The following is a 56,596-nucleotide window of genomic DNA, read 5'->3' as shown; positions in this document are numbered from 1 at the left end:
GCTGATGCCGGTTCCGGCGCGAGCGCGCTGCCTGCGTCGCTCGCGGGCTCGTCGGCGCCGCGCCTGCCGCTCGACGCGCACGGCCACCTCGCGAAGGCGCGCGCGGTGCGTGATTTCTTCGACTATTGCCTGAGCGCGCAGAACGAGCTGAGCGCCGCGGCGCTCGATGCGCTCGTTTCGCGCGAGATCGCCGCGCAGCTCGACGGCACGGTTGCGCAGGGCGAGGCGCTCGATGTCTGGAAACGCTACCGCGCGTATCTCGACCAGTTGGCGAAGCTGCCGGACGGCGGCGCGCCTGGCAACAAGTTCGATATCACGACGTTGCAACTCGCGCTCGATCAGCGCGAGTCGATCGCGAGCCGCACGCTCGGCGATTGGAGCACGCCGTTCTTCGGCGCCGAGCAGCAGCGGCAGCGTTACGATCTCGCGCGGCTCAAGATCATGCGGGATGCTTCGCTGACGGATGCGCAGAAGGCCGCGCGTCTTGCCGCGCTCGAGCAGCAACTGCCGCTCGATCAGCGTGCAGAGCAGGCGCGCGAGAAGCAGCAGAACGATGCGGTCGCGCGGATCGCGCAATTGCAGAAGTCGGGGGCGTCGCCCGACGAGATGCGTGCGCAGCTCGCGCAATCGCTCGGGCCGCAAGCCGCGGATCGCGTCGCGAAGCTGCAGCAGGCGAACGATGCGTGGCGCGCGAAGTACGACGAGTACGCGGCGCAGCGCGCGCAGCTCGATGCGCAGAACCTGTCGCCGCAGGATCGCGACGCGCAGGTCGCGCAACTGCGGCAGCGCTATTTCACGGAGCCGGGCGAGGCGTTGCGCGCGGCGTCGCTCGATCGCGGCGGCGCGGCGATGCAGATGCAGTAGCGCATCGTGCACGAGCGCATGCGGTGCGTGCTCGTGCATGTGCGTGTTCAGATCCACTTCGATCGTTTGCGCGAGCGCGTCGAACGCGGGCGCGATGCGCCCGTTCGGCATGCATAGCCGATCAGCAGCCCCTCGAATGAGGTCTGCGTCGCAGTCCTTCGGCAGTCCGATCACGAGATGCAGCCCCGTTTCGTCACCCATGACGTTGTCACGTTGCCGACCACATGACGAGAAATCGCTAAGGAAGTCGTGGTTCAGCGCTTGTGGACGGAATTTGTGCGATGCCGGTGAAAAGACGCCATGCTGCAAATCGTACGGTGAGCAGCTTGCGATAGAGCGAAGCGCGCGGCAGATGGCGCTTGAGCGCGAAGTGTTGCCGATCGGCCCGAAGCAAGATGGAAATTTCTGGGCGCGTTCGGGGCAACGCAAACCGCGCATCCGCCGCTCACGTTCGCGCGTCGGCTGGTGGCTATTTTGGGCGCGGCTGTTCACGTGGGTGCTGGCGTTGACGAACACGTGCTTCACCTTTGCCAGTTCCGGGATTTCTGCTTTTGCGGCCGGGTAGCTGCGCGACTGGTCGGTGACGATCCTCTTCGGTGCCCCCGGAGCAGCCGGTCAGAACGCGTTTAAAGCAGCGTTTCGCGGCGGCCTTGTCGCGGCGCGTCGGTAACAGAATGTCGAGTTCGATGCCGTGCTCATCGACCGCGTGTCACAACAGCCAAGGTTCGCCGCGCAGCGTCACGAACATCTCGTCAAGGTGCCATGTCGAGCCGGGCTGGCGACAGGCGGCCTTAATCCGATGCGCGAAGCCAGCGCCGCATTTGTCGCACCAGCGGCGAATCGTTTCATGGCCGACAGTCATGCCACGCTCGAACAGCAACTCCTCGATGTCGCGAAGGCTGAGCTGGAAGCGAAAATACCAACGCACCGCGTGGCTGACGATCGACGCCGGAAACCGGTGGCCGTGGTAAAGCGATTTCGACTTTCTCATCATGCCACCTTCGCCGACACCCTTGTCAATGTGACAAAGCCGTGCGGTGAGCTGAAACTTCGGTATGCAGACAAGCGCGGCGCGCCCTCCGGTCGCGGCGTGCTTGTCGTTCGTTGCAGGCCGATTGCGGCCTGGCATCTGCTGCTCACGCCAGCGGCCGCCGGCTTAGTTGAAGCCGCCCGAATGGATAAGCTGGTTCAGGTTCGAGATGTTGATGCTGCCCCAGCCGGTCGGGTAGTCCCAGCCCGTCGACGCGTTGTAGCCGTATCCCTGATAGCCGTTGTTGCCGGACGTGACGTCGTAGCGCACGAGCGACGAATGCGTCGGGATCGAGTGATAGAAGCGCGCGGCCGGGAAGCCGAGGTTCGCACCGTTCGCCGATAGGATCCGTGCCCAGAAGCCGCTGAAGATCGGCGCGGACAGGCTCGTGCCGCCGATCTGCTGCAACTGGCCGTAGTTGTAGATGTACGCGCCCGTGCTTTGCGCAGCGTCGAACGACACGTCCGGCAGCTTGCGGTTGCTGCCCGACTGCCACGACGGATTCGGCAGGATCGTGCTGACGCCGCCGCCCGTCGCCCACAGCTTGCCGTTGCCGTCCAGCCCTTCGTTCCACACGGTCTCGTTCGAGAACGCGCCTGACGACGACGTGTGGAGCGTCGTGCCGCCGATCGCGAGCACGTGCGGCGACGACGCCGGCCACGATACCGAGTAGTTCGAACCGTCCGGATAGCCGCGGTTGTTGCATTCGTAGACGCCTTCGTCGCCCGACGACACGGCGAACGTCTGACCCTGCGCGACCGCTTGCGTGAAGATCTGCTCTTCGGCGGCGAGCGTGCCGTCCGCGTTCGCATCGGTTTCGCACCAGCCGAGCGACACGTTGATCACTTTCGCCGTGTTGTCCGATACGGCTTGGTTGAACGCTTGCGTGAGGCCGGTGTTTCCCGATGCGTTGAGATCGGCCATGTAGAAGATCAGTTGGCCGACCTGACCGCCCGCGGAGCCGACGATCGACTGGCTGTCGAGATCCCATTCGCCCTGGCCTTCCTGATCGTCGCTGTAGTTGCCGCCCGAGCCGTTGGTCTGCACGGTCTGTGTCGACACGCTCGAATACCCGTTCGCGCTCGTGAACTGCTGCAGATCCGACAACGCTTGCGACACGCCGCCGATCGTCATGATGCCGACCGTTGCGTTCGCCGCGGTCGGCACGCCGGTCGCGTTGTAGAGCCCCGGAAATTCCGACGGGTAGTGGCCCGTCGCCGTGCCTGACGCGAGCGCCTGCGGTTTCGCGACGGCGCCGATCTTCGAAAGCGGCCGTGCGCGCGCGACGTTCTGCAGGCCGAGCACGGAGCCGACGACGTCGCCGAGCGCGCTCGGCACCTGCGCGGTGGACGCGTTCGCAAAGCCCGAGCGGCCCGCGTATCCGAAGTGGACGAGCGACGTGTTGAACGCCTGCTTGACCGTGCCTGCGGTGCCGCGCGCGGAAACGAGCATGCGGTTCGGCGCGACGCGGATGTCGACGAAGCCGTTCTTGCGCAGATAGTCGACGACTTGCTTCGCCTGCGCTTCGGTCGGCGCGTAGTTCGACAGGAATTGCGCGCTCGTGATGAATTGCCGGTACTGCGAACTACGCGGATCGTTGACGTTGTGCGCGATGGCTTTCAGCTGTTCGGCATTGCGCAGCTTCAGGCTGACCACGACGTGCGTGGCTTCGCCGGACGCGACCTCGAGCGATGCGGTGTTCGCGCTGCGGGCGAGCGTCTCGATCTGCGCATGATTCAAGAAAGCTTTGGTATGCGTATCGACCCAGTCCGTCGCGCCGTGTGCGACGCCGGCGGCGAGCGCGAACGGCCACACGCAGGCAAGTCGCCTGCACAGCGGGGAGAGGGAGAGTGCAAATTCGTCGGTCTTGTTCATCGAGTGTGTCCTTTTGAGAGAGTGCGACGTTGACAAGCGCTGACCCTTGTGGGGACGAGAGCGCGCTAAGCGTATGCGAGCACTTCTCTTTTCGGTAACTGCCAGTTTGGTTAGCTGTTACTGTTGACAGAGAAAAAGTGACACACCAACCCACTATCTGAGTGGTGAACGATGAATGAAAGGGGAAATGGATTGGGATGAAATTGCTTAGGATGCTGAATGAAAGAATGTGACGCATGCGCGCGACATCTTTCTTTTTTGACGGGTCATTCTAGAGACTGCGTCGAGGTGCGAGGTCGAGACCGGTGAGGCGTCGACGAATGCTGTTTTTGCCGTGAGCCGATGCGATTGGCGGTCGATCAGGCAGCGATTTCGCTCGGTGGCAACCGATGTGGAGGCGGCCGCGAGCCTGCGCGCCACAGCCGATTTACGGACGGAACAGATCGAAACTCGCAAGCGCGACGACGCCGCTCATCGCGATCATCGGCACCGAGTGCCGTCCCAGATAGAGCAGTGCGGCGGCCGACCAGGTTGCGATGAAAAACGCTCCGATTCGCTTCATGATGGATTCGCGGCGACGGCCGCGTCGAAATATGGCGCGGATTCGCCTCCGCGCGTGGCTCCGTATGTGGGCGCGGACGACCGGATGCGACGCGCGCCAAAGAAGTCGACATTATAGGGTTTCCCCTTGGTTCGATGCCTGACGCAATGACGCAGCCGCGAGATTGGATCGCGTGCGTGATGGCGTCGACGCACTGAGCCCGCATTGCTCTGAACGCTCTCGGGGGCTTCTGGATCGATGGCGTGAGCCAGCGGGATGCGCAGGTCACCGTTGGTAGGAGGCGTGATGAACATCATCGCGCATGGTTTCCTCCTCGTCAGATTTCGATCTGTGTCACTGGAATCGCGTGGGAACAATCGACACGCACAATCCGCGCGATGGCGGCGCGCGTAATCGTCTCGACAAAGAACGGTGTTCGATCGGCGGCGCATGCGCGGCAGGCGAAGCGAAAGACAGTGCGGGACAGCACGAACCGACAGCGACAAATCCGTTCATCGCAAGCGCTTTTAACGGAGCACATCGTTACGAAGGCTTTTCGGAGCAGTGCGCGCCCAACAGCATGTCGATGCTTCCGTGCCGTCGGCAAGCGGCTCGTCCGCGTCGCAGAAGGTGATGCGCGACGCGGCCCGGCCGGTCGGCATCGCAAGCCGACCGGGCCTACTACTTCTGGTAGTTGGGGAATCGCTCTGCCGCCGCCTAGATTGATCTGTGATTCGTCGAGTAGTGATGCTTCGGCATTCGAACGATTGATGGAGCGGGCCGTGACGGCCGGCAACGAAGCATCGTCGACGAGAGATCGCTCACGATCTCGTGACATGTCGCGCGGAGGCGCCCGGCATCGTTCGCAGGACGAAACTGCACCGGATACAGAAGGAGAATACGAAAGCCCGGAGCGCCGGCAAAAAGGGGGCTGCGCGCGTTGACGACGTCCGTGCCGAAAAGGGGCGCTCGCCGCAGACGATGTCGCATGCGCACCGCGTTCCACTGCATCGAAGCGGAAGGACATGGCGCGAATGCTTTGCCTTCGGCGATGGTTGTGCGCCGTATCCGTCGTCGACGAGGCGCGATGCCGCTGACCGAAATCGGGCGATCGGAATCGAGACCACGCCGAAGGCGGCCGCGCCACACGAACACAAAGAAATACATGACGGGGACTATCAGATGTTCCGTGCATCCAGCATCGGCTTCGATCGGGCGCGCTCGGCTCGCGTCGTGCTGCACGCATTGGCGGGCTGGGTCGCGTGCGTGCTGCCCATCGCCGCATCGCATGCGCCGACGTTCTGGGCATGGAACGCGCTGCCTGCGCTCGCACTTGCCGTCGTCGGGACGATGCGCGCATGTCGCGACATGCACGCAGGCGTATCGCCGATCGCGGGCGCGGCCGTGTTGAGCGGCGCGCTGCTTGCGGATTTTGCGTCGACTTATCCGGAGGCAGTGCTTGCACTGTGCAGCCGCGCGTCCTTCGTCGACGATTGGATCTTGCACGTTCGCCTGTTTCCGTTCACCGCCGCGGCGATGCTCGGCTTGAGCATCCTGAGCGTGCACGGCGATCGAAAGCGCGGCGTCCGCCCGTTCAGGCGGATCGTCGATGTCGCCGTCGCGCTCGGCACGATGATGTTCGCGATGAACCTGTCGGCCATGCTGCTGACGACGTGGGCGAATCTGGTCGACTGGCCGTGGGGCGCGAATGGACTGGTGTGCTCGATGCTGGTCGGCATGATGCTCCATCACGTCGCAATGCGGGCGATGGACGACGCGATAACGGCGGCGAGGGCGAGCCATGCGATCAACTGACGCTTATCGGATCGGCATCGTCGTGTACGACGGCGTAGATTTGCTCGACGTCGCGGTGCCGCGCGAACTGTTCGACTGGATGGCGCAGGTCGAGCCCGACGTGATCCACGACGCGCCGCATCGCGAAGTGCATCTGATCTCGTTCGACGGTCCTTCCGTCGCGACGCGCGACCACCTGACGCTCGGTGGCGATTTGCCGAGTTTTCGCGATGTCGGGCAAGTGGATCTGCTCTGGGTGCCCGGCGGCGATCCCGCCGCGCTGCAGCGCTTGATGCTCGATTCGGCGCGCATGGAATTTCTGTCGCGGCAGGCGTCGTCTGCCGATTACGCGGCTTCGGTGTGCGAAGGGGCGCTGCTTGCCGCGGCGGCCGGTTATCTGGACGGTTACAAAGCGACGACGCATTGGGCATTTCTCCCCTGTCTCAGGCTGTTTCCACGCATCGACGTGGCGCCGGACTATCCGCGCTTTGTCATCGACGGCACGCGCATCACCGGCGGCGGCATTGCGTCCGGGCTCGACGAGGCGCTGAAGATCGTCGCGCTGCTATCCAACGACGTCGTGGCCGGCAAGGTTCAGCTCACCATCCAGTACAACCCTTCACCCCCATTTACCGATGGCGATCCGTCGGTCGCTCGCCCGCCCGTTCTTGAGCCGGGCGAGGGCAGCACATGCGCGTTTCCCGGCATGGCCGAGACCATCGCGCGCGTGCTTGCAAGACGACGCCGTCATCCGTAAATCCCGAGGCATGCCGAGGGACCGCAACGCTACGCGATAAAAGGAGTGGACATGTCAAACTTGAATAAACCGAGAGTGCGCGAGTCGGTGCACGAGCTTCAGAGGCGCTACGACGACAAAGACAAGAAGCCGCTCGAAGATCTCGTGCGCGCATGGGCCGGCATCAAGGCGTTGCCGCCGTCGGATCCGAAATCGTTCTTCGCGCTCGGCGGCTATCACGGCGAACCGTTCCAGTATCGCAAGCCGGTGGACGCCTTGCCCCCAGACGACATCTATCCGTATTGGGGCGGCTACTGCAATCACGGCAACGTGCTGTTCCCGACCTGGCACCGGATGTATGTCTACAAGCTGGAAGAGGCGCTCCAGAGCATCGTGCCGGGCGTGTCGATGCCGTTCTGGGACGAGACGGACGACTATACGCTGAAGCACGGAATTCCGTCGATTCTGACCCAGGAGACGTTCGTGCTGGACGGCAAGAAAATCGACAATCCGCTGCGCTCGTTCGTGCTGCCCGAAGCGCTGTCCGATCACCTGCCGGGTGACGGCAACATCTACGAGAAACCGAAAGGGTATGTGACGAAGCGTTACCCGTTGTCCGGCCTCGTCGGCACGCCGGAGGCGCTCGAGCAGACGACTATGCACAATGCGAAGTTCCCGAATCCGCAGAAGAATACCGAACTGCTCAACAGCAACGTGATGGCATGGTTGCGCGGCAGTTCGCCGACGCCGGAGGATCCCAATCCGACCAGCAACGGCGTCTATGCGAAATACGTCCGCTGCCTGTCGGCGCCGAACTACACGGTGTTCTCCAATACGACTTCCGCATCGGTATGGAACAGCTCGAACCCGGGCTACGTGACACCCGTCGAATCGCCGCACAACGACATCCATCTGTCCGTCGGCGGTTTCGATCTCGGCAACGGGCCCGGCGACGAAGTCGGACAGATCGCCGGCGCGAACGGCGACATGGGGGAAAACAACACGGCCGGCATGGATCCGATTTTCTTTTTCCATCACTGCAACGTCGATCGCATGTTCTGGATCTGGCAGAAGCAGACGGAGCACACCGACCATCTCGACATCATCCGCGACTATCCGGGCACGAACGCGAGCGATTCGCAAGGGCCGACTCCCGGTTTCGCGCCGGGCGAGGCGCTCAGTCTCAAGACGTCGCTCAATCCGTTCAAGAAGTCCAACGGCGAGCCCTACACGTCCGAGGACTGCATCAACATCGAGCGCCAGCTCGGATTCACGTACGGGCCGGGTTCGCTCGACGACGTCGCTTCCGAACGGAAGGCGTCGTTGCTGGCCGTACCGAGCGGAAACAGCACGAAGAAGCTGACGGTGACGGGCATCGACCGCGCGCAGTTCCAAGGATCCTTCATCATGAAGGCGTACGCGACCGTGACGGACCCGAACGGCAAGACGCGCGAGTACTACCTCGGCCACAAGTCGGTTCTGAGCCGCTGGAACGTCGTGCATTGCGCGAATTGCCTGACGCATCTGGACGTCGTCGCCCATTTCCCGTTGAGCGCGATTCCGGCCGACGACGTGCCGAAAGCGAAATTCCGGGTGGAGTTCATTCACCGCGGGGGCGGCGTGCCGAGCGCGGCGAAGGCGGCTATCGCGACGGTGTCCGGATTGCCGCTGCAGTTCGACGTCGCCGACTGAAGGACGGCGAGGGCGCCGCGTGCGTCCTCGCTGACGGTCCGTTTCTTTTTCCATGTGTGCAGCTCCGGTTCGGCGCTCAGGCCGATCCGGCGCGACAAAGGAGTCCGACATGAGCTACGACCCGGAAATCGGCAGCCTGGCAGGCATCTGGACGTACCGCAGTTTGATCAACGATCCTAACTTGTCGACGGACTTCGACAAGCTGGAGTTCGGCCGCGCCAACATCCAGATCGACAAGGCGCCGATGGGCGTCTTCAAGGGCCGCATCTATGGCGATGGATGGGAACTGACGCTGAGCGGCTACGTCGACTACGGCGCGCCCAATACCGTGAGGTTCCAGGGGCGCGGCAAGGTGAGCGGCGAGGAGTGGATCTACGACTACGTCGGCTATCTGAGTCCGGCCTGGCCGAACGGCATCAAGCAGCGGCCCGCGCTCGCCGGGTCGATCGTGCGCACCGTGCCGCACTCGAACGGAGCGGGCGGCGTCGCGCCCGCAGGCGTCGTGTGCTCGTGGTATGCGGTGCTCGACAAGCCGGCGAGCTGACGGCCGATCCGGCCGCTTCCTGACGATCGAGGCGCCCGGCGTGGCCGGGCCGTTCGCCGGCCGCGCGCACGCGTTGCTGCGTTGCGCGGCCGTCCAGGAAATATCTCTTCCTCGGTAGGCGCTCGATTCGAGTGCGAACGGCGCAATGCCGCCGCGAGTCCGCACCAGTCGTCGGCCAGCGCCTTCGATCGCTATGCCGATGCGCGCCGGCATCGGCGTATGCTCCGTTTTGCGGGACTGCGGCGCTCGTGAGCGCGACGGTCGTCGCACGGTTCGAAGCAGCGCGCTTGCGGTGGAGGATCCGGTTCGTCCCTCGACCGTCGTCTCACGAGCGGTCGATGTAGCTGCGCCTACCCGTGTCCATCCGCGTCCGCCACGCATCGACGTCGACAGCATGGCCACAGCAAGCAGGCACCGCATCGACGCACGGCGGGCGCGTGCGGCAATTCCGCCGCCCGCTCAAAGGACATCATGGTCTGGCTCGCCGATACCGTACTCGTCTTGCATGCGCTGATCGTGCTTTTCATCGTCGGCGGACTCGCCGCGATCTGGACGGGCGCCGCGCTCGGCTGGCGATGGGTGCGCGACCGGACGTTCAGGCTCGTCCATCTGCTCGCGATCGGCATCGTCGCCGCGTTGGCGGCGCTCGGCATCGATTGTCCGCTCACGGTGCTCGAAGACCGTCTGCGCACCGGTTCGCCAAGTGCGCAGGGCTTCGTGCAGCGCTGGGTCGGCAGATTGCTGTACTACGACTTGCCGGCGTGGGTGTTCACGGTCGCGTACGTGCTGTTCACGCTGATCGTGTGGCTGACGTGGCGCCGGATTCCCGCTCGCCGGAACCGATAGTTGCGGAGGCGACAAAATCGACTCGCGTCGTTGCAAGCCCCTTCGTCCGGCGATCGCGGTTCGGATCGTCGACGGGGCCGATGCACTGCTTCGTTGACCGAGCGACGTCGATGCCGAATTTCGGCAAAACGGGCCTGCCAGCTTTCGTGGTTGGGGGGCGATATCCCGCTGTTCATATATTGATATTCGCGGCATGCGGATGCTTAGTCATGCGTAGGACGCGATTCGATCATCGGCACGCATGCTCGCGTTGACTGACTATCCATGACCACCAGGAGGCGCTATGTCACGCGTGACCGATGTGCTCGTCGCAGTCGATACCGAAACCATTTTGCAGAAGTATCCGAACGCCAGCAATCCGAACAATCCGCTGCTCATCGACTGGCACCATATTGACCTGATCACCAATCAGGACAACGTGATTAGTGGTCAGGCCGGCGGCGAGCTGAATCTGAAGGCCGAGGCCGGCGATCTTGTCCGTTGGCGCGAGTCGAGCGTTTCGCTCGGTTTCGAAAAGCAGGTGATTTTCTACAAGTTCATCGCGAACCAGGGCGGCGAGCTGATCACGACGCCGCGCCTGGCGGAGACGTCGCTGCCGGTGCCGAACACGTCAGATCCGGCGAAGCCGAAATGCCAGACGGTGCAGAACTATTTCTGGTCGTCCGAGGTGCTGAAGCGCGGGCGCGTCACTTACCACTTCCAGTTCGTGATCCTCGACCGCCGATGCCAGATCTGCGGCTGCTGCCAGTGGGACCCGTTCATCACGATCGAATACTGATGTCGGCGGATTCTCGTCCGAGAGGGCGGGAATCCGGTCCCGGTCGCCGCCTGGGCTGCGTCGCGCGGCGACGCGGTTTCGCATGCGCGCGAGCAACCATGGTGGTCGCGCAGATTCCGCTATGAGGATGTCATGGCCGAACCCAATCAACCCGCGGACGAGCCGGCGCGATGCTCCGACGTGCTCGTGATCGCCGACGTCGCGACGCTGCTCGACGCGTATCCGGATGCGAGCCTCGATCCCGACGCGCCGACACCCGTCGGCGGAAAATATCTGTACGTGATGTACGGCGGCGTCGAGCAGGCGCTCGGCCGAAACGACAGCCGGATCGTCGCGCCTCTGTCGCCCGGCGACGCGCTTCATCTGCACGAGAGCGCGCTGTCGCTGTACGGAGAGAAGCGGGTGCTGTTCTATCGTATGACGCCCGCGGACATGGGCATCGTCGGCCCGATCGAACTGCACACGCGCGAATCGACGGTGGTCGTGCCGAATCCGGACGATCCGATGCAGCCGCGCGCACAGGATCTGACCGAGCACTTTTGGCGGGTGCCGCTCGCGGCAGTCGGTTCGACCGACTGCGAGGCGGATTTCATGATCGCGGACCGCACATGTGCGCCGCTCGCGTACTTTACGTGGCAGGTTCGGATCGAGGTGCTTGGCGACACGTCGCCGGCGTGATCGGGGCGGACGGGCATCGAACTGTGCAGAGCTTTCGCGATGGGCGCAGGTGACGATGAGCGTGTGCGCCGGCGGCGTAGCCGTGGACGTCCGAGCGGCGAGCGGCGCTGATCGCGCGAAGCAGGCTCCGCGATCGCACGCGAGATTTCCCCAGCCGGATGAACCCAAAAAAAGCCCGGCCAGGCCGGGCTTCAAATCGACCGCGCACGCATCGCTGCGTCGCGCGGTCCCTGCAAAAAAACAGGACGCTTACGCTGCGAGCAGCGAGCGCAGCACGAACGGCAGGATGCCGCCGTGCTTGTAGTAGTCGACTTCGATCGGTGTATCGATGCGCAGCAGCACCGGCACGCGCTTCGTTTCGCCGTTCTTGCGATGGATCACGAGCGCGACGTCCTGTTGCGGCTTGAAGTCGTCGCCGAGACCTTCGATGTCGTACGTCTCGTCGCCCGTGATGCCGAGCGACTGGACGCTGTCCGAGCCCTTGAACTGCAGCGGCAGCACGCCCATGCCGACCAGGTTCGAACGGTGGATCCGCTCGAAGCTGCGTGCGACCACGGCCTTCACGCCGAGCAGTTGCGTGCCCTTGGCCGCCCAGTCGCGCGACGAGCCCGTGCCGTACTCCTCGCCCGCGAACACGACGGTCGGCGTGTCGGCGTCGATGTACTTCATCGCCGCGTCGTAGATCGACAGCTGTTCGCCGCTCGGCTGGTGGATCGTCAGGCCGCCTTCGACGCGCGTGCCGTCGGCCTTCGCGGGGATCATCAGGTTCTTGATCCGGACGTTCGCGAACGTGCCGCGCATCATCACGTCATGGTTGCCGCGACGCGAGCCGTAGCTGTTGAAGTCGGCCTTCTGCACGCCGTTTTCCTTCAGCCACTTGCCGGCCGGCGAGTCTTCCTTGATCGAGCCTGCCGGGCTGATGTGGTCGGTCGTGACCGAGTCGCCGAAGATGCCGAGCGCGCGCGCGCCCTTGACCGTCGCGATCGAATCGGCCGGCTCCATCGAGAATTCGCTGCCGAAGAACGGCGGTTCCGCGATGTACGTCGACTTCGGCCAGTCGTACACCTGGCCGCTTTCGCCTTCGATCTTGCTCCAGAGGTCGCCCTTCTTCGTGAGCTGCGCGTAGTTCTTCTCGAATTTCTCCGGATCGAGCGCGAACTTGAGGAGCGACTGGACTTCTTCGCTCGTCGGCCAGATATCGCCGAGGTAGATGTCCTTGCCGCCCTTGCCCTGGCCGACCGGCTCGGTCATCAGGTCGCGCGTGATGTTGCCGGCGATCGCGTACGCGACGACGAGCGGCGGCGATGCCAGGAAGTTCGCGCGGATGTTCGGGTGGATGCGCGCTTCGAAGTTACGGTTGCCCGACAGCACGGCTGCCGCGACGATGTCGTTCTTCGTGATCGCTTCGTTCAGCTCGGGCGTGAGGTCGCCCGCGTTGCCGATACAGGTCGTGCAGCCGTACGCGGCGACTTCGAAGCCGAGCTTCGCGAGGTAGGGCAACAGGCCCGTCTTCGTCAGGTACTCGGTGACGATCCGCGATCCGGGCGCGAGCGACGTCTTGATGTGCGGCGCGACGGTCAGGCCGGCCTCGACGGCCTTCTTCGCGACGAGGCCGGCGGCCAGCAGCACGCTCGGGTTCGACGTGTTCGTGCACGACGTGATCGCGGCGATCAGCACGTCGCCGTTCTTCACGTCGACGCCGTTGCTCGTCTTGTACTGGGCGTTCAGGTCCTCCGCCTTCTTCGCGAAGCCGTTTTCCGCGACGGGCTTCGAGAACAGATCGCTGAACGTCGACTTGACGTTGCCGATCTCGATGCGGTCCTGCGGGCGCTTCGGGCCTGCCAGCGACGGCGCGACCGTCGACAGATCCAGCGTCAGCGTCTTCGTGTAGTCGATGTCGCCCGCCTTCGGAATGCCGAACAGGTTCTGCGCCTTGAAGTAGTTTTCGAACGCGGCGATTTCCGCCTTCGTGCGGCCCGTGCCCTTGAAGTAGTCGATCGTCTTCTCGTCGACCGGGAAGAAGCCCATCGTCGCGCCGTATTCCGGCGCCATGTTCGCGATCGTCGCGCGGTCCGGCAGCGCGAGCGTTTTCGTGCCAACGCCGAAGAACTCGACGAACTTGCCGACGACCTTCTCCTTGCGCAGCATTTCGGTGATCGTGAGGACCAGGTCGGTCGCCGTCACGCCTTCGCGCAGCTTGCCCTTCAGCTCGACGCCGACGACGTCCGGCGTCAGGAAGTACACCGGCTGGCCGAGCATGCCCGCTTCGGCTTCGATGCCGCCCACGCCCCAGCCGACGACGCCGATGCCATTGATCATCGTCGTGTGGCTGTCGGTGCCGACGAGCGTGTCCGGGTAATAGACGGTGTCGCCGTCGTCCTTCTTCTTGTGGACGCCGCGCGCGAGGTACTCGAGGTTCACCTGGTGGACGATGCCGACGCCCGGCGGCACGACCTTGAACGTGTCGAATGCCTGCATGCCCCACTTCATGAACTGGTAGCGCTCGTTGTTGCGCTGGAATTCCAGCTTCATGTTCAGGTCGAGCGCGTCCTTCTGGCGGAAGTAGTCGATCTGGACCGAGTGGTCGACGACGAGATCCACCGGGACCAGCGGCTCGATCTTCTTCGGATTCTTGCCCGCGCGCTTCGCGACGCCGCGCATCGCGGCGATGTCGGCGAGGAGCGGCACGCCCGTGAAGTCCTGCAGCACGACGCGCGACACGACGAACGGGATTTCATCGACGCGCTTCGCATTCGGCTTCCAGTTGGCCAGTTGCTCGATGTGCTCTTCGGTGATCTTCTTGCCGTCGTAGTTGCGCAGCACGGACTCGAGCACGATCCGGATCGAGACCGGCAGGCGATCGATCTTCGTCTTCAGTTCCTTGCCGAGCTTCGGCAGCGAGTAGAACTTGCCTTTGCCGGAACCGCTGTCGAATTCCTTGAGTGTTTTGTGGAGATTGTGGGCCATGGTGATTTCCTGGGTTTGAGGCTAGGAAAGAAGAAGTCCTGTATCTGACGGCTATATCACATACAGATCGACGTACTCATCGACCGGCATCGCTTCGAGCTTTGCCTGATCCAGCGACACGTCGAGAATCGCTTGTTGCTGCTTCGCCGGGAAACGGCGCGCGAGATTCGTCCTGAACTTGCCGATGAGGAGCGGAATCCCGTCGGCGCGCCGCCGCATATGGCCGATCGGATACTCGACCGCCACCTCGGCGAGCGTCGATCCGTCGTTGAACTCGATCGCGAGCGCATTCGCGATCGAGCGCTTCGCCGGGTCGTGGTAATCCTTCGTGAATTGCGGGTCTTCGACGCACGCGATCTTCGCGCGCAGCGCGTCGATCCGCGGGTCGGCCGCGATCGCGTCCTCGTAGTCGGCGGCCGTCAGGCGGCCGAACAGCAGCGGCACGGCGATCATGTACTGGATGCAGTGATCGCGGTCGGCCGGGTTCGCGAGCGGGCCCTGTTTGTCGATGATGCGGATCGCCGCCGCGTGCGTGCGCACCGAGACGCGGCGGATCTCATCCGCCGTGCGGCCGGCGGCCGCGAGCTGCGCGTGCAGCGTCATCGCGGCCTCGACGGCCGTCTGCGCATGGAATTCGGCTGGATACGCGATCTTGAACAGCACGTTTTCCATCACGTACGTGCCGTACGGGCGCTGGAAGCTGAACGGCTTGCCGCCGAACGACACGTCGTAGAAGCCCCAGGTCTTCGCGCTCAGCGCGGACGGATAGCCCATCTCGCCCGTCTTCGCGATCAGCGCGAGGCGCACGGCGCGCGATGTTGCATCGCCTGCCGCCCACGACTTGCGCGAACCGGTGTTCGGCGCGTGGCGGTAGGTGCGCAGCGCCTGGCCGTCGACGAACGCGAGCGACAGCGCGTTGATCAGCTCGTCGCGCGACAGGCCGAGCAGGCGGCCGACGGCCGCGGTCGACGCGACCTTCACGAGCAGCACGTGATCGAGGCCGACCTGGTTGAACGAATTCTCGAGCGCGAGGCAGCCCTGGATCTCGTGCGCATGGATCATCGCGACGAGCACGTCTTTCATCGCGAGCGGCCGCTTGCCGGCCGCGATCGCGGTGCGCGACAGCCAGTCGGCCGTCGCGAGGATGCCGCCCAGGTTGTCGGACGGATGGCCCCATTCGGCCGCGAGCCAGGTGTCGTTGAAGTCGAGCCAGCGGATCGCCGCGCCGATGTTGAATGCGGCCTGCACCGGATCGAGCTGGAATGCCGTGCCGGGCACCTTTGCGCCGTGCGGCACGATCGTGCCCGGCACGATCGGCCCCAGCAGCTTGGTGCAGGCGGGATACGACAGCGCTTCGAGCCCGCACCCGAGCGTATCGATCAGGCAGTGGCGCGCGGTTTCGAGCGCGAGCGCACTGTCGACGCGATGGTTCAGCACGTAGTCGGCGATATCGACCAGCACTGAATCCGGCGCGGGCCGGACGTTCGGGATTGGGGCGGACATCGAAGCTCCTGTCGGGATCGACCTCAGTTCGCCGGCTTCAGCTCGTTCGACTGGGTCGGCGCGACCGCGTTGCCGGCCGCCATTTCAGGCGTCTGGCACTCGTCGGCGAGGCGGCTGTCGTCCTTGTCGCTGAAGAGCATGGCCTTCGTCGGGATCACGACGAGCTTCATGCCGCTTGCCGGGTCGTAGAACACGTCCGCGCCCGTCGTCGTCTGCTGACGGGGCAGCTTGTAGTTCTTGTTGGCCCAGTGGACCGTGACGATCTGGTCGCGCTTCATGTCGCCCGCGAGGTCGTACGACAGGCCGTCCTTACAGGACCACTTGACCGCGCCTTCCGGCACCGGATCGGTTTTCGCGGCCGCGCGCGCCTGCGCCTTCTTGCTGCGCGGGATCAGGTGACGCTTCGGCGCGGGGCGCTTCGGCGTGGCTTTCTTCGCGGTGGTGGACGAAGCCTGGGCGAACGCGCTCGGCGCCGCGGCCAGCATCGTGGCGGACAGCGCGCCGATGATGGTGGCGATCAGCAGTTTCTTCATGGAGTCAGAACCTTACATTTAATCGGTTAACAAGGGCGGACGCACAGCTCGTCCACCGGGTTGAACTGCACGCGCCCCGGAAGCGCGCAGCGGCCGCTATTTTCACCTATTTGGCCCGTCGAATTCAGTTTTTGCGCCCTCGTGTACCGTTCATGCTTCGCGTCTCTCCGCTGCCCGTTCGTCCGCGCCTCGAAAGAGCGGCGCCGATTCCGCCGGCAGCGGCTGGCCGGTCGCCCGCGCGCGGCGCAGCACCGACCAGTAGTAGCGGTAGCTCGCCCGGTCGTGCAGCGCGTCGTCGTGGCGCGTCGGGCCCCAGTCGGCCGCCTGCGCGGCAAGCAGGATCTCGGTCGCGCGCGCGATTTCGCCCGCGCGCGGCGCGAACGCCGCGACGATTTCGCGGATCTGCGCCGGATGGATGCTCCACATCCGCGTGTAGCCGAATTCCTCGCGGGCGCGGCGCGCGTCGTCGGCGACGACGCGCATGTCGCGCACCTCGGTCGTCACGTTGTGCGATGGGGTCTTGCCATGCGCATGGCACGCGGCGGCGATCTCGAGCTTCGCGCGGCGCACGAGCGGGTGGTCGAACTGGCCGGGCGCGCGCATCGCGCCGTCCGGAATCGCGCCGTGATGCGCGGACACGAAGTCCATCAGGCCGAAGCTCAGCGTCGCGACGGTCGGCAGCGCGGCGATTTGCGCAGCGTCGGCGAGCGCGCCGTGCGTCTCGATCAGCACGTCGACGGGGATCGGCTGCGCGATGCCGAACTCGCGGCGGGATGCCTCGATGAACGCGCACATCTCGGCCGCGTCGGCCGCGCCGCCGACCTTCGGCAGCGCCAGATAGGCGGGCGGGCGCGCCGCGCGCAGGACGATGCGGACGTCGTCGCGCCAGTGAGGGTGGGAAATGTCGTGGATCCGGGCGCCGACGCGCCCAAAGCGGTTCGCGTCGCCGCCGACGAGCGCCGCGACGAGCGCCGCGTGCTCGGCCTCGCGGCCGACGGCGGCGCCGTCCTCGCAGTCGAGCGTGATGTCGAAGACGGGACCGAGTTCGGCCTGCAGCGCGAGCGACTTCAGCATCAGCTTCTCGCTGCCCGCGTAATGATCGCAGCACGGCGGGATCGCGGGCGGCGCAACGCCTTCGTACAGCACTTCTGCGGGTGTGAGCGCGGACATCTGTTCTTCTGCGTCAGGTCAGGATCTGGGCCAACGTGGAACATCGGATTCGTGCGAGCTCTGGGGCGGCGCCGATGCGTGGCGCCGGGCGCAAAGCCCGTGCGAATCGGATTGCCGGCGGGGCCGGGCGCCGTGCCCGGCCCCGCCGGCCGCCCGGTTCGCCGCAGCGCGGCGGACCGGGCGAAGGGCATTACTTCAGCAGGTGGGCGACGCCGTCGCGCTCTTCGAGCAGCTCGGCCAGCGTGCCGTCCATCTTTTCGCGCGAGAACGCGTCGATTTCGAGACCTTCGACGCGCTTGTATTCGCCGTTTTCGCAGATCACCGGCACGCCGTAGATAATGTCTTCGGGGATGCCGTACGAGCCGTCCGACGGGATGCCCATCGTGACCCACTTACCGTTCGTGCCGAGCACCCAGTCGCGGACGTGGTCGATCGCCGCGTTCGCCGCCGACGCCGCCGACGACAGGCCGCGTGCTTCGATGATCGCCGCACCGCGCTTGCCGACGGTCGGGATGAACGTGTCGCGGTTCCAGACGTCGTCGTTGATCAGCTTCAGCAGCGATTCGCCTTCGGCAGTCGCGAAGCGGAAGTCGGGGTACATCGTCGGCGAGTGGTTGCCCCACACGGCGAACTTCTCGATCGACGCGACCGGCTTGCCCGATTTGGCCGCGAGTTGCGACAGCGCGCGGTTGTGGTCGAGGCGCAGCATCGCCGTGAAGTTCTTCTTCGGCAGATCCGGCGCGGACTTCATCGCGATGTACGCGTTCGTGTTGGCCGGGTTGCCGACGACCAGCACCTTCACGTCGCGGCTCGCGACTTCGTTCAGCGCGGCGCCCTGAACCGTGAAGATTTCCGCGTTGGCCGACAGCAGATCCTTGCGCTCCATGCCCTTCGAGCGCGGGCGGGCGCCGACCAGCAGCGCGACGTCGGCATCCTTGAACGCGACCTTCGGGTCGTCGGCGATCACGACGCCTGCGAGCAGCGGGAACGCGCAGTCGTCCAGTTCCATCACGACGCCTTTGACGGCGGCTTGTGCTTGCGGGAGGTCGAGCAGTTGCAGGATGACCGGCTGGTCCTTGCCGAGCAGGTCGCCGTTCGCGATGCGGAACAGCAGCGAGTAAGCGATTTGACCTGCGGCGCCGGTGACGGCAACGCGCTTTGCGGGCTTAGCCATTGAGAAATCTCCAGGACATTGAGCGTGGGACGCTAGGGAAAACGCCATTTTATGCGCGTTACACGAAGCGTTGCTTTAAAGCAGGGCGGAGGACTCGCGGCGCATGCGCGGCGACGCCTGAAGATAGGCTAGGCACGTAGCCCGGGACGCGCGCTGCAACCCCGCGAACCCTTGCTCGCCCCGGAGTTTAGGAGCCGGGGCGGGTAAAGTCAAACAGTATCTTATGTCTTATATAAGACAGATGTTTTCGAGGGAAAAATCTGGACGGAAAAGCGGGGTTTATGTTGAAATGCGCGCCATGACTTCCAATCAGGCGAGCGCATCCAATCCGAACGGCGCAGCCGGCTCCACGCAGCCCGGCGGCGAGGCCGCGGCCGCGCCTTCGCCTTCGCCGACTTTCAGCCCGCTTTACCAGCAGATCAAGGCGCTGATCACGCAGAGTCTCGAGGCGGGCGACTGGAAGCCGGGCGAGATCATCCCGAGCGAAGTGGAGCTCGCCGGCCGATACAAGGTGAGCCAAGGCACGGTGCGCAAGGCGATCGACGAGCTTGCGGCCGACAACCTGCTCGTGCGCCGCCAGGGCAAGGGCACGTTCGTCGCGACCCACAGCGAGGAGCGCGCGCAATTCCGTTTCCTGCGGCTCCTCGCCGACGACGGCGTCGAGCATCCGCACGTGAGCCGCCTGCTCGAGTGCCGGCGGATGCGCGCGCCCGCCGAGATCGCGCGCCAGCTCGATCTGAAGCCCGCCGATCCCGTCGTCCAGGTGCGGCGCCTGCTCGAGTTCGACAGCGCCGTCACGGTGCTCGACGAGATCTGGCTGCCGGGCGCGATGTTCCGCGGGCTCACGTTCGAGCGCCTGAGCGATTACAAGGGGCCGCTGTACGCGATGTTCGAGAGCGAGTTCGGCACGCGGATGATCCGCGCGAGCGAGAAGATTCGCGCGATCGCGGCCGAGCCTTCCGTCGCGGACCTGCTCGGCGTGCCGTCGGGCTTTCCGCTGCTATCGGTCGAGCGCGTGTCGTACACGTATGGCGATCGTCCCGTCGAAGTGCGGCGCGGATGGTATGTCACAACCGGGTACTACTATCAGAACGATTTGAACTGAATTTCCGATTCAAGGTAAGGCGCAGCCTGAATCAAGGTAAGGCGAAACGACAGGTAATTGCGCGCCCCACGCGCATAGCACGTTTCGCGCCGCGTTTATTCCGTGGAATGCAACGCTCCAGAGCAGAGCTTTCGCTGCAGCGCGAAATAAAAAGGCGCTAAAATCACGGATTAGTGTGACAACATAGTAGGGGTCTAGCATGACTGAAACAGTAAGAAAACCGAGGCCGGAGTACCGGAACATCGGGTTCGGCGACATCACGCTCAAATACCGTATGCCGCTCGCGGCTCGGGTTTCGATTCTGCACCGGGTGAGCGGTGCGCTGCTGTTCCTGTTCCTTCCTTTCCTGCTATACCTCTTCGACCAGAGCCTGACGTCCGAACTCAGCTTCGAAGTCTTCAAGGCATTCCTCTCCAACATCGTCGTCAAGCTGATCGTCCTCGCGCTGTCGTGGGCGTTCCTGTTCCACTTCTGCGCCGGGGTCCGCCATCTGATGATGGACATGAATCACGATGCGGTGTCGAAGGAACGCGGCCAGAAGACGTCGGTCGTCGTGTTCGTCGTGTCGACCGTCCTCACGATCGCCGTCGCGCTCAAACTGTTCGGAGCATTCTAAGAAAATGGCAGCGAATAACCGTATCGGCTCGAAGCGCCTCGTCGTCGGCGCTCACTATGGTCTGCGCGACTGGCTCGCGCAGCGCGTCACCGCCACCGTGATGGCGATCTACACCGTCATCCTGCTCGTCTGGTTCTTCACGGCGCGCGATTTCTCGTACGAGGGCTGGGCGTCGATCTTCGCGACGCAATGGATGAAGCTCGCGACCTTCGTCACGCTGCTTTCGCTCTTCTATCACGCATGGGTCGGCGTGCGCGACATCTGGATGGACTACGTGAAGCCCGTCGGTGTGCGCCTGCTGCTGCAATCGCTGACGATCGTCTGGCTGCTCGCGTGCGCGGGCTACGCTGCGCAGATTCTCTGGAGAGTTTAAAAGAATGGCTGCAATCAAAACTTCCCTGCCGCGTCGCAAGTTCGACGTGGTGATCGTCGGCGCGGGCGGCTCGGGGATGCGCGCGTCCCTGCAACTGTCGCGTGCGGGTCTCTCCGTCTGCGTGCTGTCGAAAGTGTTCCCGACCCGTTCGCACACGGTCGCCGCGCAAGGCGGGATCGGCGCGTCGCTCGGCAACATGAGCGAAGACAACTGGCACTATCACTTCTACGACACGATCAAGGGCTCCGACTGGCTCGGCGACCAGGACGCGATCGAGTTCATGTGCCGTGAAGCGCCGAACGCCGTGTACGAGCTCGAGCACTTCGGCATGCCGTTCGACCGCAACGCGGACGGCACGATCTACCAGCGCCCGTTCGGCGGCCACACCGCGAACTACGGCGAGAAGCCGGTCCAGCGCGCGTGCGCGGCGGCCGACCGCACCGGTCACGCGCTGCTGCACACGCTGTACCAGCAGAACGTCGCGGCGAAGACGCAGTTCTTCGTCGAATGGATGGCGCTCGACCTGATCCGCGACGCGGACGGCGACGTGCTCGGCGTGACGGCCCTCGAAATGGAAACGGGCGACGTCTACATCCTCGAAGGCAAGACCACGCTGTTTGCGACGGGCGGCGCGGGCCGGATCTTCGCGGCGTCGACGAACGCGTTCATCAACACGGGCGACGGCCTCGGCATGGCGGCCCGCTCGGGCGTCGCGCTGCAGGACATGGAGTTCTGGCAGTTCCATCCGACAGGCGTCGCGGGCGCGGGCGTGCTGATTACCGAAGGCGTGCGCGGCGAGGGCGGCATTCTGCGCAACTCGAACGGCGAGCGCTTCATGGAGCGCTACGCGCCGACGCTGAAGGATCTGGCGCCGCGCGATTTCGTGTCGCGCTCGATGGACCAGGAAATCAAGGAAGGCCGCGGCGTCGGCCCGAACAAGGACCACGTGCTGCTCGACCTGTCGCACATCGGCGCCGAGACGATCATGAAGCGTCTGCCGTCGATTCGCGAGATCGCGCTGAAGTTCGCGAACGTCGATTGCATCAAGGAACCGATCCCGGTCGTGCCGACGATCCACTACCAGATGGGCGGCATCCCGACCAACATCCACGGCCAGGTCGTCGGCACGCCGCGCGGCCACGAAGAGCCGATCAACGGCTTCTACGCAGTGGGCGAATGCTCGTGCGTGTCCGTGCACGGCGCGAACCGCCTCGGCACGAACTCGCTGCTCGATCTGGTGGTGTTCGGCCGCGCGGCCGGCAACCACATCGTCGAGCACGTGAAGAACCAGCGCGACCACAAGCCGCTGCCGGCCGATGCGGCCGATTTTGCGCTCGAACGCCTGAACAAGCTCGAGAAGTCGACGTCGGGCGAGTACACGCAGGACATCGCGAACGACATCCGCGCGACGATGCAAAAGCATGCGGGCGTGTTCCGCACGTCGAAGCTGCTGGAAGAGGGCGTTCAGCAGATGGCGGGCCTGAAGGAGCGCGTCACGCACGTGCACCTGAAGGACAAGTCGAAGGTGTTCAACACCGCGCGCGTCGAAGCGCTCGAGCTGGCGAACCTGATCGAGGTCGCGCGCGCGACGATGGTGTCGGCGGAAGCGCGCAAGGAAAGCCGCGGCGCACACGCGCACAGCGATTACGAGCACCGCGACGACGACAACTGGCTGCGCCACACGCTGTGGTTCAGCGAAGCCGATCGCCTCGACTACAAGCCCGTCCATATGAAGCCGCTGACAGTCGAGTCCGTGCCGCCGAAGGCGCGTACCTTCTAAGCCAGCGCAAAGGAATCTGAAATGGCCAAACGCATTTTTGAAATCTACCGCTACGATCCGGACAAGGACGCCGCGCCGCGCATGCAGACGTACGAGCTGGAACTCCAGCACGAGCGGATGCTGCTCGACGCGCTCGTCAAGCTGAAGTCGGTCGACGAGACGCTGTCGTTCCGCCGCTCGTGCCGCGAAGGCGTGTGCGGTTCGGACGCGATGAACATCAACGGCAAGAACGGCCTCGCGTGCCTGACGAACCTGAACGACCTGCCGCAGAAGATCGTGCTGCGTCCGCTGCCGGGCCTGCCCGTCGTGCGCGACCTGATCTGCGATTTCACGCAGTTCTTCAACCAGTACCACTCGATCCGTCCGTACCTGATCAACGACGAGCCGCCGCCCGAGAAGGAGCGCCTGCAGTCGCCGGAAGAACGCGACGAGCTCGACGGCCTGTACGAGTGCATTCTGTGCGCGAGTTGCTCGACGTCGTGCCCGAGCTTCTGGTGGAATCCGGACAAGTTCGTCGGTCCGGCGGGCCTGCTGCAGGCGTATCGTTTCATCGCGGACAGCCGCGATCGTGCGACGGGCGAGCGCCTCGACAACCTCAACGATCCGTACCGTCTGTTCCGTTGCCATACGATCATGAACTGCGTCGACGTGTGCCCGAAGGGCCTGAACCCGACGAAGGCGATCGGCAAGATCAAGGAATTGATGGTTCGCCGCGCGGTCTGACATGAGCGAATCATCGCATCAATCCGACCCGCATCGCCGCGCGCGGCTTCGCTGGCGCGCGCGGCGCGGACTGCTGGAGAACGATCTCATTTTCGAGCGTTTCTTCGACAGACACGAGCACGACCTCAGCGACGCGGACGTGAGCGCACTGTCGCGCCTGCTGGATCTAAGCGACAACGACCTGATGGACTTGCTGCTCGCACGCAAGGAACCAGAAGGCGACTTTGCCGGCCCGGACATGTCCAGGCTGCTGGAGATGCTGCGCAGCGTTTGAGAGCGTTGTGCCCGTTATCGAATCCGTTTCTTTTTTCGATTGAGGATGTGTCATGACCCCGTCTGATGTTAAAGCCACGCTATCGTTCAGCGACAATTCGCCGAGCGTCGAACTGCCGATTTACAAGGGTACGATGGGCCCGGACGTAATCGATATCCGCAAGCTGTACGGCCAGACCGGCAAGTTCACGTATGACCCGGGCTTCATGTCGACGGCGTCTTGCAACTCGGCGATCACGTACATCGACGGCGACAAGGGCGAACTGCTGTACCGCGGCTTCCCGATCGACAATCTCGCTGAAAACGCGGACTTCCTCGAAACCTGCTATCTGCTGCTGAAGGGCGAGCTGCCGAACGCCGCGCAGAAGAAGGAATTCGTCGCCACCGTCACGAAGCACACGATGGTGCACGAGCAGATGCAGTTCTTCTTCCGCGGCTTCCGCCGCGACGCGCACCCGATGGCGATTCTCGTCGCCGCGGTTGGCGCGCTGTCCGCGTTCTATCACGATTCGCTCGACATCAACGACCCGCGTCATCGTGAAGTGTCGGCGATCCGCATGATCGCGAAGCTGCCGACGCTCGTCGCGATGGCGTTCAAGTACAGCATCGGCCAGCCGTTCGTCTATCCGCGCAACGACCTGTCGTACAGCGCGAACTTCATGCGCATGATGTTCGCGAACCCGTGCGAAGAGTACAAGGTCAACGACGTGCTCGTCCGCGCGCTCGACCGCATCCTGATCCTGCACGCCGACCACGAGCAGAACGCATCGACGTCGACGGTCCGTCTCGCGGGCTCGTCGGGCGCGAACCCGTTCGCGTGTATCGCGGCCGGCATCGCGTGTCTGTGGGGCCCGGCGCACGGCGGCGCGAACGAAGCCGCGCTGAACATGCTCGAGCAGATCGGCACGCCGGACAACATCCCCGAGTTCATCAAGCAGGTGAAGGACAAGAACTCGGGCGTGAAGCTGATGGGCTTCGGCCACCGCGTGTACAAGAATTACGACCCGCGCGCGAAGCTGATGCGCGAGACCTGCTACGAAGTGCTGAACGAACTGGGCCTGCACGACGATCCGCTCTTCAAGCTCGCGATGCAGCTCGAGAAGATCGCGCTCGAAGACGAGTACTTCGTGTCGCGCAAGCTGTACCCGAACGTCGATTTCTACTCGGGCATCGTCCAGCGCGCGCTGGGCATCCCGACGTCGATGTTCACCTGCATCTTCGCGATGGCGCGCACGGTCGGCTGGATCGCTCAGTGGAACGAGATGATCGCCGATCCCGAGCAGAAGATCGGTCGTCCGCGGCAGCTCTTCATCGGCGAGGCGCCGCGTACGGCGAAGCCGATCGATCAGCGCTGATCGGCGGCGCGCAGCGCGTGCGGCCAGTCCGCCGCGCGTGGTGCGGGCAACGCTGGATGAAACACCCCGACGGTTCGCCTGTCGGGGTGTTCGTTTTTCAGCGGCGCGTTTTCGTGGTCGTACCGCGCTCGAGCGACGGCGGGCGCACGTCGATGCCTTCCGCCGGCGCCGGCGCATCTTGGGGCGGGCGGCCGCGCTCGGCGAGAAATTGCCGGTATGCGCGCGGCGACAGCTGTCGCGCGGCGAGGAACTGGCGATTGAAGTTCGCGAGATTCGCATAGCCGGAGCGCGTCGCGACGAGCGACACCGGCCAGTCGGTCGATGCGAGCAGCCGTGCCGCGTGCGCGAGCCGCAGCCGCTGCAGATAGCGGCCGATGGTCTCGCCGAGGTGCCGCGCGAACCGCCGTTGCAGCGAGCGTTCGGACAGGTGCGCGACCGCCGCGAGTTCGGCGATGCGCAGCGGTTCGTGAAAGCGGCGGTCGAGCAGATCGAGCACGCGGTCGAGGCGCTCGGCTTCGGGCGCGAGCGCGGCGCCGTCGGCGGTGTGGTATGCGGCGGCCGTCGCGAGCGGCGTCGCGTGCGCGTCGGCGAGGAAAGCGAGGACGTCGAGCGCGGCCGCGAGCCGCACACGCGGCGCGCGGTCGACGAGCGCGGGCAGCCGCGAGCGCATCTCGACCGCGGCGTCCGGCCCGAACGCGAGCCCTGGCGCGGCTCGGCGCAGCAGCGTGCGCAAGCCTGCGAATTCGGGGCAGCAGTCGGCGACGCGCTGTGCCCAGTCGCCGTCGAACCAGACGACGAGCGCGACGAGCGGCACGTCCGGATCGATGCGCGTGTCCGACGCCCACGTATGCGGCAGGTTTGGCGGCACGAGCACGAGATCGTCGCCCGCGTAGTCGGCGACGTGATCGCCGACGAAGCGCTTGCCGCGGCTGTTCAGCGTGAGCGTCAGCTCGTACTCCGGATGGTGGTGCCATTCGAACGGAATCTGCGCGAGCCTGCGCCGATAGACGCGGACCGAGCAGCCTTCGGAAATCGCGACGCGTTCGTAGCGCGGCTTCATGCCGGCCCCCGTTCGTCCGCGTGGCGGGTGGGCGTGGCATCATCGTCGGGTTTCGACGATACGGGAGGCACGCGAATGTTTTCACATGTCTGCATGGGCGTAACCGACGTCGAACGCGCTTATGCGTTCTATGCGCCGTTGATGGAAGCGTTGCAGCTCGCGCTCAAGTTTCGCGATCCCGACGGTTGGACCGGCTGGATGCCGGCCGACGCGCCGCGTCCGCTGTTCCTGATCGGCCGGCCGTTCGACGGCGCGCAGCACGCGCCCGGCAACGGCCAGATGACCGCGTTTCTCGCGGCGAATCGCGCGATGGTCGACCGCGTGTACGCGCTCGCGCTGCAAGCGGGGGGCACGAGCGAAGGGGCGCCCGGCTTGCGACCCCGCTACCACCCGAACTACTACGGCGCGTACTTTCGCGATCTCGACGGCAACAAGCTGTGCGTATGCTGCCACGAGCCGGAGTAGATGTGCGCGTCTCCGCTGCGAGACGGGAATAAGTGTCGGCGCGTAGCCAAAGCCCTTCGACGGCAGTCGAGCGGCCGACGATCGCGTGTTCGCGCGGCGGGAGCGAACGGGCGCGATGCGGCAGAATCGGCATGGGGCGCCGCGCGCCGCCGTCTTGATGAATGTGCGCAGTTCCTGTGCTTTGCGAGGTGGAGCGTATGTGCGCAATGCGGCTTGTCGTGGCGCTGGCCTGGTTGCTGACGATCGAAGGCGCAATTGCCGGCGTCGCCGAGGACAACGTGCAGCGGGCCGGGTTTCCGATGCCCGTGCGATCGACGGCGGCCGGCTGCCGGCAATGGGCGCAGCCCGTCTTTGTCGGCGCGCAGCGCGACGCATCGCCCGGCTGGGCGCGCGCGCTCGTTGCGATGGCCGCCTATGACGCCGCGGCGATGTCGAACACGCCGCGCTCGCACGAGACGGTCCAGTCACTGTGCGACGAGCATCGCGCCGCGCTGTTCTCGAGCGAGCACTACATGCTCGCGCCGCCGGTGATGGCGCGCTGATCGCGCGGTCCCGCGACGGACGCGGACGCGGCAGCTGCCGCGTCGTCGTCGCTCTTCCTGTTCGTATGCGTTGCGACGCCGCAAGCCGTGCCGTCGCGCATTGTGCGTTGCTCCCGCGCCAGGCCGCGCGGCGGTTCTTTCGGCCTTCGGCGCGCTTGTCCGGGCGGCTGGCGTAATCCTATCGATGGTTGGCGCAATTGCATCGCTTCTCACGGATCGGGCGATCTACGCTGAATGGGCGCGTTGACGTACGCCGCACCCATCCAGAATCAGATCAAGGAGACATCCGATGCCGTTTCATATCGACGACCTGCCGGCGGCGATCCGCACGACGAAAGCGGCGCTGCGCGCCGCACTGCCGAACCGCGCACAGGTGTTTCGCGAGCTCGAAGGCGAGATCGCGCGGCAAGCCGATGCGATCCTGACCGATCGCGCGCAAGGCCGAGACACGATCCCCGTGCTGCGCTTCGCCGACGTCGCCGCGGATTGCGTCGATTCGGCGTCGCTCGCCGCGCTCAGGGCGCGCGGCGCCTGCGTGATCCGCGGCGTGTTCGACGCGCTGCAGGCGAGCAATTGGAACGACGAGATCGCTGCGTACGTCGAGTCGAACCGGCTCGACGACAAGCTCGCCCATCGCGCGGAAGACCGTTACTTCGGCACGCTCGCGTCGAGCAAGCCGCAGATCCATGGCGTTTATTGGTCGAAGCCGCAGATCGCCGCGCGCCAGTCGCCCGCATTGACGCAGGCGCGTGTGTTCCTGAACCGGCTGTGGCGCGCGCAGAGCGAAGGGCGCGTGCATTTCGATCCGGCGCGCGTGCCGGCCTATGCGGACCGCATTCGCCGGCGGCCGCCGGGCTCGTCGTCGCTCGGCTTGTCGCCGCACGTCGACGGCGGCTCGGTCGAGCGCTGGCTCGGGCCGAACTTCCGGCGCGTCTATCGGCACGTGCTCGCGGGCGACTGGCGCGCCTACGATCCGTTCGACGCGGCGTTCCGGCCGGACGTCGAGGAGATTCCGTCGCCCGCCGTCTGCTCGATGTTCCGCACGTTCCAGGGCTGGACGGCGCTGACGCCGCAGGGGCCCGGCGACGGGACGCTGCAACTGATTCCGATCGCGAACGCGATGGCCTACGTCGTCCTGCGCGCGCTGCAGGACGACGTGCCCGGAGACGACCTGTGCGGCGCGCGGCCGGGCCGCGCGCTGTCGGTGCTGCCCGAATGGCATGCGCCGCTCCTCGCCGCGCTCGCGCCGATTCCGCAGATGCAGCCGGGCGACGCGGTGTTCTGGCACGGCGACGTCGTGCACGCGGTCGAGGACGCGCATCGTGGGCCGGGCTACAGCAACGTGATGTACATCGCGTCGGCGCCGGGGTGCGCGAAGAACGACGCTTACCTGAAGCGGCAGTTGCCGAGCTTTCTGCGCGGCGAGAGCCCGCCGGATTTTCCGGCCGATCACTTCGAGACGGATTTCGCCGGGCGTGCGCAGGCGGATGATCTGACCGCGCTCGGGCGCGAGCAGATGGGGTTCGGGTTGTGAGCGGTCGGCAGGCGTTGGCGCCGGGGCGAAATACGATCGCTCCGGCGCCCGCAAATGCCTGCGGGCTGCGCGCCGAGCGAAGCCATTGCGTTGGAGACGCGCGCTCGACCTGCTGAAACGGGCGTCGATCGCATCATGCTCGCACCGTCACCGCTCCCACGGCGGCGTGCGCGCCGTGTCGCGCTTGCCGTAACGCTCGATCGCATCGCGCACGACGTCGCGCGTCACGACCCCGTCGTCGGCGAGCGCGCGCAGCGCCGCAATCACGATCGACGCGCGATCGACCTCGAAGAACGCGCGCAGCGCCTGGCGCGTGTCGCTGCGGCCGAAGCCGTCGGTGCCGAGCGTCGCGTAGCGGCGCGGCACGTATGCGCGGATCAGCTCGGGCAGCGCGCGCGCGTAGTCGGTCGCGGCGATCACCGGCCCGTGCGTCGCGGCGAGCGCGGACGTGACATAAGGCGTCGCGTTTTCGTTCGCTTCGTCGCCGTCGAACAGACGCTGCGCGCGCTCGGCCGCGATGCCGTCGCGCTGCAGTTCGGTGAAGCTCGTCACGCTCCACACGGCCGCATCGATCTGCCAGTCGTCGCGCAGCATGCGCGCGGCCGCCTGCACTTCGCCGAGAATCGCGCCCGAGCCGAGCAACTGGACGCGCGCGGCGGGCAGCGCCGCCGCGTCGAGCGGATACATGCCCTTGAGGATGCCGTCGCGCAGCGCGCCGGCCCGGCCCGCGGGCAGCGACGGCTGCGCGTAGTTCTCGTTCGTGACAGTCAGGTAATAGAACGTGTCGCGCTGCCGCTCGACCATCTCGCGCATCCCTTCGTCGACGATCACCGCAACTTCGTACGAGAACGCCGGATCCCACGCGCGGCAGTTCGGCACCGTCGACGCGGCGAGATGGCTCGTGCCGTCCTGATGCTGGAGCCCTTCGCCGCAGAGCGTCGTCTTGCCGGCGGTCGCGCCAATCAGGAAGCCGCGCGCGCGTTGATCGGCGGCGGCCCAGATCAGATCGCCGATCCGCTGGAAGCCGAACATCGAGTAGTAGATGTAGAACGGCAGCATCGGCAGGTCGTGCACGCTGTACGACGTCGCCGCGGCGATCCACGACGACATCGCGCCCGCCTCCGAGATGCCCTCCTCGAGGATCTGTCCGCGCGTGTCCTCGCGGTAGTAGAGCATCGAGCCGAGGTCTTCCGGCTCGTAGCGCTGGCCGAGCGGCGAGTAGATGCCGACCTGCCGGAACAGGTTCGCCATCCCGAACGTGCGCGCCTCGTCGGCGACGACGGGCACGACGCGCGGCCCGAGCGCCGCGTCCTTCAGCAGGCCGCCGAGCATCCGCACGATCGCCATCGTCGTCGACATCTCGCGGCCGCCGGCGTCGAGCGCGAATTGCCCCCAGGAAGGCAACGACGGCACGGTCAATGCCGTCGTCGCCGCTTTCCGCCTTCTGGGCAGACAGCCTCCCAGGGCAGCCCGGCGCGCATGCAGGTATCGCATCTCCGGGCTGTCTTGCGCGGGCTTGTAGAAACGGAGCTGCTCGACATCGTCGTCGGAGAGCGGCAGCCGGAAACGGTCGCGGAACGCGAGCAGGTGCTCGACGTCGAGCTTCTTCTGCTGATGGGTCGTCATCCGCCCCTGGCCGATCGCGCCCATTCCGAAGCCCTTCATCGTCTTCGCGAGGATCACGGTCGGCCGGCCTTCGTGACGGACCGCGCTTTCGTACGCGGCGTACAGCTTGCACGCGTCGTGGCCGCCGCGGCGCAGCCGGTCGATGTCTTCGTCGCGCAGATGCGCGACGAGCGACGCGAGCGCGTCGTCCTGGCCGAAGAAGCGTGCGCGGTTGTATGCGCCGTCGTTCGCCGAGAAGGTCTGGAACTGGCCGTCGACCGTCTGCGCGAACGCGCGCGCAAGCGCGCCCGTCACGTCGCGCGCGAAGAGCGCATCCCAGTCCGAGCCCCACAGCACCTTGATCACGTTCCAGCCGGCGCCCGCGAACTGTGATTCGAGCTCGTCGACGATGCGGCCGTTGCCGCGCACGGGGCCGTCGAGCCGCTGCAGATTGCAGTTGATCACGAACACGAGATTGTCGAGCCCTTCGCGCGCCGCGAGCGACAGCGCGCCGATCGATTCGGGCTCGTCCATCTCGCCGTCGCCGAAGAAGCCCCATACCTTGCGGCCATCGGTGCGCAGCAGCCCGCGGTTCTGCAGATAGCGCATGAAGCGCGCCTGGTAGATCGCATTGATCGGACCGATGCCCATCGAGCCCGTCGGGAACTGCCAGAAATCGGGCATCAGCCACGGATGCGGATACGAGCAGAGGCCCGGTCCGGCGATCTCGCGCCGATAGTGCTCGAGCTGCGCTTCGCTCAGGAATCCTTCGAGAAACGCGCGCGCATAGACGCCCGGCGACGAGTGCGGCTGGAAGTAGACGAGATCGCCGCCCGACGCGTCGTCCGCCGCGCGGAAGAAGTGGTTGAAGCCGACCTCGAACAGATCGGCCGCCGACGCGTAGCTCGCGATGTGGCCGCCGAGCTCGCCGTACGCGCGGTTTGCGCGCACCACCATCGCGAGCGCGTTCCAGCGCAGCACCGCCGCCAGGCGCGCTTCGAGCTGAAGGTCGCCCGGATACGGCGGCTGCGCGTCGAGCGGGATCGTATTGACGTACGGCGTCGTGTTCGCATGTGGCGGCGCGACCCGGCGGCGCGCCGCGTGCTCGGCGAGCTGCGCGAGCAGGTACCGCGCGCGGTCGACGCCCGTGTGCTCGACGACGCCGTCGAGCGCGTCCAGCCATTCGGCGGTTTCCTGCGGATCGGTGTCGTCGTGGCGGCGCGCGGCCGAGAGGACCGGGCGGATACCGTTCGACAAGTCGTTCATGCGCGGCTCCAGATGGGGCGGGTTCGAGGAAGCGACATCGGCAGCAACAGCCGTTAAGGTTATCCACGCAGCCGCAGAATGTGCATCTCTTTTGGTTGGAATTTTGGTTTCGTGTAACGTACAAATTCCTGAAAAATCTCTGTTTTCAGAATATTTGTACTATGAGCGCTCCTTCCCGCCGGCTGGACCGGATCGACATCGGCATCCTCAATCAACTGCAGCAGAACGCGCGGATCACGAACGCGGAGCTCGCGCGCGCGGTGAACCTGTCGCCGACGCCGTGCTTCAACCGCGTCCGCGCGCTCGAGAAGCTCGGTCTCATCAAGCAGCAGGTGACGCTGCTGAATCCGGAGCCGCTCGGGCTGCGGATCAACGTGTTCATCCAGGTGAGCCTCGAGAAGCAGGTCGAGGACGCGCTGCGCCGCTTCGAGGAGGCGATCGACAAGCGGCCCGAGGTGATGGAGTGCTATCTGATGTCGGGCGATGCGGACTATCTGCTGCGCGTCGTCGTGCCGAGCATGAAGAGCCTCGAGCGCTTCATCCTCGATCAGTTGACGACGATTCCCGGCGTGTCGAACATCCGGTCGAGCTTCGCGCTCAAGCAGGTCCGCTATCGGACCGCATTGCCGCTGCCCGCGGGCGGGCTCACGCTCGCCGACGGCGACGACGCGCCGCAGGAATGGGTGTGAGCGAAGCGTTCGCGGTTCGGTTGCGCCGCGCGATGCGCGCGCACGGACTGCTGCGTTGCGACCTCATGCCGCACCGTCGAGCGCGGCTGCGATGCGTCGTCGGTCGCGGCAGGCGTGCGACGCGCATCGTCTCGCGTGCGATCGATGGTGATCGTGCGCGCGGAGCGGACACCGCTCGAGTCCTTGTCTGCCGCGGCATTCCCGGTGGAACGCAAAAATCGAGACGATAGTCTCGATACGTTTTTCGACGCGTTCGATCCCGTGGTAATTCACATCGCGTGCGCGATTGAATGTCTGGAAAAGCTTCATGTGATTTCCATTTATTAATGGGCGGTTTATGTGTCGATGGGTTGAAAATCCATCGATTTCGTATTTGATTGCATCTGGACCGTTTAATAAACATATTAATAAATTGATTGTCGAATTGAATGTTGCGATTTCATTGCGTTAATATGACCGCAAGATGTCGTGTGATGCTCAAGTGCGCAGAGTCGGCTGAAAGCGCGTGCGTTTATGTGCGGTGCGCGTGGAGACGCCGCCATTGCGCGCGACCGGGAGCGAATCTCGGCCGCATGGCGGTCTTTTCGATTGCCGGCATTTGCCATGCCGATTTTCAGAAACGGCCTGCTGATTATCTGATTGGTGCTCGTGTGCAAGCCTCGCGTTTTCTCGGATATTCCGGACCTGTTATTCATTGATTCGGCGCGAGCCCGGAACGACCATGGCGTGATATGAAATGAAAGGACAGGACGGAACGCAAGCTGAAGGACTGCCGGCCGATTTCGGCCGGTTGCGCGAGGAATTCCGGAGCGCGGACGACGCCGATCTTCGCGCGCTCGTCGACGAGAATCTTCGCCGTGCGGAAAGCGAATGGCGCGGGATCCAGCCCGTCATCGATCGGGCGTCCGACGATGCGAACGGCGCCGATGCCACGCTCGGCCCGGCTCGCCGTTCGGCCCATGATCCGCTCGATGCGCACCTGCGGCGAAGCGGGCCCGCCGCCGCGCCGGCGTCCGGCGACGACGCACGGGCGACGTCGGGCGAGCAGGCGACGAAGACGCTGATTCCGGGCTATCCGGTGCTGGACGCCGATCGGCCGTCCGTCGGCGAATTCGTCGCGTTCGTTGCCGACATGCGCAATTCGAGCGCCCGATTTTCCGAATCCGCAACCTTCCCGCACATTCGCTGCGGCCTGCAGCGCATCTTCTACGAGACCTCCGCGCTGATTCCGGCGATTGCGCACACGGCTGCGCAGGCGGGCGGTCAGGCGACCGAACTGCTCGGCGACGGCCTGTTGATCCTGTTTCACATCGAGTGCGGCAAGCGGGAGCAAGTGATCGCGCGCGCGTGCGCGGCGGCGACGCGTTGCATCGACAGCTCGATCGCGTGCGTGAACGAACTGCTGTGGCAGCGGCACCGGCTTCCGCCATTGAAAATCGGCATCGGCCTTGCTTACGGGCCGGCGATCGTCAAGGTCGTCGATGCGAACGGCCGCCATCCGAAAGTCATCGGGCAGTGCATCTGGGATGCGACGAAGCTAAGCGGCGGCGAGAACGCGATCGGTCTGTCGCGCCCGCTTCAGGACTTCCTGCGCGCGAAGGGAATCAACGAACATTTCGAGGTGACGCATGCATGACCGCCGCCAGATGCATCTGAACTGTCATATCGTCGGCGTCGGCCAGCATCCGGCCGGATGGCGCACGCTTCGCAACACGCGTGCGATCGTCGATCCGGACTTCTATCGACGGATCGCGCAAATCGCGGAGCTGGGCAAGTTCGACGCGCTGTTCTTCTCCGATTCGCTTTCGCTGCACGGCCATGCGCACGGGCCGTCGCAGATGCTCGATCCGCTCGTTGTCGCGTCCGCGCTGTCGCTCGTCACCGAGCGCATCGGACTGATCTGCACGGCGTCCACGACGTTCAGCGATCCGTTTTCGCTCGCGCGCCGCTTCCAGTCGCTCGATCAATTGAGCGGCGGCAGGGCGGGATGGAACGCGGTCACCACCTACAATCCGGCCGCGGCCGCGAATTTCGGCTCGGTCGCGTTGCCGGGCGCGTCGGAGCGCTACGCGCGCGCGGACGAGTTCATCGACGTGACGATCAAGCTGTGGGAAAGCTGGGGCGAGCGCGCGCTCGTCGCGGACGCGGCGAGCGGCGTGTTCGCCGATCCCGCGCAGGTCCGGCGAATCGATCATCACGGCCGGCATTTCGATGTCGCCGGCCCGCTGAACGTGCCGCGCAGTCCGCAGGGGCGGCCGCTCCTCGTTCAGGCCGGGGCGTCCGAAGCCGGTCTCGATCTGGCGGCCAAGCATGCGGACATGGTGTTCACGTCGCAGAATTCGCTCGAAGGCGCGAAGCGGTTCTACGCGGATCTCAAGTCGAGAGTGCGCGCGCGAGGGCGGGATCCCGGGCAATTCGGGATATTGCCGGGGCTGTATCCGGTCATCGGCTCGACGATGGCCGAGGCGCGCGCGAGGAAAGACGAAATGGACGCGTTGCGCGATCCGGGCGGCGACGTCGAGATGCTCGCGCGCCAGTTCGGCATCGGGCCGGACGACATCGCGCTCGACGCGCCGCTGCCTTACGAGCGGATCGCGCGCGCGTCGCGGGACCATGTATCGCACGGTTTCGCCGCGCAGATGATCGCATTCGCGCGCGAGAGAAACCTGACGGTGCGCGAGCTGATCGGGCACAACCTCGGCATGCACCGGATCGTCGTCGGCACGCCGGAATCGATCGCCGACGATATGGCGCAATGGTTTGAGCACGGCGCGGCCGACGGCTTCAACCTGAACTTCGACGTGTTCCCGGACGGGCTGCGGACGATGGTCGAGCATGTCGTGCCGTTGCTGCAGAAGCGGGCGCTTTTCAGATCCGATTATTCGGGGCGCACGCTGAAGGATCATCTCGGCGTGGGCTATTGAGCGCGGCGCGACGGGCGGGCGGCGCATCCTCTTTCCAGCGCGCCGCGGTATGGCGCAGCGCGTCCGTGCGCGGCCGCGCGTTGCCGATGCTGCGACCGAGCGCATGGGCGGCCGCATCGTCAAACGTCATGCGCCGTGCCGCTCGCCGACGGCCACTGCGTCGCCGTGCGCTTCGTCTACTTATCCATGGTCCGGTCGATAGCGGGCGCCGCTTGCCGGAATTTGCCGGGTAATCCTGATACCCGTATCGGCTGTACCACTCAACTCACTGTTTTTTATGGGTTTTTTCGTTTTCCTGGTACAAAGGTGCGGGCTTCGCGTGGCATAATCGACTGCACCCGAACGCATGTTCGCAGTCAAACGACCCCGCATACCCATGGCACAGACTCTCTACGACAAATTGTGGAATTCGCACGTCGTCCACACCGAGGAGGACGGCACCACATTGCTCTACATCGATCGCCAACTGCTGCACGAAGTCACGAGCCCGCAGGCATTCGAGGGGCTGAAGCTCGCGCAGCGTCCGGTGTGGCGAATCAGCGCGAATCTCGCGGTCTCCGATCACAACGTGCCGACGACGGACCGCAGTCACGGCATCGCCGATCCGGTGTCGAAGCTGCAGGTCGACACGCTCGACGCGAACTGCGATGCATACGGCATCACGCAATTCAAGATGAACGACGTCCGTCAGGGCATCGTCCACATCATCGGGCCCGAGCAGGGCGCGACGCTGCCCGGCATGACGATCGTCTGCGGCGATTCGCACACGTCGACGCACGGCGCGTTCGGCGCGCTCGCGCACGGCATCGGCACGTCGGAAGTCGAGCACGTGCTCGCGACGCAGACGCTTTTGCAGAAGAAGAGCAAGAACATGCTCGTGAAGGTCGAGGGCCCGCTGCCGCGCGGTTGCACCGCGAAGGACATCGTGCTCGCGATCATCGGCAAGATCGGCACCGCGGGCGGCACCGGCTACGCGATCGAATTCGGCGGCTCGACGATTCGCGCGCTGTCGATGGAAGGCCGGATGACGGTCTGCAACATGGCGATCGAAGCGGGCGCGCGCGCCGGCATGGTCGCCGTCGACGACACGACGGTCGAATACCTGAAGGACCGTCCCTTCGTGCCGACGGGTGCGCAATGGAATCAGGCGGCCGAATATTGGAAGACGTTCAGGTCCGACGAAGGCGCGCGGTTCGACGCCGTCGTCGAGCTGAACGCGGCGGAGATCGTGCCGCAGGTCACGTGGGGCACGTCGCCGGAAATGGTCACGTCGATCGACGGCCGCGTGCCTGATCCCGAGCGTGAGAAGGACCCGGTCAAGCGCGACGCGATGGAGCGCGCGCTCGCGTACATGGCGCTCACGCCGAATACGCCGATCGAGGCGATCAATGTCGACAAGATCTTCATCGGCTCGTGCACGAACGCGCGGATCGAAGACATCCGCGCGGCCGCGTACGTCGTCAAGAAGCTCAATCGCCGCGTCGCGCCGAACGTGCGCCTCGCGATGGTCGTGCCGGGCTCGGGCCTCGTGAAGGCGCAGGCCGAGCGCGAAGGGCTCGACAAGGTGTTCACGGAAGCCGGCTTCGAATGGCGCGAGCCGGGCTGCTCGATGTGCCTCGCGATGAACGCCGACCGGCTCGAGCCGGGCGAGCGCTGCGCGTCGACGTCGAACCGCAACTTCGAAGGACGTCAGGGCCAGGGCGGCCGCACGCATCTCGTCAGCCCGGCGATGGCCGCGGCGGCGGCGATCGAAGGCCACTTCGTCGACATTCGCAAACTGGGGTGAGCGCGTGAAAGCAACGGCATTTTTCGGGCGGCTCGTCGCCGTGATCGCATTGGCGGGCTTCGCGTTCGGCCTTGCGGGCTGCAACACGGTCGCGGGCATGGGCGAGGACATCAACGCCGCCGGCCACGCGATCAAGAAGGCCGCGGAGTGACGGCGCGCGAGCGCAACGATTCGATTTCGCCGGCCCGCGCGGCCGGCCTCCAATCTGGTTGACGGATCATGGAAAAATTCAATGTGCATACCGGCGTCGTGGCGCCGCTCGATCGCGAGAACGTCGACACCGACGCGATCATCCCGAAGCAGTTCCTGAAGTCGATCAAGCGCACGGGCTTCGGCCCGAACGCGTTCGACGAGTGGCGCTATCTCGATCACGGCGAGCCCGGCCAGGACAACTCGAAACGTCCGCTGAACCCGGACTTCGTGCTGAACCAGTCGCGCTACCAGGGCGCGTCGGTGCTGCTCGCGCGCAAGAATTTCGGCTGCGGCAGCTCGCGCGAGCATGCGCCGTGGGCGCTGCAGCAGTACGGCTTCCGCGCGATCGTCGCGCCGAGCTTCGCCGACATCTTCTTCAACAACTGCTACAAGAACGGCTTGCTGCCGATCGTGCTGACCGAGCAGCAGGTCGACCACCTGTTCAACGAGACGTACGCGTTCAACGGCTATCAGCTCACGATCGATCTCGGCGCGCAGGTCGTGCGCGCGCCGGACGGCCGCGAGTATCCGTTCGAAATCACCGCGTTCCGCAAGTACTGTCTCGTGAACGGCTTCGACGATATCGGCCTCACGCTGCGCCACGCCGACAAGATCCGTCAGTACGAAGCGGAGCGGCTCGCGAAGCAGCCGTGGCTCGACAACCGGCTGATCGGCTGACGCCTCTCGCGCGAGCGCGCGCCGCGATCGATGGCCGGCGCGCGCGCTTCGTCCGAATCCAACAACTCATTCATCCAGTCAGGAATTTCGCATGAAGATTGCAGTGCTGCCCGGCGACGGCATCGGTCCGGAGATCGTCAACGAAGCGGTGAAGGTGCTGAACGCGCTCGACGAGTGGTTCGAACTCGAGCAGGCGCCCGTCGGCGGCGCCGGCTACGAGGCGAGCGGCCGTCCGTTGCCGGAAGCGACGCTCGCGCTCGCGAAGGAAGCGGACGCGATCCTGTTCGGCGCGGTCGGCGACTGGAAGTACGACTCGCTCGAGCGCGCGCTGCGCCCCGAGCAGGCGATTCTCGGTCTGCGCAAGCATCTCGAGCTGTTCGCGAACTTTCGCCCGGCGATCTGCTATTCGCAGCTCGTCGACGCGTCGCCGCTGAAGCCCGAGCTGATCGCGGGCCTCGACATCCTGATCGTGCGCGAACTGAACGGCGACATCTACTTCGGTCAGCCGCGCGGCGTGCGCGCAGCGCCCGACGGCCCGTTCGCCGGCGCGCGCGAAGGCTTCGACACGATGCGCTATTCGGAGCCGGAAGTGCGCCGCATCGCACATGTCGCGTTCCAGGCCGCGCAGAAGCGCGCCAAGAAGCTGCTGTCGGTCGACAAGTCGAACGTGCTCGAGACGTCGCAGTTCTGGCGCGACATCATGATCGACGTATCGAAGGAATACGCGGACGTCGAGCTGTCGCACATGTACGTCGACAACGCGGCGATGCAGCTCGCGAAGGCGCCGAAGCAGTTCGACGTGATCGTGACGGGCAACATGTTCGGCGACATCCTGTCGGACGAGGCCGCGATGCTGACGGGCTCGATCGGCATGCTGCCGTCGGCGTCGCTCGACAAGAACAACAAGGGCTTGTACGAGCCGTCGCACGGGTCCGCGCCGGACATCGCGGGCAAGGGCGTCGCGAATCCGCTCGCGACGATCCTGTCGGCCGCGATGCTGCTGCGCTACTCGCTGAACCGCGCCGAACAGGCGGACCGGATCGAGAACGCGGTCAAGAAGGTGCTCGAAGCGGGTTACCGGACGGCGGACATCGCGACGCCGGGTTGCCGCAAGGTCGGCACCGCGGCGATGGGCGACGCGGTCGTCGCGGCGCTGTAATCGCGGCGCACGGGCCGCGCGTTCGGAGCGGTTCGTCGTCGCAGTCCGGCCGGGCGCCCCGAAAACGGGGTCCGTCCGGTTTTCCTGGCCGTTGTGCGGCCTCTTAGGTTTGTGTAGACTCAAGCGATGGCGCTGACTTCCCTGATCTCCCCGGTCTTGAAACCCCACGGCAATGAAGCCCGTGCGGGTACGCGCGCCATTCTCGTCGGCAAAATCATCATCATCACGAAAACGATCACGAAAATCTGATCGTCGTCCGTCGTGCCCGCCTGTTTCCCCGCGCGGTCGCGCCGGGGACGGAAAAGGCGGGGAAGCTCCAGCAAAGGGTGAGTCATGAACGTAGGTCTCGTAGGTTGGCGCGGCATGGTCGGCAGCGTGCTGATGCAGCGCATGCAGGAAGAAGGCGATTTCGATCTGATCGAGCCGGTGTTTTTCAGCACCAGCAACGCGGGCGGCAAGGCGCCGTCATTCGCGAAAAACGAGACCACGCTCAAGGATGCGACGAGCATCGACGACCTGAAGAAATGCGACGTCGTCATCACGTGCCAGGGCGGGGACTACACGAACGACGTGTTCCCGAAGCTGCGCGCGGCCGGCTGGAACGGCTACTGGATCGACGCGGCGTCGTCGCTGCGGATGAAGGACGATGCGGTGATCGTCCTCGATCCCGTGAACCTCGACGTGATCAAGGACGCGCTCGTCAAGGGCACGAAGAACTTCATCGGCGGCAACTGCACGGTCAGCCTGATGCTGATGGCGCTGGGCGGCCTGTTTCGCGAGAACCTCGTCGACTGGATGACGGCGATGACGTACCAGGCCGCGTCGGGCGCGGGCGCGCAGAACATGCGTGAACTGCTCGCGCAGATGGGCGCGCTGAACGGTGCGGTTCAGGCGCAGCTCGCCGATCCGGCTTCGGCGATTCTCGACATCGACCGCCGCGTGCTCGCCGCGATGAACGGCGACGCGATGCCGACGAGCCAGTTCGGCGTGCCGCTCGCGGGCTCGCTGATTCCGTGGATCGACAAGGATCTCGGCAACGGGATGTCGAAAGAAGAATGGAAGGGCGGCGCGGAAACCAACAAGATTCTCGGCAAGCCGGCGATGGGCGAGCCGGGCTCGATCCCGGTCGACGGCCTGTGCGTGCGGATCGGCGCGATGCGCTGCCACTCGCAGGCGCTCACGATCAAGCTGAAGAAGGATGTACCGCTCGACGAGGTCAACGGCATTCTCGCGTCGGCGAACGACTGGGTGAAGGTCGTGCCGAACGAGCGCGAAGCGTCGATGCGCGATCTGTCGCCCGCCGTCGTGACGGGCACGCTGTCGGTGCCGGTCGGCCGGCTGCGCAAGCTCGCCATGGGTGGCGAATACCTGTCGGCATTTACCGTCGGCGACCAATTGTTGTGGGGCGCGGCCGAGCCGCTGCGCCGGATGCTGCGCATTCTGCTCGACAAGTAAAGTAAACTACGCGATTACGACGCGTACACAACCCGAAAGCGTCGCGTTTCACGCGACGCTTTTTTATTTGCGGTCCGATTTTGTCTCATTCCAAACGCGAACCCAGGCCGCGTAATGCCGCGGCGACCAAGCCGATGACGCTTCGATTCCTTTCTTCTACGACGATCTCTGACGGCCGTTCGTCCGCGCGACGCGCTGTCGCGGCCGCCGTCCTCGTACTTGCCGGCGCGACCGTCGCGCACGCGGCGCCGGATGCGGCGAGCGCCGCGGCGGGCGACCAGGCCGCGCCGCTCACGATCACCGTGCGACCCGGCCAGTCACTCAACGACATCGCCGTCGCCGTCACGCAATCGCACGATCCTGCCGTGCTGGCCCGCGCGGGCCGCGCGCTCTTCGATGCGAATCCGCAGGCGTTCATGAAGCGCGATCCGAGCCGCTTGAAGATCGGCGCGCAATTGGCGGTGCCGACGCTCGATGTGACAGGCGCGGCGGCCGGTGCGGCCGCGAGCGGCGCCGCGGCGAGCGGTGCGGCTTCGGCTTCGGCGGCGGGCGCGGCGTCGCATGCGGTCGCGTCGGCGGCAACGGCTGCGGCTTCGCATCCGGCGGCGACGTCGATGTCGACGGCGTCGCACGCCGCGGCGGCGCTTGCGGCTTCCGCTGCCGCCGGGACGGCGTCGAGCGCGAACGGCGCATCGGCACCCGGCGCCGCTTCGACGCATGCGCCGTCCGCAGCCGCGCAGGCGGCGGCTCCCGCGGCATCGTCCAGTGTCGGCGGTCCGCACGTCTGGAGCGGTTCGATTCAGCAAGCCCCCGCCGCCGCGAGCGGCGCGTCGGCGGCCGGCGCGGAAGCGTTGCTCGTTCCTGGCGCCGCGAATCTGGCGCTGTCGGGTTCGTCGGCGCAGGTGGCGACGGGCGCGTCGCAAGCGCGGCCGTCGAGCCTGCAGCAACTGCTCGCGCTGAAGAATCGCGTGTTGATGGAACTGCAGAAGCACGGGATCGGCAAGTCTGCCGCGAACGGCGCGCTGACGACGCCCGCTCCGGTGGCCGGACGCGCGCAGAAGCCGCAAGCGAGCGCCGTGGCGGGCGCGGCGGCGTCCGCCGCGTCCGGCTCGGAGGTGGCCGGTTCCGAGGCGGCGGCGACGGTCGAATCGACGACGAGCGCCGCTTCCGCGCCTGCCGTGACGCCGCCCGTGAGCGCCGCGTCGCGCACCGCGGTGCCGCAACTGCCGTTCAATTCGGGGGCTGCGATCGCGGTTGGCGCGGCCGTCGTGGCGTTGATCGCGGGCTTCGCGCTGCGTCGGCGCAAGAGGCGGCCGCCTGCCGACGCGATCGAGCCGGGCGCGTTCACGCCGGCGCCGGCGCTCGATCCGGATGCGGTCGCCGCCATTGCCGGTGCGCCGGCCGCGGCGGATTCGGCGGATACGGCGGCGGAAGAGACGCGCGAAGCAGGCGGGCAAGCTGCAACGGCTGCTGCGCATCACGAGTCGCCGATCGCGCCGCCCGATGAAGCGAAGACTGTGCCGACGAAGGCCGAATCGACGATTGCCCAATCGAAGTCGGCGCTTGAGATCGAGCCGGACAGCGCGGCGACTCGTGAACCGCAAACGCCGCCCGTCGAGCCATTGACGCTGAAGATGCCGCAGCCGGACGAGCGAAACGGCGCGCCGCGCGTGCCCGAATCGGACGACGCGCGGTCCAGTGTTCCGCAGACCGGCGCGAAGCCCGCGCCGTACGCGTGGCGCCAGGCATTTCCGCGCGATGCGATCTCGGCGCTCGACAGCCTCGATATGCCGCTGCCACCCCGCGCGTCGAATTCGGACGATGTGGACCGAACGGCGGAATCGCGGCATGCCGAGCCGGCCGGTTCGGGTTCGGTGCAAAGTGCAACTAACGGTCAAGTCGCCGCGCGCCAGCCGACTGGCGTGGAAGATACGCGTGAAGTGGGAACTCATGGCGAAGCAACGCCAGGGGCGGATCGTGATGGGGGCGAATCGCTTCGCGACGAAGCGCCCGTGGCCCGCCCGTGGGCGGCCGAGCCGCATCAGGCGACGCCGCCGAGCGGAGCCGAACAGGGTGAAGCGGCGGCACCGGTGGCCGGATCGCCCGCGATCGAATCGCAATCGGAGGGGCCGCGCAGGCAGGATGCGTCGGAGGCCGAATCCCGGGCATTTGCGGCGGGAGCGGGCGGATCGGGGGCGGGCGCGTCTCAGGCCGCCGCATCCGGCGCGGCGCAGCCGCTGACGTCGACCGAAGCTACGCCGCACGCGGACGAGCCGCCGCAAACTGCGCCGCAGCAGGCCGGCGACGCATCGCCGCAGGCCGCCGCGCCGCACGAAGCGGGTACGCCTGGCGTCGCACTGCCGTCTGCGCCGTCTGCGCCGTCTGCGCATGCCGAGCCGCCGTTGGCTGCGCCGCAGCCCGGCGCATCGTTCGCCGCACAGTCGCCCGCCGCTCCGAGCCGCGAGCCGGCCGCACCGTCCCCGAACCTGCCGCCGCTCGGCGTCGCGCAATTCGGCGCGCTGAACCTCGATTTCGACCTCGATCTGCCGACCGGCCCGAGCGCGTCGCTGCCGGCGTTCACGCCCGAAGCGCTCGCGAAGATCGCGCGCAACAAGCTCGAACTCGCGTCCGAATACGTCGAGCTCGGCGACCTCGCCGGCGCGCGCACGCTGCTGCACGAAGTGATCGAAGCCGGTCACGCCGACACGCGCGACGAAGCGCACGTGATGCTCGCCAAACTGGCCGATCTGTCGTGATGAGAATCGCACTCGGCATTCAGTACGACGGCGCGGCGTTCTGCGGTTGGCAGTCGCAGCCGCACGGCAAGACCGTCCAGGACGCGCTCGAGCGGGCGCTCGCCGAATTCGCGCAGACATCGCTGCACACGACGGTCGCGGGCCGCACCGATACGGGCGTGCACGGCCTCGGCCAGGTCGTCCATTTCGATACGGAGCTCGACCGCGCGGACTTCTCGTGGGTGCGCGGCACGAACGCGTTCCTGCCATCCACGGTTTCCGTGCAATGGGCGAAGCCGATGCCGGACACGTTTCACGCGCGCTTCGCCGCGTTCGAGCGCACCTATTACTACGCGCTCTACGTGCATCCGGTGCGCTCGCCGATGCTCGCCGGGCGCGCGGGCTGGGTTCACATGCCGCTCGACGTCGACGCGATGCGCGACGCCGCCGAATATCTCGTCGGCGAGCACGATTTCTCGGCGTTTCGCTCGTCCGAGTGCCAGGCGAAGTCGCCGATCAAGCATCTGTACCAGATCGGCATCCGTCCCGACGGCGATTTCATCCATTTCCGCTTCCGCGCGAACGCGTTCCTGCACCACATGGTGCGCAACCTGATGGGTTGCCTCGTCGCGGTGGGGCGCGGCCGCTACCCGGCGTCGTGGCTCGCGGAAGTGCTCGACAGCCGCGATCGCGATTGCGCGGCGCCGACTTTCATGCCCGAAGGGCTCTATCTTGCGAACGTCGGCTATCCGGCCGAATTCGCGGTGCCGCCCGCGCAACTCGGCAGCGTGCCGTGGAGCAGCGTGTGGGCCGATCTGGACGGACGACCATGATGACCGATACGACGAACGATGCGCCGTTCGCAGACGCGCACCACGAAGCCGAGCGCGCCGCGCCGCCGCCGCGCACGCGGATCAAGCTCTGCGGGCTGTCGCGGCCCGGCGATGTCGACTGGGCGGCCGAGCTCGGCGCCGACGCGATCGGTCTCGTGTTCTATCCGAAGAGCCCGCGCGCGGTGACGATCGAGCAGGCGGCCGAGCTCGCGAAGCGCGTGCCGCCGTTCGTGTCGGTCGTCGGATTGTTCGTCAATCCGACCGCGGACGAGATCGCGCGCGTCGCGAGCGAAGTGCCGCTGTCGCTGCTGCAATTCCACGGCGACGAGACGCCCGAGCAGTGCGCGGCGCTCGCCGCCGCCGCGCGGCTGCCGTGGCTGCGCGCGTTGCGCGTGGGCATGGCGACTCGGCCGGCCGATTTGGTAGAATCGGCGCTTCACTATTCCGCAGCCCGCGGTCTCTTGTTCGACACCCTCGTCGAGCACTATGGCGGCAGCGGCAAGGTCTTCGATTGGTCACTTATTCCAGCAGAGCTCGCGCGTCGGGCCGTTTTGAGTGGTGGGTTGAACGCGCAAAACGTCGGTGATGCGATCCGTCAGGTGCGTCCGTTCGCGGTCGATGTCTCGAGCGGCATCGAAACGCCGGGCGCAAAGGGCGTGAAGGATCGCGCCCGCATGGCGGCGTTCGTGCGCGCAGTGCGCGAAGCGGACGCCGGGTGATGCCAGCCCGCGCGGCGGGCGCCGGAAACGAGAATCCGGACGCCGCGCGGTCGAACCGAGAGTGACGTCATGTACAACCTCCCCGATGATCGCGGCCATTTCGGCCCATATGGCGGCGTGTTCGTCGCCGAAACGCTGATTCACGCGCTCGACGAGCTGCGTGCCGCGTACGAGAAATTCAAGAACGATCCCGACTTCGTCGCCGAGTACGAACGCGAACTGAAGCACTTCGTCGGCCGTCCGTCGCCGATCTATCACGCGCAGCGCTGGAGCGAGATGCTCGGCGGCGCGCAGATCTACCTGAAGCGCGAAGACCTGAACCACACGGGCGCGCACAAGGTGAACAACGTGATCGGCCAGGCGCTGCTCGCGAAGCGGATGGGCAAGAAGCGCGTGATCGCCGAGACGGGCGCGGGCCAGCACGGCGTCGCGACCGCGACGATCGCCGCGCGCTTCGGCATGGAGTGCATCGTCTACATGGGCGCCGAGGACGTGCGCCGGCAGGCCGCGAACGTCTACCGGATGAAGCTGCTCGGCGCGACCGTCGTGCCCGTCGAATCCGGCTCGCGCACGCTGAAGGACGCGCTCAACGAAGCGATGCGCGACTGGGTCACGAACATCGAGAACACGTTCTACATCATCGGCACGGTCGCGGGCCCGCATCCGTACCCGATGATGGTGCGCGACTTCCAGCGCGTGATCGGCGACGAATGCAAGGTGCAGATGCCCGAGCTCGCCGGCCGGCAGCCGGACGCGGTGATCGCCTGCGTCGGCGGCGGCTCGAACGCGATGGGCATCTTCTATCCGTACATCGACGACGCGGCCGTCCAGCTGATCGGCGTCGAGGCGGCGGGCGACGGGCTCGACACCGGCCATCACGCGGCGTCGCTGATCGGCGGCAGCCCGGGCGTCCTGCACGGCAACCGCACGTACCTGCTGCAGGACGACGACGGCCAGATCATCGAGACGCATTCGGTGTCGGCGGGGCTCGACTATCCGGGCGTCGGCCCGGAGCACGCATGGCTCAAGGACAGCGGCCGCGCGCAGTACGTCGGCATTACCGACGTCGAGGCGCTGAAGGCGTTCCACGAGTGCTGCCGGATCGAGGGCATCATCCCGGCGCTCGAGTCGAGCCACGCGATCGCCTATGCGACGAAGCTCGCGCCGACGCTGCCGAACGACAAGATCCTGCTCGTCAACCTGTCGGGCCGGGGTGACAAGGACATGCACACGGTCGCCGAGCGATCGGGCATCGCGCTCTGAACCCCGACCGATGCGCGACCTGATCGAAGAGCCGGGGGGCGGCGCGGCGAGCGAAGCGGAAGCGGTTCCGGCCGCCTGCGCGCTGCCCGCCGGCATCGCATTGCACAACCGCGATTTCCTGACCGAAGCCGCGAGCCTGCCGGACGCGTCGATCGACCTGATCGTCGCCGATCCGCCGTACGGGCTCGGCAAGGACTACGGCAACGACTCGGACAAGCGCTCGGGCGACGAGCATCTCGCGTGGACGCGCGAATGGCTCGATCTCGCGATTCCGAAGCTCAAGTCCAGCGGCTCGATGTACGTGTTCTGCACGTGGCAGTACGCGCCCGAGATCTTCAGTTTCCTGAAGACGAAGCTCACGATGGTCAACGAGATCATCTGGGACCGGCGCGTGCCGAGCATGGGCGGCACGACGCGCCGCTTCACGTCGGTGCACGACAACATCGGCTTTTTCGCGGTGTCGAAAGGCTATTACTTCGATCTCGATCCGGTCCGCATCCCGTACGACGCCGATACGAAGAAAGCGCGCTCGCGCAAGCTGTTCGAAGGCAGCAAGTGGCTGGAGATGGGCTACAACCCGAAGGACGTCTGGTCCGTGTCGCGCCTGCACCGCCAGCATGCGGAGCGGGTCGACCATCCGACCCAGAAGCCGCTGGAGATCGTCGAGCGGATGGTGCTCGCGAGTTGCCCGCCGGGCGGCCGCGTGCTCGACCCGTTCATGGGCAGCGGCACGACCGCGGTGGCCTGCGCGCGGCAGCGGCGCGACTTCGTCGGCTACGAGATCAACGAAAGCTATTGCGCGATCGCGCGCGAGCGCGTGACGGCGCTGGTGGCGCCGACCGGCGCTTGAGTCGCGCCGCGTGCGCGATAGCGAACGTTGCTTGCATGGGACCGAAGTAAGCGCTGAAGCGCTAACTCCGGATCGACAGCTTTGCATGGGACCGGAGTAAGCGCTGAAGCGCTAACTCCGGATCGACAGCTTTGCATGGGACCGGAGTAAGCGCTGAAGCGCTAACTCCGGATCGACATAGGAAAAAGTCATGTCCCGTATTCAGAATACTTTTGCCGCACTCGCCGCCCAAGGGCGCAAAGGGCTGATCCCGTTCATCACCGCGGGCGATCCCGATCCGGCGAAGACAGTCGAGCTGATGCACGCGCTCGCCGAAGGCGGCGCCGACGTGATCGAGCTCGGCGTGCCGTTCTCCGATCCGATGGCGGACGGTCCCGTGATCCAGCGCTCGTCCGAGCGCGCGCTCGAGAAGGGCGTGACGCTCCACAGCGTGCTCGACGACGTGAAGCGCTTCCGCGAGCGCGATGCGAAGACGCCCGTCGTGCTGATGGGCTACGCGAACCCGATCGAGCGAATGGGCGAGGACGCGTTCGCGGCGGCCGCGCGCGACGCGGGCGTCGACGGCGTGCTCGTCGTCGACTATCCGCCCGAGGAAGCGCACGATTTCGCCGCGAAGATGCGCGCGGCGGGCATCGATCCGATCTTCCTGCTCGCGCCGACGTCGACCGACGACCGGATCGCCGCAGTCGGCCACGTGGCGAGCGGCTACGTCTACTATGTGTCGCTCAAGGGCGTGACCGGCGCGGGAAATCTGGATGTTTCGAGCATTGCGGGTAAAATCCCCGCCATCAAGGCGCGCGTGCCGCTCCCCGTCGGGGTCGGTTTCGGCATCCGCGACGCCGCGACGGCGCGCGCGGTGGCCGAGGTGGCGGACGCGGTCGTGATCGGCAGCCGCCTCGTGCAATTGCTTGAGCAGGCCGCGCCGGAAAACGCCGCCGCCGAGCTCAAGGGGTTCGTGGCCGAGCTGCGCGCCGCGATCGACGGCGCAGGCAAGCCGTCCGCGTAAGCGACGCGCGAGAAGTCAACACATAGCTGACGGCGGGCCCGGGTGCAGACCGCCCGGCCCGCCACCGAACAGGAAACCATACGATGAGCTGGCTCGACAAACTGTTGCCGCCGAAGATCAAGCAGACCGATCCGAAAAGCCGCAAGGGGATTCCCGAGGGCCTGTGGGTCAAGTGCCCGTCGTGCGAAGCGGTGCTGTACCGCAACGACGTCGACGCGAATCAGCACGTGTGCCCGAAGTGCGATCACCACATGCGGATCGGCGCGCGCGAGCGCCTCGACGCGCTGCTCGATTCGGAAGGCCGCTACGAGATCGGACAGGAGATCGTCCCGGTCGATTCGCTGAAGTTCAAGGACAGCCGCAAGTATCCGGATCGTCTGAAGGAAGCGATGGAGGAGACGGGCGAGACCGACGCGATGGTCGTGATGGGCGGCGCGATCCGCACGCTGCCCGTCGTCGCCGCGTGCTTCGAGTTCTCGTTCATGGGCGGCTCGATGGGCTCGGTCGTCGGCGAGCGCTTTGCGCGCGGCGCGCAGAACGCGCTCGAGCAGCAGGTGCCGTTCATCTGCTTCACCGCCTCGGGCGGCGCGCGGATGCAGGAAAGCCTGCTGTCGCTGATGCAGATGGCGAAGACCACCGCGATGCTGACGAAGCTCTCCGAGGCGAAGCTGCCGTTCATCTCGGTGCTGACCGATCCGACGATGGGCGGCGTGTCGGCGAGCTTCGCGTTCCTCGGCGATGTCGTGATCGCCGAGCCGAAGGCGCTGATCGGCTTCGCCGGCCCGCGCGTGATCGAGCAGACGGTCCGCGAGAAGCTGCCGGAAGGCTTCCAGCGCGCCGAGTTCCTGCTGACGACGGGCGCGATCGACATGATCGTCGACCGCCGCAAGATGCGCGACGAGATCGCCCAGTTGCTCGCGCTGCTGCAGCGCCAGCCGGCCGACGCGCTGGCTTGACGGCCACGCGCGTGATAGCACGACCGCGCGTCGCTCGGCTTGCGCCGAGCGGCGCGTTTGTTTTTTTGGCGTATTCGCTTTGATTCGCTTTGATTCGCTTTGAATTCGATGAGCACTTTTTCCACTCTCGACGCGTGGCTCTCGCACCTCGAACGCGCGCATCCCGTCGGCATCGACATGGGCCTGACCCGCATCGGCAAGGTGAAGGACGCGCTGACGCTCCAGTTCGCGTGCCCGGTGATCACGGTCGGCGGCACGAACGGCAAGGGCTCGACCTGCGCGTTCCTCGAGACGATTCTCGTGCGCGCGGGCTATAAGGTCGGCTGCCACACGTCGCCGCATCTGCTGCGCTTCAACGAGCGCGCGCGCATCGATGGGCGAATCGTCGAAGACGACGAGCTGCTGCCGCACTTCGAGGCGGTCGAGGCGGCGCGCACGAGCCTGCCGGAACCGGTGTCGCTCACATACTTCGAATTCACGACGCTCGCGATCATGCACCTGTTCGCGTCGCGCGGGCTCGACGCGGTAATCCTCGAAGTGGGGCTCGGCGGCCGGCTCGACGCGGTCAACGTGATCGATACCGATTGCGCGATCGTGACGAGCATCGACGTCGACCACATCGAATATCTCGGCGACACCCGCGAGAAGATCGCGTTCGAGAAGGCGGGCATCTTCCGTCCGGGCAAGCCCGCGATCTGCGGCGACCCGACGCCGCCGCAGACGCTCGTCGATCACGCGGCGGCGGTCGGCGCGGATCTGTGGCTCGTCGGGCGCGACTTCCGCTTCGCGACGCAGCCGGGCAGCGAGCGCCAGCAATGGGCCTACGTCGGCCGCGACAAGCGCTATCCGGCGCTCGCGTATCCGGCGCTGCGCGGCGCGAACCAGTTGCTCAACGCGTCGGCCGCGCTCGCCGCGCTCGAGGCGCTGCGCGAGAAGCTGCCCGTGTCCGCGCAGGACATCCGGCTCGGGCTCGCGAACGTCGAGCTGCCGGGGCGCTTCCAGGTGCTGCCCGGCAAGCCGCTCGTGCTGCTCGACGTCGCGCACAACCCGCACGCGGCCGCGGTGCTCGCACAGAATCTCGACGGCATGGGCTACTACCCGTACACGTACGCGGTGTTCGGCGCGATGGCCGACAAGGATCTCGCCGGGATCGTCGAGCGGCTGAAGGGCTCGATCGACCACTGGCATCTGACCGATCTGCCGCTGCCGCGCGCGGCGTCGGCCGAGGTGCTCGAGCGCGTGCTGCGCGGCGCGGGCGTCGAAAATGGCGCGCAACATAGCGTCGCGCGTCACGCGACGCCGGCCGATGCGTTCCTCGATGCGCTAAAAAGCGCATCCGACAATGATAGAATCGTGGTTTTCGGTAGCTTCTACACGGTAGCGGGCGTGATGCCCGTCGTGGACCGCCGCCATGACCACTGACTGACGAGTAGCTTCGGGTTCAGCCATACATGGGAATTTTCTCGTTCGGCAAGAAAGATGACGACGCGCCGCAAAGGCGCGGGTCGCGGTCCGGCGCCCGGACCGTGCGCACCGAACGCGTGGAGCGCCGGCCGCGCCGCACCGAGCGGCCCGACACCGACGCACTGCTGCTCGATCCGACCCTTCCTGAAAAACAACGCGCGCGTCGGCGCCTCGTCGGCGCGATCGCGCTCGTCGTCGCCGCGGTGATCGTGCTGCCGATGGTGCTCGATTCGCATCCGAAGCCCGTCACCGACGACGTCGCGATCGACATCCCGAGCCGTCCGTCGCACGAGGCGGCCGCCGCGAACGACGAAGACGCGTCGGATGTCCAGGCGGGCGTCGCACACGACGAGCCGCCCGCGTCCGGGGCTGTCGCGGCGGCGAGCGTCGCGCCGGCGCCCGCCGCGGCCGCGAAGTCGGACGCTCAGGAAGCCAGGAAGACGCAAACCGCCGCCGCGAAGGCGCCGAGCGCCGCGCAGAAGCCGGCCGTGGCGCCGCCGCGGGACACCGCCGCAGCGGCTCGCACGCCGGCCGCGACGGCATCGGCCGACGGCGGCGACGCATCGTCGTCGCCCGCCTCGCCGCCCGGCGCGCGCTTCGCGCTGCAGCTCGGCGCGTTCCGCGACGACTCGACCGCCCGCACCTGGGCGACAAAGTTGAAGGCGGCGGGGGTGCCTGCCTATGTCGAGCATCGCAAGCAGGCCGACGGCAGTACGGCTACACTGTTGCGCGCGGGACCGTTCGCCGATCGCGCGGCCGCGTCCGCCGCGATCGCGAAGGTGCGCGAAGCGGGCCTCGCGCAGTAACGGGCGATGCTGACTGCTTTCGATTACGCCGTCCTGCTGGTGATCGGTCTGTCGGCGCTGCGCGGCGCATGGCGCGGCTTCGTCGGCGAGATCTTCGGCCTGATCGGCTGGATCGCCGCATTTTTGATCGCGTGCCGCTTCGTCGGCGTCGTGCTGCCTTACGTTCCGGCGACTTGGCCGGGCGGCGCGCTGACCCAATGGGTGATCGCGTTCGCGTTGATCGTCATCGGCGTCGTGCTCGTCGCGGGCGTTGCGAACGCGCTGTTGTCGCGGATCGCGCAGGCGACGGGCCTGGGCGGCGTCGACCGGTCGCTCGGCATGATGTTCGGCCTCGTGCGCGGCGTGCTGCTCGTGGTGCTGCTCGTCGCCGCGGCCGGCCTGACCGAGCTGCCGAAACAGGATTTCTGGCGCGACGCGTTGCTGCGTCCGTTCGCCGAACAGGGCGTGCGCGAGCTGAAGCCGCTCTTGCCCGACGGGCTCGCCGCGTACATTCACGTCTGATCGCGCGAGCGCACCGACCGAACCGTTTTTTGTATCGTTGAAGGACATGCCATGTGCGGCATCGTAGGCGTTATCTCCCAGTCCCCGGTCAACCAGCTCGTCTATGACAGCTTGCTGCTGCTGCAGCATCGCGGTCAGGATGCAGCGGGCATCGCGACGGCGGACGGCAGCAATTTCCACATGTACAAGGCCAACGGCATGGTGCGCGACGTGTTCCGCACGCGCAACATGCGCAGCCTGCCCGGCACGTCCGGGATCGGCCAGGTCCGCTACCCGACGGCGGGCTCCGCGTCGAGCGAAGCCGAAGCGCAACCGTTCTACGTGAACGCGCCGTTCGGCATCATCCTCGCGCACAACGGCAACCTGACGAACTGGCAGCAGTTGAAAGACGAGATGTTCCGGATCGACCGCCGCCACATCAACACGAACTCCGACAGCGAAGTGCTGCTGAACGTGCTCGCGCACGAGCTGCAGTTGTCGACGACGGGCCTCGAGCTCGATCCGGATTCGCTGTTCAAGGCGGTCGCGGGCGTGCACCGCCGCGCGCACGGCTCGTACGCGATCGTGTCGCTGATCGCGGGTCACGGCCTCCTCGCGTTCCGCGATCCGTTCGGCATCCGCCCGCTTTGCCTCGGCAAGCTCGAAACCGATCACGGCACCGAATGGATGGTCGCGTCGGAGTCGGTCGCGGTCGAAGGCATCGGCTTCGAGTTCGTCCGCGACGTGCAGCCGGGCGAGGCGATCTTCATCGACGTCGACGGCAAGTTCCACAGCCGCCAGTGCGCGGACAAGCCAAGCCTGAATCCGTGCATGTTCGAGTACGTGTACCTCGCGCGTCCGGATTCGTGCCTCGACGGCGTGCCCGTCTACAACGTCCGTCTGCGGATGGGCGATTACCTCGCCGAGAAGATCAAGCGCGAGCTGCCGAACGTGCCGATCGACGTCGTGATGCCGATTCCCGATTCGTCGCGTCCGGCGGCGATGCAGGTCGCGGCGAAGCTCGGCGTCAAGTATCGCGAAGGCTTCTTCAAGAACCGCTACGTCGGCCGCACGTTCATCATGCCGGGCCAGGCTGTGCGCAAGAAGTCGGTGCGCCAGAAGCTCAACGCGATGAGCATCGAGTTCAAGGACAAGCACGTGCTGATCGTCGACGATTCGATCGTGCGCGGCACCACGTCGCACGAAATCGTGCAGATGGCGCGCGACGCGGGCGCGAAGTCGGTGATCTTCGCGTCGGCGGCGCCGCCCGTGAAGTTCCCGAACGTCTACGGGATCGACATGCCGACGCGCGGCGAGCTCGTCGCGCACGGCCGCACCGACGAGGAAGTCGCGAAGATCATCGGCGCCGATTACCTGATCTATCAGGACGTCGACGATCTGCGCCGCGCGGTGCGCGACATCAACCCGGCGCTCGAGTGCTTCGAGGCGTCGTGCTTCGATGGCGACTACATCACGGGCGACGTCACGCCCGAGTATCTCGATGCGATCGAGCGTGCGCGTCTCGCACCCGCGTCGCAGGCGGATCGCGATCCGAGCGGCGAAGGCGCCGCGCGCTCGCAGATGAACCTGCAACTATCGGTCGAATGAGCGCCGCGCGCACGTGACCGAAAAGGCGTGATACGATGGCGCCTTGCGTCGATTTGATTTCAGCTTGCGGACGCGGGGCAACCCGAAACAGCTAAAGCGAAGGCCGGCGAGCAGCGCCACGCCGGCCCGAGTCGATAGCTGTTCGTACCGCACACTAAGCCCGCTGATGCCGACGCATGAGCGGGCTTTTTGTTGGTCTGCGCATTCGCCGCGCGGCGCGCATGGCGGCGATGCGCTTGAAAACGGATGAACGGAACATGGACGACTCTCTCAACTTCGACACGCTCGCCGTCCGCTCGGGCACGCTGCGCAGCGAATTCAACGAGCATTCGGAAGCGATCTTCCTGACGTCGAGCTTCTGCTATGCGAGCGCGGCCGAGGCGGCCGAGCGCTTCAAGCATTCGGAAGACTATTACACGTACTCGCGCTTCACGAACCCGACCGTCACGATGTTTCAGGATCGCCTCGCGGCGCTCGAGGGCGGCGAGGCGTGCATCGCGACCGCGTCCGGGATGGCGGCGATCATGTCGGTCGTGATGGCCGCGCTGCAGGCGGGCGACCACCTCGTCAGCTCGCGCAGCCTGTTCGGCTCGACGCTTGGGATGTTCGGGCAGATCTTCGCGAAGTTCGGCATCACGACGACGTTCGTCGATCCGACCGATCTCGACGCATGGCGCGCCGCCGTGCGTCCCGAGACGAAGATGTTCTTCCTCGAGACGCCGTCGAATCCGATGACCGAGCTCGCCGACATCGAGGCGATCGGCAAGATCGCGAAGGAAGCGAACGCGCTCTTCGTCGTCGACAACTGTTTCTGCAGCCCGGTGCTGCAGCAGCCGCTCAAGCTCGGCGCGGACGTCGTGATGCACTCGGCGACCAAGTTCCTCGACGGCCAGGGCCGCGTGCTGGGCGGCGCGCTCGTCGGCTCGACGGCGTTCATCATGGAGAAGGTGTTCCCGTTCGTGCGCACCGCGGGGCCGACGCTTTCCGCGTTCAACGCATGGGTGCTGCTGAAGGGGATGGAGACGCTGCCGCTGCGCGTGAACCGGCAGTCGGAGAACGCGCTCGAGATCGCCCGCTGGCTCGAAGCGCATCCGGCCGTCAAGCGCGTGTTCTATCCGGGGCTCGAATCGCATCCGCAATACGCGCTCGCCAAGCGTCAGCAGAAGTCGGGCGGCTCGGTCGTGTCGTTCGAGTTGAAGGGCGACACGCCGGAGCAGCAGCGCGCGAACGCATGGCGCGTGATCGACGGCACGAAGATCGTGTCGATCACCGCGAACCTCGGCGACACGCGCACGACGATCACGCATCCGGCGACGACGACGCACAGCCGGATCACGCCGGAAGCGCGCGAGACGGCGGGAATCACTGAAGGGCTGATCCGGCTCGCGGTCGGGCTCGAGGATCCGGCGGACATCCGCGGCGATCTCGCGCGCGGCCTCGCCGGCTGACGCGGCCGGTTTCGATGCGGCTCGGCTCGGCGCATCGCGCTTGATGCGCATCGTGCCGCGCCGAGCGGCACCGCGCCGAGCGGAGCCGCCCCGAGCCACCCCGAGCCGCCCCGAGCCACCCCGAGCCACCCCGAGCCACCCCGAGCCGCCCCGAGCCGCCCCGAGCCACCCCGAGCCGCCCCGAGCCGCGACAGGCCGGCTTCCGCGCATTCGCATGGTTGCTGCTAAGCTGGCCGCTCGAATGCACCGACAAGGAGCGTCCCCATGTTCCAGGCAGGCACCGGCATCAACTTCGAAGCGGCGTTGCGCGACGTGACCGAATACTGGTCGCCGCGCGTCGTCGGGCGCGTGAACGACCAGTACGTGAAGGTCGCGAAGCTGAAGGGCGAATTCACGTGGCACAAGCATGCCGACGAGGACGAAATGTTCTACGTCGTCTACGGCAGCTTGCGGATCCAGTTCGAGGATCGCGACGTCGTGCTGAACGCCGGCGATTTCTGCATCGTGCCGAAGAACACGATGCACAACCCGGTCGCCGAAGACGAGTGCGGGATCGCGCTGATCGAGACCGTCACGACGCTGCACACGGGCGACACGCCGTCGCCGCTCGCGAAGAGCATCGACGCTCAGCTCGCCGGCTGACCTTCACGCGCGACGAACGCCGCGCGCATGTCGTCATACATCCAGCGCAGCGTCTCGTCGAGCGGCGTCACGCGCACGTCGCCGATCACGCCGCGCAGCTTCTGCCGCGAGCCGACCAGCTTCTTCACTTCGTTCGCGCGCACGAAGCGCGGATCGATGCTGACGTCGATCACATAGCCCGCGATTCGCGCGAGCATCGCCAGCACTTCCTTCAACGCATGGCCGCGCTGCGCGCACACGTTGAACGTCTCGCCTGCCGGCGCGGCGTTGACGAGCCGCACGTAGGCGTCGACGACGTCGCGCACGTCGGAGAAATCGCGGCTCACGTCGAGATTGCCGAGCGAGATCCGCGGTTCGCCGCGCGCGTAGTGCGCGACGAGCTTCGGCAACAGGTACGCTTCGCTCTGGCCGACGCCCGTGTAGTTGAACGGCCGCGCGATCACGATCGGCAAGCGGTCGAGCCAGAGCTTCGCCATGTATTCCATCGCGAGCTTGCTGACCGCGTAGTCGTTCGCCGGCTGCGGCGGTGTCGTTTCGTCGAGCACTTCGGTCGGCGCGTTGCCGTAGACGTTCGCGCTGCTCGCGAGCAGCACCGCGTCCGGGCGCGCGTCGAGGCCCGCGAGCGACGCGAGCAGGTTACGTGTGCCGACCACGTTGACGAGGTACGTGTCCTGCGGATTGCCGTGTGCGACGTGCGCGCGCGCCGCGAGGTGCACGACCGCGTGCGGCCGCGCGTCGGCGACCGCCGCGTGCAGCGAGTCGACGTCGAGCAGATCCGCCTTCACGCATTGCCAGCGCCGCAGCAGCGGATCGCCGGACACGTCGGTGCCGGGCGCGACCGTGCCCCACACGTCGTAGCCCGCCGCTTCGAGACGCTCGGCGAGGTGGCGTCCGGTGAAGCCCGCGATGCCGGTGACGAGCGCGCGCCGCGCGCCGGATTCAGAAGGTCTCATAGTGGCGGTTTCGCGTGATGTCGGCTTCGACCATCATACGGCACAGCGCCTCGAGCGTCGTTTTCGGTGTCCAGCCGAGCTTTTCCTTCGCCTTGTCCGCGCAGCCGATCAGCAGATCGACTTCGGCGGGGCGGTAGAACTTCGGATTCACCGACACGAGCACGTTGCCCGTCGCCGTGTCGATGCCGCGCTCGTCTTCGGCCTTGCCGCTCCATTCGAGCTGGTAGCCGGCCGCCGCGAACGCCATCCGCACGAAATCGCGGACCGTCTCGGTGCGGTTCGTCGCGAGCACGTAGGTGTCGGGCTCGTCCGCCTGCAGCATTCGCCACATCCCTTCGACATACTCGAGCGCGAAACCCCAGTCGCGCTTCGCATCCATGTTGCCGAGCTCGAGCCGGTTCGCCCGGCCGAGCTTGATCTTCGCGACGGTGTCGGTGATCTTGCGCGTGACGAACTCGCGGCCGCGCAGCGGCGATTCGTGATTGAACAGGATTCCGCTCGAACCGAAAATGCCATAAGACTCGCGGT

51 protein-coding genes and 1 pseudogene (2 of these 52 cut by a window edge) are annotated in these 56,596 nt (G+C 66.1%); 39 read left to right on the top strand and 13 right to left on the bottom strand.

Annotated elements, in window-relative coordinates:
* Positions 1-864, top strand: the 3' portion of a protein-coding gene (locus WS62_RS14895; RefSeq protein WP_066571923.1) for a lipase secretion chaperone. Its footprint begins 171 nt before the window's first position; 864 of the gene's 1,035 nt are visible here — the last part of the coding sequence; its start codon lies off the left edge, out of view; its stop codon occupies positions 862-864.
* Between the two features lie 238 nt (positions 865-1,102).
* Here the strand turns inward: WS62_RS14895 and WS62_RS36445 are convergent.
* The 3 genes and pseudogenes from WS62_RS36445 to WS62_RS38640 form a co-directional block, all read right to left on the bottom strand.
* Positions 1,103-1,855, bottom strand: a pseudogene (locus WS62_RS36445) (IS6 family transposase).
* Positions 1,856-2,020: 165 nt separating this feature from the next.
* Positions 2,021-3,769: a S53 family peptidase gene (locus WS62_RS14885; protein ID WP_066571922.1), complete on the bottom strand. Its 1,749-nt coding sequence runs from the start codon at positions 3,767-3,769 to the stop codon at positions 2,021-2,023.
* A 427-nt stretch (positions 3,770-4,196) separates the two neighbouring features.
* On the bottom strand, positions 4,197-4,331 hold the full coding sequence (locus WS62_RS38640; RefSeq protein WP_082716366.1) for a hypothetical protein: 135 nt from the start codon (positions 4,329-4,331) through the stop codon (positions 4,197-4,199).
* A gap of 1,161 nt (positions 4,332-5,492) precedes the next feature.
* On the opposite strand from WS62_RS38640, the gene WS62_RS14880 reads away from it, so the two are divergent.
* The 7 genes from WS62_RS14880 to WS62_RS14850 all read left to right on the top strand — a co-directional run bounded on the left by WS62_RS14880 (position 5,493) and on the right by WS62_RS14850 (position 11,378).
* Positions 5,493-6,125: a hypothetical protein gene (locus tag WS62_RS14880; RefSeq protein WP_066571921.1), complete on the top strand. Its 633-nt coding sequence runs from the start codon at positions 5,493-5,495 to the stop codon at positions 6,123-6,125.
* The gene (locus WS62_RS14875) at positions 6,112-6,861 is read left to right on the top strand and encodes a DJ-1/PfpI family protein (protein WP_066571918.1); all 750 of its coding nucleotides are present in this window, start codon (positions 6,112-6,114) and stop codon (positions 6,859-6,861) included. The genes WS62_RS14880 and WS62_RS14875 overlap by 14 nt, the downstream gene beginning before the upstream one ends.
* Positions 6,862-6,912: 51 nt before the next feature.
* Complete coding sequence (locus WS62_RS14870) at positions 6,913-8,532, top strand: tyrosinase family protein (RefSeq protein WP_066571915.1); 1,620 nt, start codon at positions 6,913-6,915, stop codon at positions 8,530-8,532.
* Between the two features lie 109 nt (positions 8,533-8,641).
* Positions 8,642-9,076 carry a hypothetical protein gene (locus WS62_RS14865; RefSeq protein WP_066571913.1) on the top strand — a complete coding sequence of 145 codons (435 nt, stop codon included), beginning with the start codon at positions 8,642-8,644 and terminating at the stop codon, positions 9,074-9,076.
* 471 nt (positions 9,077-9,547) lie between these two features.
* Positions 9,548-9,922: a DUF2784 domain-containing protein gene (locus tag WS62_RS14860; RefSeq protein ID WP_066571911.1), complete on the top strand. Its 375-nt coding sequence runs from the start codon at positions 9,548-9,550 to the stop codon at positions 9,920-9,922.
* A 283-nt stretch (positions 9,923-10,205) separates the two neighbouring features.
* Positions 10,206-10,700: an inclusion body family protein gene (locus tag WS62_RS14855; protein WP_066571909.1), complete on the top strand. Its 495-nt coding sequence runs from the start codon at positions 10,206-10,208 to the stop codon at positions 10,698-10,700.
* A 132-nt stretch (positions 10,701-10,832) separates the two neighbouring features.
* Positions 10,833-11,378 (top strand): AidA/PixA family protein, encoded by a 546-nt coding sequence (locus tag WS62_RS14850; RefSeq protein WP_066571908.1) that lies wholly within the window; start codon positions 10,833-10,835, stop codon positions 11,376-11,378.
* 249 nt (positions 11,379-11,627) lie between these two features.
* On the opposite strand, the gene acnA is transcribed toward WS62_RS14850, so the two are convergent.
* The 5 genes from acnA to WS62_RS14825 all read right to left on the bottom strand — a co-directional run bounded on the left by acnA (position 11,628) and on the right by WS62_RS14825 (position 18,725).
* Positions 11,628-14,345, bottom strand: coding sequence for an aconitate hydratase AcnA (gene acnA, locus WS62_RS14845; protein ID WP_066571905.1), 2,718 nt, complete (start codon positions 14,343-14,345; stop codon positions 11,628-11,630).
* Between the two features lie 51 nt (positions 14,346-14,396).
* On the bottom strand, positions 14,397-15,848 hold the full coding sequence (locus WS62_RS14840) for a bifunctional 2-methylcitrate dehydratase/aconitate hydratase (RefSeq protein WP_066571903.1): 1,452 nt from the start codon (positions 15,846-15,848) through the stop codon (positions 14,397-14,399).
* 23 nt (positions 15,849-15,871) lie between these two features.
* On the bottom strand, positions 15,872-16,381 hold the full coding sequence (locus WS62_RS14835) for a hypothetical protein (RefSeq protein ID WP_066571900.1): 510 nt from the start codon (positions 16,379-16,381) through the stop codon (positions 15,872-15,874).
* 150 nt (positions 16,382-16,531) lie between these two features.
* On the bottom strand, positions 16,532-17,551 hold the full coding sequence (locus tag WS62_RS14830) for an HpcH/HpaI aldolase/citrate lyase family protein (protein WP_066571895.1): 1,020 nt from the start codon (positions 17,549-17,551) through the stop codon (positions 16,532-16,534).
* Positions 17,552-17,741: 190 nt separating this feature from the next.
* Positions 17,742-18,725 (bottom strand): malate dehydrogenase, encoded by a 984-nt coding sequence (locus WS62_RS14825; protein ID WP_066571894.1) that lies wholly within the window; start codon positions 18,723-18,725, stop codon positions 17,742-17,744.
* Positions 18,726-19,023: 298 nt separating this feature from the next.
* On the opposite strand from WS62_RS14825, the gene WS62_RS14820 reads away from it, so the two are divergent.
* The 7 genes from WS62_RS14820 (at position 19,024) to gltA (ending at position 24,950) form a co-directional block, all read left to right on the top strand.
* Positions 19,024-19,830: a GntR family transcriptional regulator gene (locus tag WS62_RS14820; RefSeq protein WP_082720976.1), complete on the top strand. Its 807-nt coding sequence runs from the start codon at positions 19,024-19,026 to the stop codon at positions 19,828-19,830.
* A 199-nt stretch (positions 19,831-20,029) separates the two neighbouring features.
* Positions 20,030-20,446, top strand: coding sequence for a succinate dehydrogenase, cytochrome b556 subunit (gene sdhC, locus WS62_RS14815; protein WP_066492180.1), 417 nt, complete (start codon positions 20,030-20,032; stop codon positions 20,444-20,446).
* Between the two features lie 4 nt (positions 20,447-20,450).
* Positions 20,451-20,819: a succinate dehydrogenase, hydrophobic membrane anchor protein gene (gene sdhD, locus WS62_RS14810; RefSeq protein WP_059472815.1), complete on the top strand. Its 369-nt coding sequence runs from the start codon at positions 20,451-20,453 to the stop codon at positions 20,817-20,819.
* 4 nt (positions 20,820-20,823) lie between these two features.
* Positions 20,824-22,599 carry a succinate dehydrogenase flavoprotein subunit gene (gene sdhA, locus WS62_RS14805; protein WP_066492179.1) on the top strand — a complete coding sequence of 592 codons (1,776 nt, stop codon included), beginning with the start codon at positions 20,824-20,826 and terminating at the stop codon, positions 22,597-22,599.
* Between the two features lie 21 nt (positions 22,600-22,620).
* A complete protein-coding gene (locus WS62_RS14800) occupies positions 22,621-23,322 on the top strand; it encodes a succinate dehydrogenase iron-sulfur subunit (RefSeq protein ID WP_066492177.1) in 702 nt (233 codons plus the stop codon).
* Between the two features lies 1 nt (position 23,323).
* Entirely contained in the window at positions 23,324-23,596 is a 273-nt protein-coding gene (locus WS62_RS14795) for an FAD assembly factor SdhE (RefSeq protein WP_059472817.1), read from the top strand.
* A 52-nt stretch (positions 23,597-23,648) separates the two neighbouring features.
* Positions 23,649-24,950, top strand: a complete 1,302-nt coding sequence (gene gltA / locus WS62_RS14790; protein ID WP_066571888.1) for a citrate synthase — start codon at positions 23,649-23,651, stop codon at positions 24,948-24,950.
* Between the two features lie 97 nt (positions 24,951-25,047).
* On the opposite strand, the gene WS62_RS14785 is transcribed toward gltA, so the two are convergent.
* Positions 25,048-26,010, bottom strand: a complete 963-nt coding sequence (locus tag WS62_RS14785) for a helix-turn-helix domain-containing protein (protein ID WP_066571886.1) — start codon at positions 26,008-26,010, stop codon at positions 25,048-25,050.
* Between the two features lie 75 nt (positions 26,011-26,085).
* Between WS62_RS14785 and WS62_RS14780 the strand changes: the two genes are divergently transcribed.
* The 3 genes from WS62_RS14780 to WS62_RS14770 all read left to right on the top strand — a co-directional run bounded on the left by WS62_RS14780 (position 26,086) and on the right by WS62_RS14770 (position 28,551).
* Positions 26,086-26,475: a VOC family protein gene (locus tag WS62_RS14780; RefSeq protein WP_066571883.1), complete on the top strand. Its 390-nt coding sequence runs from the start codon at positions 26,086-26,088 to the stop codon at positions 26,473-26,475.
* Positions 26,476-26,681: 206 nt separating this feature from the next.
* Positions 26,682-27,017 carry a hypothetical protein gene (locus WS62_RS14775; RefSeq protein ID WP_231748299.1) on the top strand — a complete coding sequence of 112 codons (336 nt, stop codon included), beginning with the start codon at positions 26,682-26,684 and terminating at the stop codon, positions 27,015-27,017.
* 289 nt (positions 27,018-27,306) lie between these two features.
* On the top strand, positions 27,307-28,551 hold the full coding sequence (locus tag WS62_RS14770) for a DUF1479 domain-containing protein (protein ID WP_066571880.1): 1,245 nt from the start codon (positions 27,307-27,309) through the stop codon (positions 28,549-28,551).
* A gap of 147 nt (positions 28,552-28,698) precedes the next feature.
* Here WS62_RS14770 and mdeB read toward each other — a convergent pair whose 3' ends face one another.
* Positions 28,699-31,422 (bottom strand): alpha-ketoglutarate dehydrogenase, encoded by a 2,724-nt coding sequence (gene mdeB, locus WS62_RS14765; protein ID WP_066571877.1) that lies wholly within the window; start codon positions 31,420-31,422, stop codon positions 28,699-28,701.
* A 161-nt stretch (positions 31,423-31,583) separates the two neighbouring features.
* Between mdeB and WS62_RS14760 the strand changes: the two genes are divergently transcribed.
* From WS62_RS14760 to leuB, 7 genes are all read left to right on the top strand, one after another.
* Positions 31,584-32,111 (top strand): Lrp/AsnC family transcriptional regulator, encoded by a 528-nt coding sequence (locus WS62_RS14760; protein WP_066571875.1) that lies wholly within the window; start codon positions 31,584-31,586, stop codon positions 32,109-32,111.
* Positions 32,112-32,847: 736 nt separating this feature from the next.
* On the top strand, positions 32,848-33,747 hold the full coding sequence (locus WS62_RS14750) for a hypothetical protein (protein ID WP_231748298.1): 900 nt from the start codon (positions 32,848-32,850) through the stop codon (positions 33,745-33,747).
* On the top strand, positions 33,740-35,035 hold the full coding sequence (locus WS62_RS14745; protein WP_066571870.1) for an LLM class flavin-dependent oxidoreductase: 1,296 nt from the start codon (positions 33,740-33,742) through the stop codon (positions 35,033-35,035). Before WS62_RS14750 ends, WS62_RS14745 begins: the two co-directional genes overlap by 8 nt.
* Before the next feature lie 376 nt (positions 35,036-35,411).
* Positions 35,412-36,821 (top strand): 3-isopropylmalate dehydratase large subunit, encoded by a 1,410-nt coding sequence (gene leuC / locus WS62_RS14740; protein ID WP_066571869.1) that lies wholly within the window; start codon positions 35,412-35,414, stop codon positions 36,819-36,821.
* A gap of 4 nt (positions 36,822-36,825) precedes the next feature.
* Complete coding sequence (locus WS62_RS14735; RefSeq protein WP_010109935.1) at positions 36,826-36,972, top strand: entericidin A/B family lipoprotein; 147 nt, start codon at positions 36,826-36,828, stop codon at positions 36,970-36,972.
* 68 nt (positions 36,973-37,040) lie between these two features.
* Positions 37,041-37,691: a 3-isopropylmalate dehydratase small subunit gene (gene leuD / locus WS62_RS14730; RefSeq protein ID WP_066571867.1), complete on the top strand. Its 651-nt coding sequence runs from the start codon at positions 37,041-37,043 to the stop codon at positions 37,689-37,691.
* A 91-nt stretch (positions 37,692-37,782) separates the two neighbouring features.
* Complete coding sequence (gene leuB, locus WS62_RS14725) at positions 37,783-38,850, top strand: 3-isopropylmalate dehydrogenase (protein WP_066571865.1); 1,068 nt, start codon at positions 37,783-37,785, stop codon at positions 38,848-38,850.
* A gap of 119 nt (positions 38,851-38,969) precedes the next feature.
* Here leuB and WS62_RS14720 read toward each other — a convergent pair whose 3' ends face one another.
* Entirely contained in the window at positions 38,970-39,185 is a 216-nt protein-coding gene (locus tag WS62_RS14720) for a 3-isopropylmalate dehydrogenase (protein WP_066571864.1), read from the bottom strand.
* On the opposite strand from WS62_RS14720, the gene asd reads away from it, so the two are divergent.
* The 14 genes from asd (at position 39,184) to WS62_RS14650 (ending at position 55,115) form a co-directional block, all read left to right on the top strand.
* Positions 39,184-40,305, top strand: a complete 1,122-nt coding sequence (asd, locus tag WS62_RS14715) for an aspartate-semialdehyde dehydrogenase (protein ID WP_066571862.1) — start codon at positions 39,184-39,186, stop codon at positions 40,303-40,305. The genes WS62_RS14720 and asd overlap by 2 nt on opposite strands.
* Before the next feature lie 134 nt (positions 40,306-40,439).
* Complete coding sequence (locus tag WS62_RS14710) at positions 40,440-43,061, top strand: FimV/HubP family polar landmark protein (RefSeq protein WP_066571860.1); 2,622 nt, start codon at positions 40,440-40,442, stop codon at positions 43,059-43,061.
* Positions 43,061-43,873: a tRNA pseudouridine(38-40) synthase TruA gene (truA, locus tag WS62_RS14705; RefSeq protein ID WP_066571858.1), complete on the top strand. Its 813-nt coding sequence runs from the start codon at positions 43,061-43,063 to the stop codon at positions 43,871-43,873. The genes WS62_RS14710 and truA overlap by 1 nt, the downstream gene beginning before the upstream one ends.
* Positions 43,870-44,592 (top strand): phosphoribosylanthranilate isomerase, encoded by a 723-nt coding sequence (locus tag WS62_RS14700; protein WP_066571854.1) that lies wholly within the window; start codon positions 43,870-43,872, stop codon positions 44,590-44,592. The genes truA and WS62_RS14700 overlap by 4 nt, the downstream gene beginning before the upstream one ends.
* A 69-nt stretch (positions 44,593-44,661) precedes the next feature.
* Positions 44,662-45,855, top strand: a complete 1,194-nt coding sequence (gene trpB / locus WS62_RS14695; protein WP_066571853.1) for a tryptophan synthase subunit beta — start codon at positions 44,662-44,664, stop codon at positions 45,853-45,855.
* A gap of 10 nt (positions 45,856-45,865) precedes the next feature.
* Entirely contained in the window at positions 45,866-46,705 is an 840-nt protein-coding gene (locus tag WS62_RS14690; RefSeq protein WP_066571851.1) for a DNA-methyltransferase, read from the top strand.
* 190 nt (positions 46,706-46,895) lie between these two features.
* The gene (trpA, locus tag WS62_RS14685) at positions 46,896-47,711 is read left to right on the top strand and encodes a tryptophan synthase subunit alpha (protein ID WP_066571849.1); all 816 of its coding nucleotides are present in this window, start codon (positions 46,896-46,898) and stop codon (positions 47,709-47,711) included.
* An 83-nt stretch (positions 47,712-47,794) separates the two neighbouring features.
* Entirely contained in the window at positions 47,795-48,667 is an 873-nt protein-coding gene (gene accD / locus WS62_RS14680; protein ID WP_059472835.1) for an acetyl-CoA carboxylase, carboxyltransferase subunit beta, read from the top strand.
* A gap of 108 nt (positions 48,668-48,775) precedes the next feature.
* Positions 48,776-50,089 (top strand): bifunctional tetrahydrofolate synthase/dihydrofolate synthase, encoded by a 1,314-nt coding sequence (folC, locus tag WS62_RS14675; RefSeq protein WP_066571981.1) that lies wholly within the window; start codon positions 48,776-48,778, stop codon positions 50,087-50,089.
* Positions 50,090-50,118: 29 nt separating this feature from the next.
* Positions 50,119-50,937 (top strand): SPOR domain-containing protein, encoded by an 819-nt coding sequence (locus WS62_RS14670; RefSeq protein ID WP_066571847.1) that lies wholly within the window; start codon positions 50,119-50,121, stop codon positions 50,935-50,937.
* A 6-nt stretch (positions 50,938-50,943) separates the two neighbouring features.
* Positions 50,944-51,438 carry a CvpA family protein gene (locus tag WS62_RS14665; RefSeq protein ID WP_066571846.1) on the top strand — a complete coding sequence of 165 codons (495 nt, stop codon included), beginning with the start codon at positions 50,944-50,946 and terminating at the stop codon, positions 51,436-51,438.
* Between the two features lie 51 nt (positions 51,439-51,489).
* Positions 51,490-53,025, top strand: a complete 1,536-nt coding sequence (gene purF, locus WS62_RS14660; protein ID WP_066492119.1) for an amidophosphoribosyltransferase — start codon at positions 51,490-51,492, stop codon at positions 53,023-53,025.
* Between the two features lie 176 nt (positions 53,026-53,201).
* Positions 53,202-54,473 (top strand): O-succinylhomoserine sulfhydrylase, encoded by a 1,272-nt coding sequence (locus WS62_RS14655; protein WP_197422839.1) that lies wholly within the window; start codon positions 53,202-53,204, stop codon positions 54,471-54,473.
* A gap of 264 nt (positions 54,474-54,737) precedes the next feature.
* On the top strand, positions 54,738-55,115 hold the full coding sequence (locus tag WS62_RS14650) for a cupin domain-containing protein (RefSeq protein ID WP_066571844.1): 378 nt from the start codon (positions 54,738-54,740) through the stop codon (positions 55,113-55,115).
* Here WS62_RS14650 and WS62_RS14645 read toward each other — a convergent pair.
* Positions 55,100-56,068, bottom strand: a complete 969-nt coding sequence (locus WS62_RS14645; protein ID WP_066571842.1) for an NAD-dependent epimerase/dehydratase family protein — start codon at positions 56,066-56,068, stop codon at positions 55,100-55,102. The genes WS62_RS14650 and WS62_RS14645 overlap by 16 nt on opposite strands.
* On the bottom strand, positions 56,055-56,596 hold the 3' portion of the coding sequence (gene gmd / locus WS62_RS14640; protein ID WP_066571839.1) for a GDP-mannose 4,6-dehydratase. The gene runs 502 nt beyond the window's last position; 542 of the gene's 1,044 nt are visible here — the last part of the coding sequence; its start codon lies off the right edge, out of view — the gene reads right to left on this strand; the stop codon is at positions 56,055-56,057. Before gmd ends, WS62_RS14645 begins: the two co-directional genes overlap by 14 nt.

Origin of the sequence: Burkholderia sp. ABCPW 14 (assembly GCF_001523835.1) — a bacterium.
Taxonomy (GTDB): Bacteria; Pseudomonadota; Gammaproteobacteria; order Burkholderiales; family Burkholderiaceae; genus Burkholderia; species Burkholderia mayonis.
The sequence above is the reverse complement of the archived record's forward strand: the minus strand, read 5'-3'. Positions and strand labels throughout refer to the sequence as shown.

Excerpts from the sequence above, each read along its gene's own strand:
- WS62_RS14885 (WP_066571922.1), bottom strand. The coding sequence starts at position 3,769 with ATGAACAAGACCGACGAATTTGCACTCTCCCTCTCCCCGCTGTGCAGG.
- WS62_RS38640 (WP_082716366.1), bottom strand. The coding sequence starts at position 4,331 with ATGAAGCGAATCGGAGCGTTTTTCATCGCAACCTGGTCGGCCGCCGCA.
- WS62_RS14880 (WP_066571921.1), top strand. The coding sequence starts at position 5,493 with ATGTTCCGTGCATCCAGCATCGGCTTCGATCGGGCGCGCTCGGCTCGC.
- WS62_RS14875 (WP_066571918.1), top strand. The coding sequence starts at position 6,112 with ATGCGATCAACTGACGCTTATCGGATCGGCATCGTCGTGTACGACGGC.
- WS62_RS14870 (WP_066571915.1), top strand. The coding sequence starts at position 6,913 with ATGTCAAACTTGAATAAACCGAGAGTGCGCGAGTCGGTGCACGAGCTT.
- WS62_RS14865 (WP_066571913.1), top strand. The coding sequence starts at position 8,642 with ATGAGCTACGACCCGGAAATCGGCAGCCTGGCAGGCATCTGGACGTAC.
- WS62_RS14860 (WP_066571911.1), top strand. The coding sequence starts at position 9,548 with ATGGTCTGGCTCGCCGATACCGTACTCGTCTTGCATGCGCTGATCGTG.
- WS62_RS14855 (WP_066571909.1), top strand. The coding sequence starts at position 10,206 with ATGTCACGCGTGACCGATGTGCTCGTCGCAGTCGATACCGAAACCATT.
- WS62_RS14850 (WP_066571908.1), top strand. The coding sequence starts at position 10,833 with ATGGCCGAACCCAATCAACCCGCGGACGAGCCGGCGCGATGCTCCGAC.
- acnA (WP_066571905.1), bottom strand. The coding sequence starts at position 14,345 with ATGGCCCACAATCTCCACAAAACACTCAAGGAATTCGACAGCGGTTCC.
- WS62_RS14840 (WP_066571903.1), bottom strand. The coding sequence starts at position 15,848 with ATGTCCGCCCCAATCCCGAACGTCCGGCCCGCGCCGGATTCAGTGCTG.
- WS62_RS14835 (WP_066571900.1), bottom strand. The coding sequence starts at position 16,381 with ATGAAGAAACTGCTGATCGCCACCATCATCGGCGCGCTGTCCGCCACG.
- WS62_RS14830 (WP_066571895.1), bottom strand. The coding sequence starts at position 17,551 with ATGTCCGCGCTCACACCCGCAGAAGTGCTGTACGAAGGCGTTGCGCCG.
- WS62_RS14825 (WP_066571894.1), bottom strand. The coding sequence starts at position 18,725 with ATGGCTAAGCCCGCAAAGCGCGTTGCCGTCACCGGCGCCGCAGGTCAA.
- WS62_RS14820 (WP_082720976.1), top strand. The coding sequence starts at position 19,024 with ATGACTTCCAATCAGGCGAGCGCATCCAATCCGAACGGCGCAGCCGGC.
- sdhC (WP_066492180.1), top strand. The coding sequence starts at position 20,030 with ATGACTGAAACAGTAAGAAAACCGAGGCCGGAGTACCGGAACATCGGG.
- sdhD (WP_059472815.1), top strand. The coding sequence starts at position 20,451 with ATGGCAGCGAATAACCGTATCGGCTCGAAGCGCCTCGTCGTCGGCGCT.
- sdhA (WP_066492179.1), top strand. The coding sequence starts at position 20,824 with ATGGCTGCAATCAAAACTTCCCTGCCGCGTCGCAAGTTCGACGTGGTG.
- WS62_RS14800 (WP_066492177.1), top strand. The coding sequence starts at position 22,621 with ATGGCCAAACGCATTTTTGAAATCTACCGCTACGATCCGGACAAGGAC.
- WS62_RS14795 (WP_059472817.1), top strand. The coding sequence starts at position 23,324 with ATGAGCGAATCATCGCATCAATCCGACCCGCATCGCCGCGCGCGGCTT.
- gltA (WP_066571888.1), top strand. The coding sequence starts at position 23,649 with ATGACCCCGTCTGATGTTAAAGCCACGCTATCGTTCAGCGACAATTCG.
- WS62_RS14785 (WP_066571886.1), bottom strand. The coding sequence starts at position 26,010 with ATGAAGCCGCGCTACGAACGCGTCGCGATTTCCGAAGGCTGCTCGGTC.
- WS62_RS14780 (WP_066571883.1), top strand. The coding sequence starts at position 26,086 with ATGTTTTCACATGTCTGCATGGGCGTAACCGACGTCGAACGCGCTTAT.
- WS62_RS14775 (WP_231748299.1), top strand. The coding sequence starts at position 26,682 with ATGCGGCTTGTCGTGGCGCTGGCCTGGTTGCTGACGATCGAAGGCGCA.
- WS62_RS14770 (WP_066571880.1), top strand. The coding sequence starts at position 27,307 with ATGCCGTTTCATATCGACGACCTGCCGGCGGCGATCCGCACGACGAAA.
- mdeB (WP_066571877.1), bottom strand. The coding sequence starts at position 31,422 with ATGAACGACTTGTCGAACGGTATCCGCCCGGTCCTCTCGGCCGCGCGC.
- WS62_RS14760 (WP_066571875.1), top strand. The coding sequence starts at position 31,584 with ATGAGCGCTCCTTCCCGCCGGCTGGACCGGATCGACATCGGCATCCTC.
- WS62_RS14750 (WP_231748298.1), top strand. The coding sequence starts at position 32,848 with ATGAAAGGACAGGACGGAACGCAAGCTGAAGGACTGCCGGCCGATTTC.
- WS62_RS14745 (WP_066571870.1), top strand. The coding sequence starts at position 33,740 with ATGCATGACCGCCGCCAGATGCATCTGAACTGTCATATCGTCGGCGTC.
- leuC (WP_066571869.1), top strand. The coding sequence starts at position 35,412 with ATGGCACAGACTCTCTACGACAAATTGTGGAATTCGCACGTCGTCCAC.
- leuD (WP_066571867.1), top strand. The coding sequence starts at position 37,041 with ATGGAAAAATTCAATGTGCATACCGGCGTCGTGGCGCCGCTCGATCGC.
- leuB (WP_066571865.1), top strand. The coding sequence starts at position 37,783 with ATGAAGATTGCAGTGCTGCCCGGCGACGGCATCGGTCCGGAGATCGTC.
- asd (WP_066571862.1), top strand. The coding sequence starts at position 39,184 with ATGAACGTAGGTCTCGTAGGTTGGCGCGGCATGGTCGGCAGCGTGCTG.
- WS62_RS14720 (WP_066571864.1), bottom strand. The coding sequence starts at position 39,185 with ATGACTCACCCTTTGCTGGAGCTTCCCCGCCTTTTCCGTCCCCGGCGC.
- WS62_RS14710 (WP_066571860.1), top strand. The coding sequence starts at position 40,440 with ATGACGCTTCGATTCCTTTCTTCTACGACGATCTCTGACGGCCGTTCG.
- truA (WP_066571858.1), top strand. The coding sequence starts at position 43,061 with ATGAGAATCGCACTCGGCATTCAGTACGACGGCGCGGCGTTCTGCGGT.
- WS62_RS14700 (WP_066571854.1), top strand. The coding sequence starts at position 43,870 with ATGATGACCGATACGACGAACGATGCGCCGTTCGCAGACGCGCACCAC.
- trpB (WP_066571853.1), top strand. The coding sequence starts at position 44,662 with ATGTACAACCTCCCCGATGATCGCGGCCATTTCGGCCCATATGGCGGC.
- WS62_RS14690 (WP_066571851.1), top strand. The coding sequence starts at position 45,866 with ATGCGCGACCTGATCGAAGAGCCGGGGGGCGGCGCGGCGAGCGAAGCG.
- trpA (WP_066571849.1), top strand. The coding sequence starts at position 46,896 with ATGTCCCGTATTCAGAATACTTTTGCCGCACTCGCCGCCCAAGGGCGC.
- accD (WP_059472835.1), top strand. The coding sequence starts at position 47,795 with ATGAGCTGGCTCGACAAACTGTTGCCGCCGAAGATCAAGCAGACCGAT.
- folC (WP_066571981.1), top strand. The coding sequence starts at position 48,776 with ATGAGCACTTTTTCCACTCTCGACGCGTGGCTCTCGCACCTCGAACGC.
- WS62_RS14670 (WP_066571847.1), top strand. The coding sequence starts at position 50,119 with ATGGGAATTTTCTCGTTCGGCAAGAAAGATGACGACGCGCCGCAAAGG.
- WS62_RS14665 (WP_066571846.1), top strand. The coding sequence starts at position 50,944 with ATGCTGACTGCTTTCGATTACGCCGTCCTGCTGGTGATCGGTCTGTCG.
- purF (WP_066492119.1), top strand. The coding sequence starts at position 51,490 with ATGTGCGGCATCGTAGGCGTTATCTCCCAGTCCCCGGTCAACCAGCTC.
- WS62_RS14655 (WP_197422839.1), top strand. The coding sequence starts at position 53,202 with ATGAGCGGGCTTTTTGTTGGTCTGCGCATTCGCCGCGCGGCGCGCATG.
- WS62_RS14650 (WP_066571844.1), top strand. The coding sequence starts at position 54,738 with ATGTTCCAGGCAGGCACCGGCATCAACTTCGAAGCGGCGTTGCGCGAC.
- WS62_RS14645 (WP_066571842.1), bottom strand. The coding sequence starts at position 56,068 with ATGAGACCTTCTGAATCCGGCGCGCGGCGCGCGCTCGTCACCGGCATC.